The sequence below is a fragment of the Cupriavidus numazuensis genome (assembly GCF_905397435.1).
GTDB lineage: Bacteria > Pseudomonadota > Gammaproteobacteria > Burkholderiales > Burkholderiaceae > Cupriavidus > Cupriavidus numazuensis.
On the sequence record NZ_CAJPVI010000011.1, the window covers coordinates 1 to 56,955 of the forward strand.

At 65.5% G+C, this 56,955-nt stretch carries 50 protein-coding genes and 1 pseudogene; 24 read left to right on the top strand and 27 right to left on the bottom strand.

Features of this window, described 5'->3' with window-relative positions; all coding sequences use genetic code 11:
- Positions 1-517: 517 nt before the first annotated feature.
- The 4 genes from pcaD to KHO41_RS10605 are packed head-to-tail and all read right to left on the bottom strand — an operon-like array spanning position 518 to position 3,846.
- Positions 518-1,327, bottom strand: a complete 810-nt coding sequence (pcaD, locus tag KHO41_RS10590; protein WP_211953244.1) for a 3-oxoadipate enol-lactonase — start codon at positions 1,325-1,327, stop codon at positions 518-520.
- Positions 1,328-1,360: 33 nt separating this feature from the next.
- Positions 1,361-2,356, bottom strand: coding sequence for a tripartite tricarboxylate transporter substrate binding protein (locus tag KHO41_RS10595; protein WP_211953245.1), 996 nt, complete (start codon positions 2,354-2,356; stop codon positions 1,361-1,363).
- A gap of 55 nt (positions 2,357-2,411) precedes the next feature.
- Positions 2,412-2,690 (bottom strand): muconolactone Delta-isomerase, encoded by a 279-nt coding sequence (gene catC / locus KHO41_RS10600; protein WP_011297853.1) that lies wholly within the window; start codon positions 2,688-2,690, stop codon positions 2,412-2,414.
- Between the two features lie 31 nt (positions 2,691-2,721).
- The gene (locus tag KHO41_RS10605; RefSeq protein ID WP_211953246.1) at positions 2,722-3,846 is read right to left on the bottom strand and encodes a muconate/chloromuconate family cycloisomerase; all 1,125 of its coding nucleotides are present in this window, start codon (positions 3,844-3,846) and stop codon (positions 2,722-2,724) included.
- Between the two features lie 101 nt (positions 3,847-3,947).
- Between KHO41_RS10605 and KHO41_RS10610 the strand changes: the two genes are divergently transcribed.
- A complete protein-coding gene (locus tag KHO41_RS10610) occupies positions 3,948-4,829 on the top strand; it encodes a LysR family transcriptional regulator (RefSeq protein ID WP_211953247.1) in 882 nt (293 codons plus the stop codon).
- Between the two features lie 26 nt (positions 4,830-4,855).
- On the opposite strand, the gene leuA is transcribed toward KHO41_RS10610, so the two are convergent.
- From leuA to KHO41_RS10665, 11 genes are all read right to left on the bottom strand, one after another.
- The gene (gene leuA / locus KHO41_RS10615) at positions 4,856-6,523 is read right to left on the bottom strand and encodes a 2-isopropylmalate synthase (protein ID WP_211953381.1); all 1,668 of its coding nucleotides are present in this window, start codon (positions 6,521-6,523) and stop codon (positions 4,856-4,858) included.
- Between the two features lie 349 nt (positions 6,524-6,872).
- Entirely contained in the window at positions 6,873-8,447 is a 1,575-nt protein-coding gene (locus KHO41_RS10620; RefSeq protein WP_211953248.1) for a methyl-accepting chemotaxis protein, read from the bottom strand.
- 273 nt (positions 8,448-8,720) lie between these two features.
- Entirely contained in the window at positions 8,721-9,890 is a 1,170-nt protein-coding gene (locus KHO41_RS10625; protein ID WP_211953249.1) for an FAD-dependent oxidoreductase, read from the bottom strand.
- A 137-nt stretch (positions 9,891-10,027) separates the two neighbouring features.
- Positions 10,028-11,008: an AraC family transcriptional regulator gene (locus tag KHO41_RS10630; protein ID WP_211953250.1), complete on the bottom strand. Its 981-nt coding sequence runs from the start codon at positions 11,006-11,008 to the stop codon at positions 10,028-10,030.
- A 62-nt stretch (positions 11,009-11,070) separates the two neighbouring features.
- Positions 11,071-11,952: a class A beta-lactamase gene (gene bla, locus KHO41_RS10635; protein WP_211953251.1), complete on the bottom strand. Its 882-nt coding sequence runs from the start codon at positions 11,950-11,952 to the stop codon at positions 11,071-11,073.
- 31 nt (positions 11,953-11,983) lie between these two features.
- Positions 11,984-12,406 (bottom strand): Na+/H+ antiporter subunit G, encoded by a 423-nt coding sequence (locus KHO41_RS10640; RefSeq protein WP_211953252.1) that lies wholly within the window; start codon positions 12,404-12,406, stop codon positions 11,984-11,986.
- Positions 12,407-12,408: 2 nt separating this feature from the next.
- Complete coding sequence (locus KHO41_RS10645; protein ID WP_211953253.1) at positions 12,409-12,681, bottom strand: K+/H+ antiporter subunit F; 273 nt, start codon at positions 12,679-12,681, stop codon at positions 12,409-12,411.
- Positions 12,666-13,169, bottom strand: coding sequence for a Na+/H+ antiporter subunit E (locus KHO41_RS10650; RefSeq protein WP_211953254.1), 504 nt, complete (start codon positions 13,167-13,169; stop codon positions 12,666-12,668). The genes KHO41_RS10645 and KHO41_RS10650 overlap by 16 nt, the downstream gene beginning before the upstream one ends.
- A gap of 4 nt (positions 13,170-13,173) precedes the next feature.
- Positions 13,174-14,709 (bottom strand): monovalent cation/H+ antiporter subunit D, encoded by a 1,536-nt coding sequence (locus KHO41_RS10655; protein ID WP_211953255.1) that lies wholly within the window; start codon positions 14,707-14,709, stop codon positions 13,174-13,176.
- Entirely contained in the window at positions 14,706-15,059 is a 354-nt protein-coding gene (locus KHO41_RS10660) for a Na+/H+ antiporter subunit C (protein ID WP_211953382.1), read from the bottom strand. Before KHO41_RS10660 ends, KHO41_RS10655 begins: the two co-directional genes overlap by 4 nt.
- Positions 15,059-17,884, bottom strand: a complete 2,826-nt coding sequence (locus KHO41_RS10665) for a monovalent cation/H+ antiporter subunit A (RefSeq protein WP_211953256.1) — start codon at positions 17,882-17,884, stop codon at positions 15,059-15,061. The genes KHO41_RS10660 and KHO41_RS10665 overlap by 1 nt, the downstream gene beginning before the upstream one ends.
- A 254-nt stretch (positions 17,885-18,138) precedes the next feature.
- Between KHO41_RS10665 and KHO41_RS10670 the strand changes: the two genes are divergently transcribed.
- From KHO41_RS10670 to KHO41_RS10685, 4 genes are all read left to right on the top strand, one after another.
- Entirely contained in the window at positions 18,139-19,710 is a 1,572-nt protein-coding gene (locus tag KHO41_RS10670; protein ID WP_211953257.1) for an EAL domain-containing protein, read from the top strand.
- A 277-nt stretch (positions 19,711-19,987) separates the two neighbouring features.
- Positions 19,988-20,890: a SphA family protein gene (locus tag KHO41_RS10675; RefSeq protein WP_244873785.1), complete on the top strand. Its 903-nt coding sequence runs from the start codon at positions 19,988-19,990 to the stop codon at positions 20,888-20,890.
- 122 nt (positions 20,891-21,012) lie between these two features.
- Entirely contained in the window at positions 21,013-22,440 is a 1,428-nt protein-coding gene (locus KHO41_RS10680) for an amidase (RefSeq protein WP_211953259.1), read from the top strand.
- 82 nt (positions 22,441-22,522) lie between these two features.
- Complete coding sequence (locus tag KHO41_RS10685; protein ID WP_376989503.1) at positions 22,523-23,479, top strand: Bug family tripartite tricarboxylate transporter substrate binding protein; 957 nt, start codon at positions 22,523-22,525, stop codon at positions 23,477-23,479.
- Positions 23,480-23,556: 77 nt separating this feature from the next.
- On the opposite strand, the gene KHO41_RS10690 is transcribed toward KHO41_RS10685, so the two are convergent.
- On the bottom strand, positions 23,557-24,501 hold the full coding sequence (locus tag KHO41_RS10690) for a Bug family tripartite tricarboxylate transporter substrate binding protein (RefSeq protein ID WP_211953383.1): 945 nt from the start codon (positions 24,499-24,501) through the stop codon (positions 23,557-23,559).
- A gap of 336 nt (positions 24,502-24,837) precedes the next feature.
- Here KHO41_RS10690 and KHO41_RS10695 point away from each other — a divergent pair, with 336 nt between their 5' ends.
- Together KHO41_RS10695 and KHO41_RS10700 are read left to right on the top strand one after the other, a co-directional pair.
- Entirely contained in the window at positions 24,838-25,818 is a 981-nt protein-coding gene (locus tag KHO41_RS10695; protein WP_211953261.1) for a Bug family tripartite tricarboxylate transporter substrate binding protein, read from the top strand.
- Between the two features lie 35 nt (positions 25,819-25,853).
- Positions 25,854-26,651, top strand: coding sequence for a crotonase/enoyl-CoA hydratase family protein (locus KHO41_RS10700; protein WP_211953262.1), 798 nt, complete (start codon positions 25,854-25,856; stop codon positions 26,649-26,651).
- Between the two features lie 23 nt (positions 26,652-26,674).
- On the opposite strand, the gene KHO41_RS10705 is transcribed toward KHO41_RS10700, so the two are convergent.
- The 3 genes from KHO41_RS10705 to KHO41_RS10715 form a co-directional block, all read right to left on the bottom strand.
- Positions 26,675-26,839 carry a ribonuclease HepT family protein gene (locus tag KHO41_RS10705; RefSeq protein WP_211953398.1) on the bottom strand — a complete coding sequence of 55 codons (165 nt, stop codon included), beginning with the start codon at positions 26,837-26,839 and terminating at the stop codon, positions 26,675-26,677.
- 55 nt (positions 26,840-26,894) lie between these two features.
- Positions 26,895-27,185: a nucleotidyltransferase family protein gene (locus KHO41_RS10710; RefSeq protein WP_211953263.1), complete on the bottom strand. Its 291-nt coding sequence runs from the start codon at positions 27,183-27,185 to the stop codon at positions 26,895-26,897.
- A gap of 146 nt (positions 27,186-27,331) precedes the next feature.
- Positions 27,332-28,132 (bottom strand): IclR family transcriptional regulator, encoded by an 801-nt coding sequence (locus KHO41_RS10715; protein ID WP_244873786.1) that lies wholly within the window; start codon positions 28,130-28,132, stop codon positions 27,332-27,334.
- A 248-nt stretch (positions 28,133-28,380) separates the two neighbouring features.
- On the opposite strand from KHO41_RS10715, the gene KHO41_RS10720 reads away from it, so the two are divergent.
- The 3 genes from KHO41_RS10720 (at position 28,381) to KHO41_RS10730 (ending at position 31,230) form a co-directional block, all read left to right on the top strand.
- Positions 28,381-29,559 carry a thiolase family protein gene (locus KHO41_RS10720; RefSeq protein WP_211953265.1) on the top strand — a complete coding sequence of 393 codons (1,179 nt, stop codon included), beginning with the start codon at positions 28,381-28,383 and terminating at the stop codon, positions 29,557-29,559.
- Between the two features lie 90 nt (positions 29,560-29,649).
- On the top strand, positions 29,650-30,417 hold the full coding sequence (locus tag KHO41_RS10725; protein WP_211953266.1) for an SDR family NAD(P)-dependent oxidoreductase: 768 nt from the start codon (positions 29,650-29,652) through the stop codon (positions 30,415-30,417).
- A gap of 48 nt (positions 30,418-30,465) precedes the next feature.
- Positions 30,466-31,230 (top strand): crotonase/enoyl-CoA hydratase family protein, encoded by a 765-nt coding sequence (locus KHO41_RS10730; protein ID WP_211953267.1) that lies wholly within the window; start codon positions 30,466-30,468, stop codon positions 31,228-31,230.
- A gap of 85 nt (positions 31,231-31,315) precedes the next feature.
- Here the strand turns inward: KHO41_RS10730 and KHO41_RS10735 are convergent, their stop codons facing one another.
- Positions 31,316-32,329: an AraC family transcriptional regulator gene (locus KHO41_RS10735; RefSeq protein ID WP_211953268.1), complete on the bottom strand. Its 1,014-nt coding sequence runs from the start codon at positions 32,327-32,329 to the stop codon at positions 31,316-31,318.
- A 136-nt stretch (positions 32,330-32,465) separates the two neighbouring features.
- Between KHO41_RS10735 and KHO41_RS10740 the strand changes: the two genes are divergently transcribed.
- Entirely contained in the window at positions 32,466-33,377 is a 912-nt protein-coding gene (locus KHO41_RS10740) for a TauD/TfdA dioxygenase family protein (RefSeq protein ID WP_211953269.1), read from the top strand.
- A gap of 22 nt (positions 33,378-33,399) precedes the next feature.
- Positions 33,400-33,963, top strand: a complete 564-nt coding sequence (locus KHO41_RS10745) for an RBBP9/YdeN family alpha/beta hydrolase (protein ID WP_211953270.1) — start codon at positions 33,400-33,402, stop codon at positions 33,961-33,963.
- 105 nt (positions 33,964-34,068) lie between these two features.
- Here the strand turns inward: KHO41_RS10745 and KHO41_RS10750 are convergent, their stop codons facing one another.
- Both KHO41_RS10750 and KHO41_RS10755 read right to left on the bottom strand, forming a co-directional pair.
- Positions 34,069-35,064: a Bug family tripartite tricarboxylate transporter substrate binding protein gene (locus tag KHO41_RS10750; RefSeq protein ID WP_211953271.1), complete on the bottom strand. Its 996-nt coding sequence runs from the start codon at positions 35,062-35,064 to the stop codon at positions 34,069-34,071.
- Positions 35,065-35,241: 177 nt separating this feature from the next.
- Positions 35,242-36,198, bottom strand: a complete 957-nt coding sequence (locus tag KHO41_RS10755; RefSeq protein ID WP_244873787.1) for a LysR family transcriptional regulator — start codon at positions 36,196-36,198, stop codon at positions 35,242-35,244.
- A gap of 55 nt (positions 36,199-36,253) precedes the next feature.
- On the opposite strand from KHO41_RS10755, the pseudogene KHO41_RS10760 reads away from it, so the two are divergent.
- The 3 genes and pseudogenes from KHO41_RS10760 to KHO41_RS10770 form a co-directional block, all read left to right on the top strand.
- Positions 36,254-36,943, top strand: a pseudogene (locus KHO41_RS10760) (alpha-hydroxy acid oxidase); the annotation flags it as partial.
- A 63-nt stretch (positions 36,944-37,006) separates the two neighbouring features.
- Positions 37,007-38,020 (top strand): zinc-dependent alcohol dehydrogenase family protein, encoded by a 1,014-nt coding sequence (locus tag KHO41_RS10765; RefSeq protein ID WP_211953272.1) that lies wholly within the window; start codon positions 37,007-37,009, stop codon positions 38,018-38,020.
- Between the two features lie 180 nt (positions 38,021-38,200).
- Positions 38,201-39,682: an FAD-dependent oxidoreductase gene (locus KHO41_RS10770; protein WP_211953273.1), complete on the top strand. Its 1,482-nt coding sequence runs from the start codon at positions 38,201-38,203 to the stop codon at positions 39,680-39,682.
- Between the two features lie 38 nt (positions 39,683-39,720).
- Here KHO41_RS10770 and KHO41_RS10775 read toward each other — a convergent pair whose 3' ends face one another.
- Together KHO41_RS10775 and KHO41_RS10780 are read right to left on the bottom strand one after the other, a co-directional pair.
- Positions 39,721-41,244 (bottom strand): amidase, encoded by a 1,524-nt coding sequence (locus tag KHO41_RS10775; RefSeq protein WP_211953274.1) that lies wholly within the window; start codon positions 41,242-41,244, stop codon positions 39,721-39,723.
- A 74-nt stretch (positions 41,245-41,318) separates the two neighbouring features.
- The gene (locus KHO41_RS10780; RefSeq protein ID WP_211953275.1) at positions 41,319-42,314 is read right to left on the bottom strand and encodes a Bug family tripartite tricarboxylate transporter substrate binding protein; all 996 of its coding nucleotides are present in this window, start codon (positions 42,312-42,314) and stop codon (positions 41,319-41,321) included.
- Between the two features lie 178 nt (positions 42,315-42,492).
- On the opposite strand from KHO41_RS10780, the gene KHO41_RS10785 reads away from it, so the two are divergent.
- The 9 genes from KHO41_RS10785 to KHO41_RS10825 all read left to right on the top strand — a co-directional run bounded on the left by KHO41_RS10785 (position 42,493) and on the right by KHO41_RS10825 (position 54,074).
- Complete coding sequence (locus KHO41_RS10785; protein WP_211953276.1) at positions 42,493-43,416, top strand: LysR substrate-binding domain-containing protein; 924 nt, start codon at positions 42,493-42,495, stop codon at positions 43,414-43,416.
- A 146-nt stretch (positions 43,417-43,562) separates the two neighbouring features.
- A complete protein-coding gene (locus tag KHO41_RS10790; protein WP_211953277.1) occupies positions 43,563-44,807 on the top strand; it encodes an NAD(P)/FAD-dependent oxidoreductase in 1,245 nt (414 codons plus the stop codon).
- A 138-nt stretch (positions 44,808-44,945) separates the two neighbouring features.
- On the top strand, positions 44,946-46,208 hold the full coding sequence (locus tag KHO41_RS10795) for an ROK family protein (RefSeq protein WP_211953278.1): 1,263 nt from the start codon (positions 44,946-44,948) through the stop codon (positions 46,206-46,208).
- Entirely contained in the window at positions 46,195-47,754 is a 1,560-nt protein-coding gene (locus KHO41_RS10800; protein WP_211953279.1) for a sugar ABC transporter ATP-binding protein, read from the top strand. The genes KHO41_RS10795 and KHO41_RS10800 overlap by 14 nt, the downstream gene beginning before the upstream one ends.
- Before the next feature lie 75 nt (positions 47,755-47,829).
- Entirely contained in the window at positions 47,830-48,852 is a 1,023-nt protein-coding gene (locus KHO41_RS10805) for an ABC transporter permease subunit (protein ID WP_211953280.1), read from the top strand.
- Between the two features lie 64 nt (positions 48,853-48,916).
- Complete coding sequence (locus KHO41_RS10810; protein ID WP_211953385.1) at positions 48,917-49,840, top strand: ABC transporter substrate-binding protein; 924 nt, start codon at positions 48,917-48,919, stop codon at positions 49,838-49,840.
- Positions 49,841-49,890: 50 nt separating this feature from the next.
- Positions 49,891-51,372 (top strand): glucose-6-phosphate dehydrogenase, encoded by a 1,482-nt coding sequence (zwf, locus tag KHO41_RS10815; protein WP_211953386.1) that lies wholly within the window; start codon positions 49,891-49,893, stop codon positions 51,370-51,372.
- Positions 51,373-51,455: 83 nt separating this feature from the next.
- The gene (gene pgi / locus KHO41_RS10820) at positions 51,456-53,087 is read left to right on the top strand and encodes a glucose-6-phosphate isomerase (protein ID WP_211953281.1); all 1,632 of its coding nucleotides are present in this window, start codon (positions 51,456-51,458) and stop codon (positions 53,085-53,087) included.
- Between the two features lie 60 nt (positions 53,088-53,147).
- Positions 53,148-54,074: a carbohydrate kinase family protein gene (locus tag KHO41_RS10825; RefSeq protein WP_211953282.1), complete on the top strand. Its 927-nt coding sequence runs from the start codon at positions 53,148-53,150 to the stop codon at positions 54,072-54,074.
- Between the two features lie 22 nt (positions 54,075-54,096).
- Here the strand turns inward: KHO41_RS10825 and KHO41_RS10830 are convergent, their stop codons facing one another.
- The 3 genes from KHO41_RS10830 to KHO41_RS10840 all read right to left on the bottom strand — a co-directional run bounded on the left by KHO41_RS10830 (position 54,097) and on the right by KHO41_RS10840 (position 56,921).
- Positions 54,097-54,552, bottom strand: coding sequence for an antitoxin Xre/MbcA/ParS toxin-binding domain-containing protein (locus tag KHO41_RS10830; RefSeq protein ID WP_211953283.1), 456 nt, complete (start codon positions 54,550-54,552; stop codon positions 54,097-54,099).
- A gap of 66 nt (positions 54,553-54,618) precedes the next feature.
- Positions 54,619-55,794: an extracellular catalytic domain type 2 short-chain-length polyhydroxyalkanoate depolymerase gene (locus tag KHO41_RS10835; RefSeq protein ID WP_211953284.1), complete on the bottom strand. Its 1,176-nt coding sequence runs from the start codon at positions 55,792-55,794 to the stop codon at positions 54,619-54,621.
- A gap of 62 nt (positions 55,795-55,856) precedes the next feature.
- Positions 55,857-56,921 carry a VWA domain-containing protein gene (locus KHO41_RS10840; protein ID WP_211953285.1) on the bottom strand — a complete coding sequence of 355 codons (1,065 nt, stop codon included), beginning with the start codon at positions 56,919-56,921 and terminating at the stop codon, positions 55,857-55,859.
- Between the last annotated feature and the right edge of the window lie 34 nt (positions 56,922-56,955).

Genomic DNA, 56,955 nt, shown 5'->3' on the forward strand with positions numbered 1-56,955 from the left:
CCATCCACTCCTTGAACTCCGCCGGATAGCGTTTCATCTCCAAACCGCTTCCGCCCCCCATTGTCCTTCATCGAAAGGCGGCGAGGCGACAACTATCCTGACATGGAGGGCTCGGACAAAAAGTAACTCGCCGGCTACGCCGGCGAAACAGCGGCGCCCGCCAAGAACCACAACCCCACAATTCGTCGAAGAACCAAATTTAAGGCGGGCGAGGTTGGTTATCACCCTTGCCGGAGTGACATGGTGGTGACCGGGTGTTGTCCGAAATGATCTCATTCCGGACAAACTACCGAGGTAGCTTTCCCAGTACATTTTGAGCACTCGGCTTCCCTCCGGACAGCCTGAGTATTTCCCTTGCATGAGTCGGCGCCCGCTCCTCCCCAGGAGCGGGCATTTTTTTATTCTTCAGGGAACAGGTGGGATGAGGGGGCGGATAGCGCCGGGGCGTTGTGCCTGGCCTGGCGCCATTGAGTCGCCGGCTTGGCCGGCGAGCGCGGTGTGCGGGTGGCGCGCGTCTTTACGCAGCCTTGAGAAACCTCACCACTGCATCGGCGAACGCTTGCGGCAGCTCCCAGTTCGACAGGTGTGCTGCGTCGAGCGACAGGTACTCCGCACCCGGCACGGCCTGCGCGACTTCACGGCCTTGTGCGGGCGTGGTAGCGGCATCCTGCTCGCCGGCGATGACGAGCACGCTGGCGTCGATCTGCGGCAGGATGGCGCGCAGGTCGGCATCGCGCACGGCGGCGCAGTTGGCCGTATAGCCCGCGGGATCGCAGCCGAGCAGCATGTCGCGCACCGGCTCCATGGCCTGCGCGTGCGACGCGCGGTAGGACGGCGTGAACCAGCGCTCCAGCACGCCGGGAACAATGGCCGCCATGCCGTCGCGAAGCACGGTCGCGATGCGGTTGTCCCACACCGAGGCGGGGCCGATCAGCGCCGCGGTATTGGCCAGCACGAAGCGATCGAAGCGGTCGGCATGATGCCGCGCCAACCACATGCCGGTCATGCCGCCCATCGATAGCCCACAGAACTGTGCGCGTTCGACGCCGGCATCGTCCATCACCGCGATCACGTCCGAACCAAGCTCCGCCATGCCGAACGCTTGCGGCGGCACCGACGAGCGGCCATGGCCGCGCGTGTCGTAGCGCAGCACGCGGAAATGCTTGAGCAGCGCCGGCATCTGCGGGTCCCACATCTGCAGCGTGGTGCCCAGCGAGTTGGACATGACCAGCACCGGCGCGCCGACGGCGCCTTCGATCGTGTAGTGGATGGAAACGCCGGCGTTGTTGGCCGTGCCGGTGCGGACAGGATGAGCGGATTGGGTCATGTCAGGCTGCCCGCCGCAGCGGGCAAGGTTGGATCAGTCGGCGTGGATGCCGCGCTGGCGGATCAGCGCGCCCCACTTCTCGGTTTCCTTTGCCAGGTGGTCGCGCAGCACGGCCGGCGAGCTGCCGATGGGCTCGGCGCCAATCAGCGCAAGGCGCTTCTGCACGGCCGGCTTGCGCAGCGCTTCGAGCATCGCGCGGTTCAGCGTGTCGATCACGGGCTGCGGCGTCTTCGCCGGCACGAACGTCGCGAACCACGGCGACAGTTCATAGCCGGGCAGTCCGGCCTCGGCCACGGTCGGCACGTTGGGCAGTGCGCTGGAGCGCTTGGCGGTCGTCACGGCAATCGGCGTCAGCTTGCCCGAATCGATCTGCGGCTTGGCCGACGTGATGCTGTCGAACATGTAGTCGACCTGTCCGCCCAGCAGGTCGGTCATGGCCGGGCCGCTGCCCTTGTACGGGATGTGCAGCATGTCCACGCCGGCCATCGACGCGAACAGTTCCCCCGCCAGGTGGATCGACGTGCCATTGCCGGCCGACGCATAGGTGTACTTGCCCGGCGATGCTTTTGCGTGGGCGATCACGTCCTTGACGGTGGTCTCCTGACGGCGCGCCTTGTTGGCGACGAGCACGTTCGGCACGACGGCCAGCAGCGATACCGGCGCGAAATCCTTGATCGGGTCATACGACAGCTTGCCGTAAAGCGCCGGATTCACGGCCATGCCATTGGCGACGATGATCAGCGTATAGCCGTCGGCCGGCGAACGCGCCACCAGTTCGGCGCCGATGTTGCCGCCCGCGCCGGGGCGGTTCTCGACCACGATCGACTGGCCCAGCGTGCGCGACATGTCTTCGCCCAGCGTGCGCGCGATGTTGTCCATCGCGCCGCCCGACGGGAACGGCACGATCCAGCGGATCGGGTGGTCAGGATAGGCCGCGTGCGCGGCCGGTGCGGCGAAAGAAAGGCCTGCGGCCAGCGCAAGCGCGCCTGTGCGGCTGACACCTGCCAGCCGCTGGAACAACGTCTTCATAGTCTCCTCTCTGCTTTCCCGCGCGCTGCGGGCTGTTTTTGTCGCGTGCCGCGCTTCAGCGGATCGACGACGGATGCTTTGCCAGCGGGGTCACGTGGATCTTCATGTACGGGAACAACGGCAGTCCCGACAGCAGCGTGTGCAGCTCGTCGTGCGAACCCACGTCGAAGATGCTGTAGTTGGCGTACTCGCCCACCACGCGGTAAAGCTGCTGCCACTTGCCTTCGTGCTGAAGCTGCTGGGCATACGCCTTCTCGCGTGCCTTGATGTCATCGGCTTGCGCAGCGGGCATATCGTGCGGCAGGTTCACATCCATCCGGACCAGGTAAAGCATGGTGTTCCTCTTGGCTAATCAGATCAGTTCTTTAAGCGCGGTCGCGACGGTAGTGCGCGAGCTTGTCTTCGTCGAGCGCGAGGCCCAGCCCCGGGCCTTCGGGCAGGTGCAGGCTGAAATCGCGATATTCGGGCCGCTGCACGACTACATCGTCCTTGAGCAGCAGCGGACCGAACAACTCCGTGCCCCACGCAAGCTGCGGCAGTGTGCAAAAGCCGTGCGCGGCAGCGATGGTCCCTACGCTGCCTTCCAGCATCGTGCCGCCGTACAGCGCGATACCAGCAGCATCGCCAACCGCTGCCGTGCGCAGCATGCCGAAGATGCCGCCCGATTTCGCGATCTTCAGCGCGAACACATCGGCACCGCCGATGCGCGCGAGTTCCATGGCATCTTCGGGGCCGCATACCGCTTCATCCGCCATGATCGGCACGACGAAGCGCGCCGCCAGACGGGCCAGCGCCGTACGTTGCTCGCGCGGCGTGGGTTGCTCGATCAGGTCGATGCCAGCGGCTTCGAGCATGGCGATGCCACCCGCGGCATCGGCCTCGTTCCACGCCTGATTGATATCGACCGTCACGCGTGCGCGGTCACCCAGTGCGCGCTTGATCGCCGATACATGGGCCACGTCATCGCGCACACTGCGCCGGCCGATCTTGAGCTTGAATGTGTTGTGACGACGCTCCGCCAGCAGGCGCTCGGCTTCGTCAATGTCCTTCGCGGTATCGCCGCTGGCCAGCGTCCACAGTACCGGCAGCGTGTTGCGCACGGCGCCGCCGAGCAGCGTCGCGAGCGGCACGCCGAGGCGCTTGCCCTGCGCATCGAGCAGCGCGGTTTCTAGCGCCGACTTGGCGAAGCGATTGCCGCGCGCGATCTTGTTCAGTCGCGCCATGGCGGCGTGGACATTGGTAGCGTCTTCACCAGCCAGTGCAGGCGCGAGGTAGGTGTCGATCGTCAGCTTGATGCCTTCGGGGCTTTCATCGCCATATGACAGGCCGCCGATGGTGGTGGCCTCGCCAATGCCCTCGATGCCGTCGCTGCAGCGCAGCCGCACGATCACCAGCGTCTGCTGCTGCATGGTGGCCATGGCCAGTTGATGGGCCCGGATGGTGGGCAGGTCGACCAGAATGGCTTCGACTGAAGTAATCGTGGCTGTCATACCTTTGTGCTGCGGAGAAGGATTGTTGGCGAAGTATGAATCTTGACGCGAGCCGCGTCCAAGACCGATCATGTCTCAATCAATACCCTACAGGTATGCCAATGGAACTCCGACACCTGCGCTATTTCCAGGTTGTGGCCCAGGAACTCAATGTCACGCGTGCCGCCGAGCGGCTGCATATGGCGCAACCGCCGCTTTCACGCCAGATCCGGCAGTTGGAGGATGAAGTCGGCGTGGCCTTGTTCGACCGCGTGGGACGCGGGTTGCGGCTGACCGAAGCGGGCCGTTTCCTGCTGGAACAGACGACGCAGCTCACGCAGCGGCTAGAGGAAACCATCGAAAGCACGCGCCGCATCGGCCGGCAGGACAAGCGCTGGTTCGGCATCGGCTTCGTGCCGTCGGTGCTGTATGGGGTGCTGCCGGAGCTGATCCGCGAACTGCGCGGCTCGGAGCAGCAGGTAGAGGTCGGGCTGGCCGAGATGATTACTGTCGAGCAGGTCGAGGCACTGAAATCCGGTCGTATCGACCTGGGTTTTGGCCGCATTGCGATCAACGACCCCGCCATCCGCCAGGAGGTGGTGATGGCCGAACCGCTGGTGGCCGCGCTGCCGGCCAGCCAGCCGGTGCCAGCGCTTGCCGCGCTGACACCGCAGGGGCTGGCCACGCGCCCGTTCATTCTGTACCCGGCGCGTCCTCGGCCGAGCTATGCCGACCACCTGCTGTCGCTGTTCCGCGCGCAGGGTCTGCAGCTGCGTGTGGCGCAGGAAGCCAACGAACTGCAGACCGCGCTGGGGCTGGTGGCGGCTGGCGTGGGAATCACGCTGGTGCCGGCGTCGATACAACGCCTGCATCGCGATGATGTCCGCTACTGCCCGATCGATGCGCCGGGGTTCGTGTCCCCGGTCATCATGAGCTATCGGGTTGGTGACAGCTCTCAGTTCCTGGCCCAGGCGGTAGCCTGGGTCATGCGTCAAGGGCAGTAGGGATTGACTGGACCAGAATCAGGGAGTCAGGCCTGTGAGCGGCGCTGGCGCACGAGGCGGTTCGCCACGCTGATCACCGCCTGCACTGACGCTTCGACGATGTTGTGGCTCATGCCGACACCGAAGCTGGCGCCGGGCACGCCTTCCAGCGCGGCTTCGACGATGGCCATTGCCTGCGCATCGGCACCGGCGCCGGTGGCGCGCTCTTCGTAGGCGTCAATGCGCATGCGCAGGTCGAGCGCATGAACTGCGGCTGCGATGGGGCCATTGCCCTTGCCGTGCAGTGTCTTGCGCACGCCGTCGACCGTCACGTCGAGCGCAATGCCCTCCCCGCTCTCGTCGAGCTTGTAGGCGTGGTAGACGATGCCCTGGCCCGATGCATCGGCCGAGAGATACGTCTCCCCGAACAGCTTCCAGAGTTCCGGCCCGCTGATCTCGGTTTCGCTCGCGTCGGTAGCCCTTTGCACGACCGCGCTGAACTCCACCTGCATGCGGCGCGGCATCACCACGCCGTGCTCGCGTTCGAGCATGAATGCAATGCCGCCCTTGCCCGACTGGCTGTTCACGCGGATCACGCTGTCATACGTGCGGCCGAGGTCGGCCGGGTCGATGGGCAAGTAAGGCACTTCCCACACACCGTTCGGATCCTGCGCGGCGAAGCCCTTCTTGATCGCATCCTGGTGCGAGCCCGAGAACGCCGTGAAGACGAGGTCGCCCGCATACGGGTGGCGCGGATGCACGGGGATCGACGTCGCTTCTTCGGCAATCCGGGCCACGGCGTTGATGTCGGAGAAATCGAGGCCCGGATGCACGCCCTGCGTGTACATATTCATGGCGAGCGTGACGATGTCCACGTTGCCGCAGCGCTCGCCATTGCCAAACAAACAGCCTTCGACGCGGTCGGCGCCAGCCATCATGGCAAGCTCTGCGGCGGCCACGCCAGTGCCGCGGTCGTTATGCGGGTGCACGGACAGCACAATATGCTCGCGCGGCACGAGACGGCGGTGCATCCACTCGATCTGGTCGGCGAAGATGTTGGGCGTCGCGTTTTCGACGGTCGTCGGCAGGTTGATGATCACGCGGCGGTCCGCACTCGCTCCCCAGGCCTCGATGGCCGTATGGCAAGCCTCCAGCGACACCTCGAGCTCGGCCGCGCTGAACGTCTCAGGGGAATACTGCAACGTCCACTTGGTTTCAGGGTGCTGGTCGGTCAGCGTCTTCAGGTAGTCGATGTGATGGTGCACGAGCGACATCACTTCGGGCACGCTCATGTCGAACACGATGCGGCGCCAGGCCGGCGCCACCGCGTTGTAGACGTGGACGATGGCCTTGCTCGCGCCCTTCAACGCTTCAACGGTGCGGTCGATCAGTTCCTCGCGCGACTGCGTGATGACCATGATGGTCACGTCGTCGGGAATGAGGTTTTCATCGATCAGCTTGCGGATGAAGTCGAAATCGGTCTGCGACGCCGACGGGAAGCCGACTTCGATTTCCTTGAAGCCGATACGCACGAGTTCCTGGAACAGACGCATCTTGCGCTCGCCGTTCATCGGCTCGAACAACGCCTGGTTGCCGTCACGCAGGTCAGTCGAAAGCCACACGGGCGCAGTGGTAATCGCGCGGTTTGGCCAGGTGCGATCGGTGAGGCCGACGGGCGGGAACGGTTGGTACTTGGCGGAGGGCTGGGCAATCATCATGGTCCACGAATCCGGGTGCCGGACGGACCGCTCAGGGGCCGTGCCGGTAGTCAATCAGGCAAATGCAATGTGACTTCCCCTGCAGCCCCTCGCAATTGCGAAGGCTGGTTCGTGGGCCGGGATCAGGGGGAAATCAGGAGGCGCGCTGCGAATCGTTCGATTCAGGCGCCGGAGAGCTTAGGCAAGCAGATCCCGGCCGAGCACTAGGGCTAGGCGGCGCAGGGATAGGGAGGTGAGGCGCTTGCAAGACATGCGGACGATTCTAGCAGAGGCTTTGCGAAAACGTGAACGAAAATTTGCAGTGCCGCGAATCTGCCGGCACTGCGTCAACCCCCGTCAGCGCCGGTCAACGCCAGCCGATAGCCCCCGCCGTCTCGACACGGAACGTGCCCGCATCCGCGACCAGCCGCGACGCCTGTTCCTGCAGGCTCTGGGCTGCCGCGGCAGCCTGCTCGACCAAGGCCGCATTCTGCTGCGTGGCCTGGTCCATCTGCGCGACTGCCTGGTTGACCTGCTCGATGCCGGTGGACTGCTCGTCGCTGGCCTCGGCGATTTCCTCGATCAGCGTGGTCACCTGACGTACCGCCGTGACGATGCTGTCCATCGCCTCGCCAGCCTGCGCCACGCGCCCGGTACCGGCTTCCACCTGCTGCAGCGACGACGAGATCAGTTCGCGGATCTCCTTGGCCGCACCGGACGAGCGCTGCGCAAGCGTGCGCACCTCCCCCGCCACGACCGCAAATCCGCGTCCCTGTTCGCCGGCACGCGCCGCTTCCACAGCGGCGTTCAGCGCAAGGATATTGGTCTGGAACGCGATGCCTTCCACTGCGCCGATGATGTCGGCCATGCGCGTCGCCGCGGTCGAGATGCCCTGCATGACCTCCACCACGCCGCGCACCGTCGCCGCGCCGTTGTCGGCCACGCCCATCGCGTCCTGCGCCTGCTTGCGCGCGGCGCGTGCATTGCCCGCGTTCTGCGTGACGGTCGACGTCAGTTCCTCCATCGAGGCCGCGGTCTCCTGCAGCGAAGCGGCCTGCTGCTCGGTGCGCTGGGACAGGTCGGTATTGCCCTGTGCGATTTCGTGCGCGGCGCTGTCGACAGAGCCCGACGCGACCTGGATGTTCACGACCAGCGTGCGCAGTTGCGCGAACGCGCGTTCCAGCGCCTGCATCATCTCGCCGATCTCGTCGTTGCTGGTCGCCGTGACGGGATAGGACAAATCGCCCTGCGCGAGTGCCTGGGCCGCCTTCACGGCATCAGCCACCGGCCGCGTGACCGAGCGCGTGATGCGCACCGCCGACACCACGGCTGCAAGCACCGCGATCGCCAGCACGCTGAGCAGCCACACCTTCGCCGAACGGTAGGCCTCGTTCGCCTCCGCGGATTCCTTCGCGCTGACGGTCTTGCCCACTTCCATCAGTGCATCCAGCGGTGCGAAGTAGCTCGCTTGCGCGGCGGACAGTTCGCCGTTGAGTTCCGCGCGCGCCTTCTCCGCATCGCCGGCACGCACGCCGTCGATCACGATCGCCACGCGCGACCAGTAGCGCGTATCGGCCGCCGCCAGGTCCTTGTAGAGCGCCTTGCCCTTGTCGGTGTAGAAGATGTTCGCCATGCCGCGAATCTTCTCTTCGTTGACGGCTCGCAGCTCTGCGATCCTGGCCGCGCCCTTTTCCACCTTGGTCGCGTCCGGCGCCAGCGCCAGGTCGCGAAGGATGATGGCCGTATGGGCCGCGCGATCCTTCAGTCCATGGAACTCGAGAATCTTGTTGTTCAGGTCCGATACGATGAGTTGCGTATTGGCGTCCATGGTGGCCATTTTCTGCAAGGCCACCACAGCAATCACCAGCAACATGATCACACTGAGCGAAAACGCCGCCGCCAGCCGCGTGCCAATGCGCACGCGCTTGAACGAATTCAACATACTGAAAATCCCTCCACATCAACCGTATCTGCATCTGTCGCGGCGGATGCCGGAGGCATCCGCCCGCCCGTGACTTCAGACCACGGCAGCCGCATCGCACCCGGATAGGGTGCTGGCATTCAGGCGGCTCTCATTCGTGGACACCAGGGTGTTGGCCTTCGCGTTATCGTCAGGTGTCAGGCGTTCTGAAGCACGACGATGAGCGACAAGGATGAAAGTGATGTATGGGTTGCGCGAGATGGCAATCCGGCGCTTTCATTCAAGCCCGCTTCATCACGGCTGCCCTCCTCGCAGCGCATCCATCTGCTGATAGAAGGCATTCACCTGAGCCTGCGCCGATTCGCGCATCCCACGGTTGCGCGCGCTCAGCATGGCGTCGTCCTCGCTCGCACCGGCCTCGCCGACCTTGCGCGAGGCGTCTTGCACGAACTTGCACAATGGATACCGGCGCTGCCCGAAGGCTTGCAATGTGTGATCGAGCTCGCCCGGCGTCGCGAGCATGTCGGCCAGCAGCACGGCATCCTCGAGTGCCATCGCGCCGCCCTGCCCCATGAACGGCGTCGACGCGTGCGCCGCATCGCCGATGATGAGCACGCGGCCCTTGTGCCACGGCAGTGGTGCAGCGACCTCTTCCACGGCGGTGTAGAGCACTTCCGAATCATCGCCCAGCGCTTCGAGGAACTGGCGCGCGGGGCCGCCGAATTCGGCGAAGCGCTCCTGCATCATGCGCGGCCAGTTTTCGCGCGGATACCAGCTTCCCGCCGGTTCCGCGACAGTGCCGAACAGGTACAGGCTGTCATCGCTGATCGGCATGATGCCGAGGCGTTTGCCCTTGCCCATCATCATGATCTTCGCGTCGAGTTCCGCTGGTCTCGCATGCACGCTGCGCCAGACCCCAAGGCCCGTGTACCGCGGCGCAAGTGCCCCGGCCACCAGGCCGCGGAGATCGGAACGGATGCCGTCGGCTCCCACGACCAAGCCGTAGCGCGCCTGCGTCCCGTCCGACAGTGCAACCGTTACCGCTGCGGAATCGCCTTCGTCGATATGGTGCACAGTCGTGCCGAGCCGCACGTCGACATCGAGCGCTCGGATGCGTGCCGCCAGCACCTGATGCATGGCCGCGCGGCGGATACCCACGATCGGTGGAATGCACGCGTGGCGCGACGGATAGAATGTATCGACAATGCCGGCGCCAGCCTGGTCCAGATAGACGTTGCGGCCATCGGCAATGGAATACCCTGCATCGAGAATGCCGTCCAGGACGCCGAGGCGTTCCAGCGCCGCCAGGCCATTGTGGTAAATGAAGATGCCGGAACTCTGGAAACGCCAGGCCTCCTGCTTCTCGACCAGCGTGACGCCGATACCCTGTTGTGCCAGTGCAATCGCCGTTGCGCAACCGGCGATGCCGCCGCCGACGACCAGTACGCTTTCCACCTGCTTCATCGTGATGTTTCCCCTGCGCGGCGACATGCCGCGTTCATGCGCCGATTGTTGTGCGGCGCAGGGGACGCGCTCAACCTCCGAAACACCGGATTGCAGAACCGTTCGTCCGGAATTTCCGCAAGGGGATCAAATCTCGCTCAGGCCGCTGGCATAGCCCCGTCGCGGCACTGGCGCTGGTACTGGCTGGCCGACACGCCCATCCAGCGCCGGAAGCTGCGGTCGAAGGCCTTGTCGGAGCCATAACCGGTGGCGGCTGCCACATCGGCGATCCTCGCATGCGGCTGACGCAGCAGTTCTGCAGCCAGGTTCATGCGATGCGCGGCCAGGTATTGCATCGGCGCCATGCCGACCAGGTGGCGGAAGCGCTCGCAGAACACCGTACGCGACATCAGCGCCACGCTGGCGAGCGCGGCCACGGTCCAGGCCTGTTGCGGCGCCTCGTGCATGCGCGCCATTGCCCGTGCGATGCCGGGGTCGTCGAGCCCGCTGGGCCCGGGGCGTTGCGCGGGCGGCACCGTGTCGAGGTACTGGCCGAGGATATGCACGAGCAGCAGGTCCCCAAGCCGAGACGCCGACAGGCGCCAGCCAGGGCGCTGGGCGAGCGAATCGCGGACGATCGACTCCATTGCCGCCGCGAGCGACATTGCCACCGGCGACTCATCGGCACGCAGGACGATCAGCGGCGGCAGTTCGCCGGGCATTGTCGCCGCGTCTGACAGCGGCAACCACAGGTGCAGCGCGTACAGCAACGTGGCTGGCTGCGCGTCCTCCGGACCATAGGCCAGTTCGATCGGGTGGTCGCCGTGGCGGCCGACCATATGGTCCGCGACCAACTCGCCAAGCGGCCGCACCGTGACACGCGGCCACGCTTGCGCGGACAGCGTATGCGGCGTCCCGCGCGGCAGCATGGCGATGTCGTTTTCCCGGACCTCAACCGGCTCCGCGCCGTCGGTACGGATCCAGTACGGATCGCCCTTGCACAGGCGGATCAGCGCGCCTTCGGTGCCGGCCGAGCGTAGCGCCCAGTCGCCGCGCAACGTGAAGGCGGCCGTGACGGCACGGTCGGCCTTGCAGGTTGCGAGCACCTGGCTGACCACATCTTGATGTCCGGCGTTCATGGGTGGCACGGCTGCTTGCATGGGCGGCGGACGGGGGCACCAGTATTCCGCGCCATATTGCGTCAGCCCAGCGCGGACAGCGCAATACGCGCCGCGCTGGCGATGGTTTCATTGCTCCACTTCGCATCCGGCGCGGCTTGCGTGAAGTAGATGGCAACCACGACCGGCGCCCCCGCCGGTGGCCACAACACGGCGATGTCGTTGGTGGTGCCATAGTCGCCGCTGCCGGTCTTGTCGCCGATCTGCCAACCTGCGGGCATTCCTGCCTGGATGCGCGCTGCGCCGGTCGTATTGCCGCGCAGCCACGCCTGCAATTGGTTGCGCTGTACAGCGGGCAAGGCGCTGTCGAGCGCGAGCGCCTGCAGGCTGGCCGCCATGGCGGCAGGCGTCGACGTATCGCGCGGATCGCCGGGAATGGCGGTATTCAGTTCGGTTTCCCAGCGGTCGAGCCGGAAGGTCTGGTCGCCGATGGCGCGGGCGAACGCAGTCACGGCTGCGGGGCCGCCGAGACGGTGCATCAACAGGTTCGCGGCGCCGTTGTCGCTGTACTGGATTGCAGCGGCGCACAACTGGGCAACTGTCATGCCGTCCGCGACATGCTTCTCTGAAATGGGGGAATAGGCCACCAGGTCCTGTCGCGTGTAGCGGACATGCTGATCGAGCAAGCCAGGCGTGCTGCCGCTGCGCTGCAGGACAGCGCCGGCGAGTATCACCTTGAACGTGCTGCAGAACGGGAACCGTTCTTCTGCACGATGCCTCACCTGGCGGCCGTCGCCGGTGTGGCGTGCGAACACGCCAAGGCGGCCGCCGGCACTGCGCTCCAGCGCGGCCAGTCTCGCTTCGGCGTCGGGCGTGCTGGAGCGCGCAGAGCTGGCGCAAGCAGAGGCAAACGGCGCCGCGGCGGCGGCCAGGAGCAAGGTACGGCGGGTTCTTGATGGGAGCATGGGTAGCGACGGTGAATGTCAGCCGGACATTCTAACTGTCTGCCTGCTCGCCAGCTTCTACGTTCGCCGCTTGCATGTCGGCCGCCTCATCTCGCCCCACGGCGGCCCATGGGCCACCCCGTGTGCGCGGATCCACCGGCAATTGCCGCTGGATGGCTGCCTTGGCCAGCATGTGCGCGCTGATCGGTGCGGTCAGGAACAGGAAGGCCGTCACCAGCAGTTCGTGCACGCTGCCCCCCTCCCCCTGGCAACTGAAATAGACCACCGATGCCACCACCACGCCGCCCACGCCCAGCGTGGTCGATTTGGTCGGCCCGTGCAACCGCATGAAGACGTCCGGCAGCCGGAACAGGCCGATGGCACCGACCAGCGTGAACAGGCTGCCTGTCAGCAGCAGTACGCAGACGGCTAGTTCGGCGATAGCGCTCATCGGAACATCGACGCTCGCGGGCATGGCTAGTACTCGATGATGTCGCCGCGCTGCAGGTACTTGGTCAGCGCGACGGTGCCGACGAAGCCCGTCACCGCGATCAGCAGCGCCGCCTCGAAGAACATCGCCGAACGCAGGCTGATGCCGAGCACGACGATCACTGCGATGGCATTGATATTGAGCGTGTCCAGCGCGACGATGCGGTCCACGAGCGCGGGGCCGCGCACCAGGCGCACGAAAGTCAGCAGGAACGCCAGGCCCAGGATTGCCAGGCAGACCGGTATCACGATGGCAAGCACAGGAAGATCTCCTTCAATGGCACTTCATAGCGTGATTTGATGCGTTCGACCAGAGCGGCTTCATCGTCGAGGTCCAGCACGTGCACCAGCAGGCTGCGGCGATCGTCACTGAGTTCCGCGCACAGCGTGCCGGGACTCAGCGAGACGATGCTGATCAGCGCCGTGGTGGCGAGTTCATGCTCGACATCGAGCGGCACGACGATGAACGCGGGCCGCAGCCGTGCCGTGCGTCCAAGCACGAGGATCGCGACTTCCACATTGGCGACCACGATGTCGATCAGCACATGAACGGCCAACCGCAGCATCCTGTCGGGGCGCGAGAGCCGGAATGGCCCGAGCACCAGCCACAGGTCCGCGAGCCGTCCCAGCCCCCAGCCAAGGAATGCGCCGAGCAGCCAGTGTGCCGGCGCCACGCTGTTGGACAGCATCAGCCACATCAGCAACAGGATCAGGCTTAGCCATGGATGCGGAAACTGGCGCGCAAGCATTGCGTTACCTCTCCGATTCTGCCGGAACGCCTGCCGGCAGCACGGCGCGAAAGTAAGCGGCACGATCCTGGAGTTGCGTTGCCGCCTGTCCGACATAGGCGCTTACCGGCGCGGCGAATGCCGTCAGCAGGACGTTGCAGGCCAGCAGGAACGCGCTGCAGGCAAGCTTGCGGCCTTCAGGACGTGACCGGACGCGCGCTGGCACGGCCGCATCCTGCGACGGGTGGCTGCCATCGTGCGGCAGGCGCCACAGCAGCCGCGTGCCGGTGCGCGACGCTGCGACCAGCAACACCAGTCCGGATACCAGGATGGCAGGCCAGTAGACGATGACACTGTCGGTCGGTACCGCGCGCAGGATCATGACCTTGCCGAGGAAGCCCGACAGCGGCGGCAGACCCACCGCCACCACCGCGCCGGTCAGATAAAGCAGACCAGCAAGCCGCGTGCCGGCCACCATCGACGCCTGCCCGTTCGCATGCGCGGGCTCCAGCGCGTCGGCCAGCAGGAACAGCGCCGCCGTGCATAGTGTCGTGCTAAGCAGGTAGTACAGGGCAGCGGCCCAGGCAGCCGGCGTCTGCATGGCCACGGCAATGCCGAGCAGTCCAACGGAGGCGAGCACAAGGTAGCTGGTGAGCGCACGCAGGCCGGTGGCTGCCAGTGCGCCGATGGCCCCCACCGCCAGCGTCGCCAGCGCCAGCACTGGCAACCATGTCTGCATGAATGGCGCGAGTATTCCTTGCCCGGCGCCGAAGACCAGTGCGTCACAGCGCAGGATCGCGTACAGGCCGACTTTTGTCATCACCGCGAACAGCGCGGCCACCGGCCCCGCGGTCTCCGCATAAGCACGCGGCAGCCAGAAGTACAACGGAAAGAAGGCAGCCTTGAGTCCGAACACCAGCATCAGCATGACACCCGCCGTCACCGCCAGCGGCAGATCTGCGGCCGGCAGGCCCTGCAAACGCAAGCCCATATGCGCCAGGTTCAGGGTTCCGGTCAGCCCGTACAGCATGCCGATGGCGACGAGAAAGAACGACGATGCCACCAGGTTCAGCAGCACGTAGTGCAGCCCCGCACCGATCCGTTCGCGCCCTGCGCCGTGGATCAGCAGCGCATACGAGGCGATCAGCAGGATCTCGAAGAACACGAAGAGATTGAACAGGTCGCCGGCCAGGAACGCACCGTTCAGTCCCATGAGCTGGAACTGGAACAAGGCGTGGAAATGGCGGCCCGCGCGCACGAGTTCCGGACCTGCTGCCGCGAGGGCCGCCGGTGCCAGCAGCGCGGTCAGCGCCAGCATCATCGCGCCAAGACGGTCGAGCTGCACGACAATGCCGAACGGTGCCTGCCAGTTGCCGAGCGCGTAGACGGCAATGTTGCCTCCTGCGGCTTGATCCACCAGCAGCGCGGCAACCGGCACCAGCAGCAGCGTGGCCGCCATGCACACCAAGCGCTGCGCGCGCAGCCGGTGCATCGGCATGGCGGTCAGCAGCGCACCGGCGAACATTGGCACAAGGATGGGAAGCAGCAGGACGTGAGTCACGGACGATCCTCCGTCGCTTGCGCATCGCGCTCGCCTGCGGCATCGACATGGTCGCTGCCTGTCAGGCCCAGCGAGCGCAGCGACAGCACCACGGCGAATGCCGTCATGCCGAACGCGATGACGATTGCGGTCAGCACCAGTGCCTGCGGCAGCGGGTCGGCATAACTGGCGCCCGACGCGATGACCGGTGGCTTGCCAATCGAAAGCCGGCCCATGCCGAGCAGGAACAGGCTGACCGCATACGACAGCAGCGTGAGACCGAGCACGACGGTGAACGTACGCGCCCGCAGCAGCAGGTAGATGCCGCTAGCGCCGAGCACGCCGATCGCGCCGGCATAGAGCGCCGCCATCATGCGCCCCCCTTGCCCTGCCGCGGCCGCCCGAATGCCGCCGGCGTGTTGCGCACGCCCAGGTGCGAGACGATCAGCAGCGTGGTGCCCGTCACCGTGCCGTACACGCCAAGGTCGAAGATCATCGCCGTCGCGAGTTCGATTTCGCCGAGTCCGGGCACGTGGTAATGCCCGAATGCGGTGGTCAGGAACGGAAAGCCGAACGCGAGGCTGCCAAGGCCGGTGAGCCCGGCAATCAGGATGCCGATACCGGCCAACGCACGGTAGTCCGGGGCGATGCGCGCCTCGGTCCAGCGCACGCCGCTGGCCACGTACTGGAGCAGCAGCGCGACCGATGTGATCAGTGCCGCAATAAAGCCGCCGCCCGGCAGGTTGTGCCCGCGCAGCAGCAGGAACACGGACACCAGCAGCGTTAGCGGAAGCATCAACCGCGCGAGCATGGCCAGCAGCAGCGGATGCCGCTGTGCCGACCATGCCTTCCCGTCGGGACCGGCCTCCGGCATCGGCAGGCGCATGCCGCGCAATAGCGCCTGCACAGCCAGTCCGGCAATCAGCAGCACGCAGATTTCGCCCATGGTGTCGAAGCCGCGAAAATCCACGAGCAGCACGTTGACCACGTTGTGGCCGCCGCCGCCCGGCACGGCGTTTTCGACGTAGAAGCCCGATACCGGATCATAAGGCCGCGTCATCACCGCGTAGGCGCAAGCGGCGAGCATGCCGCCGCCGCCCAGTGCCAGCAAGATGTCTCGCACCTGCCGTGCCGGCGCTGCGGGCATGGTTGGCTCCGGCGGCAGGTAGAACAGCGCCAGCACCAGCAGCAGCACGGTGACCACCTCGACCGAAATCTGCGTGAGGGCCAGGTCGGGCGCGGAAAAGCGCGTGAACAGCAGCGATACCAGCAGGCCGCAGGTGCTCAGGAACACCAGCGCCGCCACACGCTGGCGCCGGGCTACGACTACCGCCACAGCGCACAACGCCAGCAAGCCGAGGTAAGCCGCGCCCATCGGGTCGATCGTTCCATCGGAGGTCGTCCCGGCAAGCGCGTCCAGATCAGCGAGGAATACCGCTGGCACGGCCAGCAGCGCGGCCAGCATCCACGCCATGTAGCGCTGGAGCGAACCGTTCTCCATGCGCTGCGTCAGCGCGCGGGCCAGCCGCTCCAGCGCGGCAATGCCCGCTTCGAACGAACGTCGCGCACTCAGCGGTTCGATTGCCTGCTGCCAGCGTCGCAAGGCATCGCGCCGCAGGAAGAACAGCGCCGCGCCGCCAGCCATTGAAACCAGGCTCATGAGCAGCGGCAGGTTGAAGCCGTGCCACAGGTGCAGGCTGTAGTCGGGCAGCGGCGCGCGCAGCGTGGCCAGCGCGGTGGTTGCAAGCAGGTCGCCGACCGTATAGCCCGGCGCCAGGCCCACCACCAGGCAGATCACCACCAGCAGTTCGACCGGCAGCTTCATGAAGCGCGGCGGTTCGTGCGGCGGATAGTTCGGTATATCGGGGCGCGCGCCGCCAAAGAACACGCCGTAGATGAAGCGCAGCGAATAGGCCATGGTCATGGCACCGGCCACCGTGGCGGCTGCCGGAATCACCCAGTTGAAATCCCCGAGCAGGCCCTGCGCCAGCGTCTCGCCAAAGAACATCTCCTTGCTCAGGAAGCCGTTGAACAGCGGCACGCCGGCCATGGACAGCGAGGCCACCACGGCCAGCAGCGCGGTATGCGGCATGTAGCGCGCCAGCCCGTGCAGGCGGTCCAGGTCGCGCGTGCCGGTTTCATGGTCGATGATGCCGGCGGCCATGAACAGCGACGCCTTGAACACGGCGTGGTTGATGATGTGGAACAGCGCGGCGACGGTACTCAGTTGCGTGTCGAGGCCGAACAGCAGCGTGATCAGGCCGAGATGGCTGATGGTCGAATACGCGAGCAGGCCCTTCAGGTCGCGTTGCAGCAGCGCCATTGCCGCGCCCATGATCAGCGTGACGAGGCCTGTCATGCTGACGAGGTAGAACCAGGCGTTGGTGCCGTCCAGCACCGGATACAGCCGCGCCAGCAGGAACACGCCTGCCTTCACCATCGTGGCCGAGTGCAGGTAGGCCGAAACTGGCGTCGGCGCCGCCATGGCGTGTGGCAGCCAGAAGCTGAACGGAAACTGGGCGGATTTGGTGAACACGGCCAGCAGCACCAGCACCAGCATCGGCAGGTACAACGGATGGCGCTGCACGCTGCCGGCCTGCGCCAGCACGTCGCTCAACTCCAGGCTGCCGCAGATGCGCCCGAGCAGCAACACCGCCACCAGCAGCGCGAGCCCGCCGCCACCCGTGACCGTGAGCGCCATGCGCGCGCCCTGTCGCGCATCCTCGCGCCAGGACCAGAAGCCGATCAGCAGGAAGGACAGAATGCTGGTCAGTTCCCACGAGATCACCAACAGCAACAGATTGTCGGCGAGCACCACGCCAAGCATGGCGGCCATGAACAGCAACAGCAGGCAAAAGAAGCGCACGGCCGACGCATTACGCGGCAGGTAGTAGCGTGCATACAGCACCACGAGCAGGCCCACGCCGATGACCAGCAGCGCGAACAGGAAAGACAGCCCGTCCAGCCGCAGGCTGAGGTTCAGGCCGATCTCGGGCAGCCAGTTGACGCGCCAGGCGAGCGCCTGGTCGGGGTGGTCGAACACCGCTTCGCGTGCACTGAACAGCAGTACAAGCGCCGCCAGCGGAAAGCCGATGATGATCGGTGCAACGAGCTGTTCGGCACGCTTGCCCGCCAGCCATGTCAGGACAGCGGCAATCAGTGGCAGCGCGATCAGCAGGACCATCACTACAGTCATAGCCTGACACCTGTTGACCCGAACGGGTCACGAATCCGGTCACGAATGGGCAGCTCCGCCACCGGTGTGTGAGCCATACTGCCCTCGCCCAGCCTGAATTGTGCCCGCGTGGGCCGGCAAACGGCCCCCATCCGCGCACGACGCGAAAAAATTCACTACCACGCAAAAGATTCTGAATACGCAATGTCTGCAACGGGGCCGAAGGTGCGTAGTAATCTTGCGTAACCATTACAAAACGGCCTTCTGGCACGCGGATGAATCGTCCCATGTTCCTGCTGATGTCGGTGGCGCTGGCAAGCGTCGCGGCGCTGGTCCCGGTTGTGGTCAGCGTTCGCGTCGCCGAGCAGGAGGCGGACCGGCGCGAACAGGAACACCTGCTGGCCTTTGCGCGGGCCGCGGTGCAGCGCATCGAGCGCGTCATGACGGACGCCATCGAGGGCATCCAGGAAATGGAAGCGCAGACCGATCCGCCGTGTTCGCCGGGAAACCTGCTCGCCCTGCGGCGCGTTGCTTTTACCCACCGCTATGTCAAGGATGCCGGCCGGCGCGTCGGCAACACGCGGCTGTGTTCGGCTTTGCTCGGCGATGCCTATGGCCGCGGACTGACGCTGCCCGAGCCGGACTGGCAGGGCCTGGACGGTCTGGAATACTGGTTCTCGGTGCGCAACCCGTTCGCGGCGCCCCGCCCCGAACTGCTGGTCGGCCGCAGCGGCCACTACGTCTCGCTGGACCCGCAGTCCATGGTGGATGTGGTCGACCTCGAGCGGCGCGACCTGGCGGCCGTGAGCCTCGGCACAGGACGTCTGGTGGCGGCCAAAGCCGGCACAGACCCGGTGGAGATGGAGCGCCAGTACGCCAATCCCTCGGCCCGGGACGGCAGCCACTACTACGCCGTGGTTCGCTCGGCGAGCATGCCGTTCGCGGTGGTCACCCGGGCACCGCGGGGCCGACTGGTTTCCAACTGGCCGCTGCTGCTGGGCCTGTGCATCTTGACGGGGCTTGCGATCGGCACCGCGGCCGGCGCGCTGACGCTGCGCCTGGTTTCACACAGGTTCTCGCTGGAATGGGCGCTGCGCAATGCAGTCAAGCGCCGCCAGATCAGCGTCCATTACCAGCCGATCATCGCGCTGGCAGACCAACGCTGCGTCGGCGCGGAGGCCTTGCTGCGCTGGCAGCATAACGGCGAGATGGTATCTCCGGAACTGCTGCTGTCGGTGGCCGGGCGTGCGGGACTGATGGCACAGATTACGGACCAGGTGCTGGACAACGTCCTGCAGGATATCGGCGACTGGCTGCGCAGCCATCCCGACTTCTATGTTTCCGTCAACGTCGACGTGCAGGACCTGAAGACGCGCCGCTTTTTCGACGTGCTGGAGGCGCGCCTTCCTGGCACGGGCATTGGCGCACGGCAGATCCGTATCGAGATCACCGAGCACGCCTTCCTCGAGGCCGAAGCCGCCCGGGGCATCATCCAGGCCTTCCGCGATGCCGGCCACCCTGTCTATATCGACGACTTCGGCACGGGGTACTCGAGCTTGTCCTACCTGCAGAACTTCAAGGTCGACGCGCTGAAGATCGACAAGTCGTTTACCGACACGATCGGGCGCGATGCGGCGTCGAGCACGGTGGCGCCGCACATCATCAACATGGCGCATGAACTCGGTTTTGAAGTCGTGGCCGAAGGCGTCGAACATGAAGCGCAGGCGCGCTACCTGAAAGAACGCGGCGCGCAGTACGCGCAGGGCTGGCTGTATTCGCGCGCCTTGCCGGCCGATGCGCTGGTGCGCTTCCTCGAAGCATGGCATCCCGTCCCGGAAGCGGCATGAACACGTGCCGGCCGTGGCATGTCCCACTGTTCCATCTTTGGGACATTCTTAACGGCGATTTGAAAACTTTAACTTCGTGGGTGGACGCGCCACGGCGACAATGCCGGGGAAACTGGAAAACTAAATTAAGTACTATCCAGAAGCCCGTATTGCCCAGCATCCGGCCCTTCGCGACCGGCAACGAGGACCGAACATGCAAAAAGCGCCAGCCCGATTGATTCGTCGCTTCCCATCGCCCCGGCCGCTCGTTGCCGGGCTGGCCGTAGCAGCCGCGTCCATGGGCACCGCCCACGCGACCGAAGGCGGCCTGGGCCGTCCGGTCACCGGCACCAGCGTGCTGCCCAATGCCGGCATCGTGGCGCCCGAGCCGATCACCGTGGTCAACGTCGGCGAGATCTACCTGAACGGATCGATCGGCGGCGGCCGGCAGGTGCCGGTTGTCGGCCAGACCTCGATTGGCATCGACGCGGAGATCGCCTTCACGCTGGCCACGATCATGAAGGTCTGGGACACGGGCCCGGGTGCCTGGAATTTCGCATCCAGCTTCACGCTGCCCTATGTGTGGACACAGGTCGGCGCCACGTTTTCAGCCGGCCGGCTGCAGGGACGTACGGAAGACCGCGCCTCGAACCTGTTCGACATCACGTTCACGCCGGTGATCGCCGGCTATCACTTTTCCCAGACGGCCCATATGGCGCTGAGCCTGAACATCTGGGCACCGACCGGGCAGTATGACAAGAACGCGCTGGCCAACCCGAGCCTGAACAACTGGACTTTCATCCCGCAGGTGGCCTTCACCAAGCTGATGCCCGAACACGGCCTCGAATTCGATGCGGTGGCCGGCATCCAGTTCTATACGCGCAACAACGCCACCGACTACCAGAACGCGCCGCTCTTCACCCTCGACGCCATGGTGCTCAAGCGCTTCGCCAATGGCTTCGGCGCCGGCATTGTCGCCGGCACCACGCAGCAGCTCGGCGACGACAGCGGTCCGACCGCCGACCGGCTCAACGGCTTCCGCGGGCACGACTGGGCCCTGGGCCCGATCGTCACCTACGACACCAAGGTGGGCGCCAAGAGCAAGCTGTCGCTGGGCCTGCGCTGGGTGCCGACCGTGGCCAGCAAGAACCGCATCGACAGCACGAAGACCTTCATGGGGACGGCAACGCTGGTCTTCTGAGATCGGGGCGAAGATCGGCCGAGCCGGCCCGAAGGCGCCCTGCTCCTGTGTATCCTTGAGGTCTGGCGGGCCGGCGTATCCGCGCCGGCCCGCCGGCCATTTGAGGATCCGAGGAGACACCGATGAGCGACGCGCTTTGCTTACTGTCCGCCGTCGAACTACAGGGCCGTATCCGGCGCAAGGAAGTATCGCCGGTGGAAGTGGTCCAGGCCGTGCTGAAACGTGCCGACCGGCTGCAGCCCGAGCTGAACTGCATGATCACCGTGTGCGCCGACGAGGCGCTGGCAGCCGCCCGTGCCGCCGAGCAGGCGGTGATGGACGGCGGACCGCTGGGTCCATTACACGGCATTCCCTTCACCGCGAAGGACATCGTCAATACCCGCGGCGTCCGCACGACGTTTGGCACCGTGCCGATGCGCGACAACGTGCCCACCGAGGACGCCGTGGCCGTCAGCCGCCTGCGTGGACAAGGCGCCATCCTCATCGGCAAGACCACCACGCCCGAATTCGGCTCCAAGTGCCTGACCGACTCGCCGCTGTTCGGGCGCACCCGCAATGCGTGGAGCGCAGAACGTACCAGTGGCGGTTCGAGCGGCGGCGCCGCGGTGGCCGTGGCTGCCGGCATCGCGCCACTGGCGGTCGCCACCGATGGCGGCGGCTCGACGCGCATCCCGGCCGCGTGCAATGGCGTGGTCGGCATCAAGCAGACGCAGGGCGTGATCCCGCACAGCCAGGCGCAGGACCTGTTCGGCAACCAGACCTATGTGACACCGACCACGCGTACCGTGGCGGACACCGGGCTGATGATGCAGGCCATGGCCGGCGAGCACCCGTGCGACCCGTGGTCGATCGGCATCGCACGTCCCGACTATGTCGAAGCCGCACTGCCGCGCGGCGACCTGCGTGGCCAGCGCATTCTCTATTGCCTGGCACCGCCGGGACGGCCGGTTGCCGCTGACGTGGCCAGTGCGTTCGAAGCGAGCCTGCAGAAGCTGGCCGGGCTTGGCGCGGAACTGGAGCCGTTTTCCGGCGAGGGCTTCGACGTGGAGCCGATCTGGCGCGCGATCAACCACACCGTCTGGCGCTCGCGCTTTGCCGACATCGTCGCCAGGCATGGCGGCGACCTCAGTCCGACCTTCGTCCGCCAGGTCGAGTCGGCCGCGCAGTTCAGCGGTGTCGAGTACCAGCAGGCCATGTTCGAGCGATCCAGACTGTTCCTGCGCGTGCAGGCGCTGCTGCAGCGCGGCCACCTGCTCGCGATGCCGACGCTGACGCGCACCGCCCTGCCGATCGGCCAGGACCTGTTCGGCACGATCGACATCGATGGTACGCCCTACGAGAACGTCCGCGCGCACTGGTTCCCGTGGACCATGCCGTTCAACATGACGGGGCATCCCGCCATCAGCCTGCCCTGCGGTTTTGGCCAGGACGGATTGCCGATCGGGTTCCAGCTCGTGGGCCAGTTCCGCGGCGATGCGGAACTGCTGCGCGTGGCGGCGCTGTTCGAAGCCGCACATGGGTTGACCGGCCAGTGGCCGGCGCTGTCCTGACCGTCCCTCCCCTACTCTTCGCAAGCAAGCCTTAGCCATGACCCAAGTCTCACGCCGCAAGTTCTCGCTGTCCCTGCTCGCGATGTCCGCCGTGACGATCGCCACGGCCGTTCCGTCAGGCCTCGCCATGGCCGCCGACACCGGGGAGCCCATGCACATCATCGTCGGCTATGCGCCGGGCGGCGCCGCCGACAGTCTCGCCCGCCTCTATGCCGAACAGTTGCGTCAGGACGGCCACGGCACCGTGATTGTCGAAAACCGCCCGGGCGCGTCGGCACGGCTCGCGCTCGACTATGTCAAGCGCGCCAAACCCGACGGCAAGACCGTATTCATTGGCCCGTCGCCGCTGTTCACGATCTTTCCGCTGACGTACAAGAAGCTCTCGTACGACGCCGACAAGGATCTCGTCCCGGCCGCCGTGCTCACCGACGTGCCGACCGTGGTCGCCGCCGGCGTGCAGCAGCCGTACAAGACCATGAAGGAATACATGGACTGGGCGCGCCGCAATCCGGACAAGGCCAGCCTTGGGCTGGCCACGATCGGCAGCGCCGGTCATCTCGGCACGGTCGCGCTGGGCAAGGCCGCGGGGGTCCCGATTACGCCGGCGGCCTATCGCGGCGCATCGCCGATGCTCGTCGATGTGATCAGCGGCAATGTGTCGATCGGCTGGGATGCCGTGGCTAGCATGATGCCGCTCTACAAGGGCGGCAAACTGCAGTTCCTGGGCGTGAGCGGCACGCGGCGCGCGAAGGCATTGCCGGAAGTGCCCACCATGAAGGAACAGGGCTTCAGCCAGTATGACTACGCCACAAGCTGGTACGGCGTGTTCCTGCCGGCGGGCACGCAGCCCGATGTACTGGCGAAGGTCGAGAAAATGTTCCTTGCCGCTTCGGCAAACCCGTCCACCGCCGCCAAGCTCGAAGCCTTGGGCCTCGAAGTGGTAGCGCGGCCCGGGCAGGAGGCGCGGCACCGCATCCAGATGGAACGCGCCGCGTGGCGGCCCATCGTGGAGGCGACCGGCTTCGTTGCCGAGGATTGAATCGAGCGGGAACGCACGCCCTGTGCGTTCCCGCCTTGTGCTCAGGGCTTGGGCCGGATGGCGCCCGCCCCTGCGGCTCAGTCCGCTTTAACCCCAAGCGTCTTCGCCAGCGGGATCCACCGCGCACGCTCGTCGCGCACGAACTGGCCGAATGCCTCCGCCGAGCCCGGCATCGGCTGCGCGCCGATGGCATGCAGCTTGTCCTGCAGGTCCGGTTGCTGCAGCGCGTCGTTGATGGCGCGGTTCAGCCCGGCAATGGCCGCGTCAGGCGTGCGCGCGGGTGCGACGACGCCGAACCACGCACTCGCTTCCAGGCCGGGATAACCGAGTTCCTGCATGGTCGGCACATCGGGCAGCAATGGAAAGCGGCTGCGGTCGAGGATGGCCAGCGCCTGCAGCTTGCCGCTCTTTGCCTGCTGCATGGACGACGGCAAGGCATCGAACATGATGTCGACGTTCTTGCCCATCAGGCTGATGATGGCCGGCGCACTACCCGCGAACGGTACGTGCGTGACCTTGAAGCCGAGCGATGACGCCGCGTACTCGCCGGCCAGGTGCGTGATATTGCCGCTACTGGCCGAACCCATGGTCAGCTTGCCGGGCGATTGCTTGCCCAGCGCCACCAGATCCTTCAACGACTTCACCTGCAGGTCCTGCCGCGTGACCAGCAGCAGCGGCGACTTGCCCATGCCGGCCACAGGCTTGAAGTCCTTGACCGGGTCATACGGCAACGTAGTGTAGAGCGCGCTGTTGATGACCAGCGGCGCGTTGGAACCCACCAGGAAGGTCTTGCCATCGGGTTCGGCCCGCGCCACGGTCTCGGCGGCGATGATGCCCCCCGCCCCGCCCTTGTTGTCCACCACGATGGGCGTACCGAGCTTGACGCTGGCCTGCTGTGCCACGAGCCGCGTGATCTGGTCCGCCGCCCCGCCTGGCGGATATGGCACGACAAAGCGGATCGGCTGCGCACGGGACTGGGCGCCTGCTGGCACGGCCATGATGCCAAGCACGGCGGCGGTCATCACGGCAGCCAGGCGCAACGGGAATCGGGTCTTCACTGCGGTCTCCTCTGGTTGGTATGTGTTCATGCAGCGATGCCGTCGATGGGGCCTGCAGCACGCCCTCCTTGCGCAAGGCGGCGATGCGCGCGGCGTCGTAGCCGAGCCTTCCCTGTACGTCGTCGAATTGAGTCCCAGCTTAGGAGTGCGTGAGTGTCAGTGTCCAATATTCATTTGTTTGACAGTGATATCTCTGGGATATCGCTTGGCAACAAATGAATATTGGACGAACGCATGCCGCTCCCCTTAGCCTTGGCGGCACAGACCCATCGAACGGGCAACCGAACACGAGGAGACAACATGCAGGCAATCACAAGGCGCGCGGCAGCCATCGCGGGCGTAACGGTCCTTGCCACGCTGGCGTTCTGGGTAGCCCCGGCGCGCGCGGAGTATCCCGACCGGCCGGTCAAGCTGGTGGTGTCGTTCCCGCCGGGCAGCGGCACCGACACCAACGCACGCTACGTCGCACGCAAGCTCGAAGAGAAGCTCGGCAAGCCGGTGGTGGTGGAGAACCGCCCTGGCGGCAACAGCTTCATTGCCGCGCAGGCGGTGGTCAGCGCCGAGCCGGATGGCTACACGCTGCTGCTGGCCAGCAACTCTCCCGTCGCCACCAATGTGGCCATGTTCCGCAAGCTGCCCTATGACCCGGTGGCCGACCTCGCCCCCATAGCGCGGCTCGGCGTTGGCGCCATGGCGCTCGTGGTGCCGGCCTCATCGTCCTACCGCGATGTGGCAAGCCTGGTCGACGCGGCGCGCCGCAATCCCGGCAAGCTCAACTATGGCGGCGGCAGCGCGTCGTACCAGATCGCCACCGAACTGTTCCTGACACGTGCGGGGGTCAAGGCCAACCATGTGCCCTACAAGGGCGCAGCGCCGGCACTGACCGACGTGGCCGCTGGCCAGATCGACTTCGCATTTGCCGACTACGGCGCCACCCTGCCGCTGCTGCAGGCCGGCAAGCTGCGCATCCTTGCCGTCACGGGCGACAAGCGCCTGGCCAGCCGCCCCGACACGCCGACGCTGCAGGAAAGCGGCTTTCCCGGCTATTTCATGGTCAACTGGACCGCCGCATTCGCGCCGGCCCGCACGCCCAAGCCGGTGCTGCATAAACTGGAGCAGGCCATCGTCGAGATCTACAGCACGCGGGAATCGGCCGAATTCCTCGCGCGCACCAACTGGGATGTCTTTGTCGCCGGCGCGGACGAACTGCGCCGCTTCCGGCTCGCGGATATCCGCCGCTGGTCCGAGGCGGCCGAGCAGGCCGGCATCCCCAAGCAATAACGAGTATTCAGATCCAGAAACGGAGAGACCACACCATGGCTGACTTCCTTCGCTACGAGCAGCAGGGCCACATCGTGACCCTGACCATGAACGAGCCCGACCGCCGCAACCCGCTGACCGGCAATACCGCCGTCGACGAGTTCCTGGCCGCCATCGACCGTATCCACGGCGACCGCAGCGTGCGCGCCGTCATCATCACCGGCGCGGGCACCGCGTTCTCGTCAGGCGGCAATATCCATGACATGGAACGCCAGGCCTCTGGCGAAGTGAGCGGCATGGAGATCCGCCAGGATTACCGCTGCGGCATCCAGCGCCTGCCGCTGGCGCTGTTCAACCTCGAAGTGCCGGTGATCGCCGCCGTCAATGGCGCGGCCATGGGTGCCGGCCTGGATCTGACCTGCATGTGCGATATCCGCATTGCGTCCGAACGCGCGCAGTTCGCGGAATCGTTCGTGCGGCTGGGCATCATCCCTGGCGATGGCGGCGCATGGCTGCTGCCGCGCGTGATCGGATTGTCGCGTGCGGCCGAGATGATCTTCACCGGCGAGGCCATCAGCGCGCAGCAGGCGCTGGAATGGAACCTGGTATCACGTGTGGTGCCGCCGGAAGAACTCCTGCCCGCCGCAAACGCCATGGCCGAGCGCATCGCCGCCAATCCGCCGCACGCCGTGCGGCTGGCCAAGCGTCTGATGCGCGAAGGCATGCACACGCGGCTGGACACGCTGCTGGAACTTTCCGCGGGCTTCCAGGCGCTGTCGCACCAGACTGCCGATCATCGTGAAGCGGTGCAGGCCTTCCTGGAAAAGCGCAAGCCGGTGTTTTCGGGCAACTGAGAACTGAGGCGCGGGTATCAGGATCAGGCGGCCGCGGAATTGCCCTTGCGTGCCGCCTCTGCAATCGCACGACTCCGCCACGGAATTTCGGTGTGCGCCTGGGCGAAGTCGAGGTAGCTGTCCATCACCTTGGTAGCGGCTTCACCGATGATGATGAGGCTCATGATCACAGCTTGCTGGGTGCGCATGCATCCGCTGCTGCCGCGCCCATGTGTTCAAGGTAATCAGATAGCCGGTTCTCCGTCATACGGGCCGTGCCTCCGCGAGTACCTTGGCCCGGAACTTCAGCGGCAGGTCATCGGGGGTCAGCAGCTCAACCCGGATGCCGAGCAACGTTTCCAGCTCGTCTTGCAGGCCACCAAGGTCAAACAGCGTTGCTCCCGGCAAGGCATCAACAAGCAGGTCGAGGTCACTGCCATCCGCGTCGGTGCCATGCAGCACGGACCCGAAGACGCGCGGGTTCGCAGCGTGGAAGCGGTTAGTCGCTTCGCGTACGGCGCTTCGCTTCAGCTCGAGTGCAACGGACGGTCGCATAGGCATCCTTCTTATCGAAACTCTCTGGGATGGTAAGAAAACAAGTATTGAAATACAAGACGGCTTGCCGGCGCGGCGAGGTGAGCGCCATGCCTGAAGAAGCGCCTGGCACGCCGCGTCAGAACCGTCCGGGTGACCGCATCGCACTACCCCGCCGCCCCCAGTGAACCCTCCACGTTGCGGACCAGGCTGACCAGCCGCGGCCCGACGTCTTCGAACAGTTGCTTGCTCTGCTGGCTGAATACAGGCACGGAGGCTGCGACCAGCCACGCTTCGCCATCGCGCCGGGCGCGCATGGGCACGGCAATCGCCTCGATTTCCCGATGCAGATCGCGGTGGCCGCGGCAGAAGCCGTGCTCGTCAAGGTCGTGCACGGCCTCTTCCAGCCGGCCCTGCAGCCAGGTCGCGCGCTGCGGATCGGTGGCGCGAAGCTGCTCCAGATAAGCGTTTCGTTCCGTCTCACCCATCATCGACAAGTAGGCGCGGCCGGACGCCGTTCGCGACATCGACACACGGGTGCCGACTTCCGGCCGGAATACGCGGCTGCGCACGCCTTGCGCGATCTCCACGTAGGTCAGCGTGTGTCCGTAGCCGACCATCAGTTCGACCTGTCCCTCGATATGGTCGGCCAGCTCTTGCATCAACGGGCGCGCGAGTTGCCGCACCGTCATGCGCGCGAGCGCGGGCGCGGCCATGTTCACCAGTCCGACGCCGGGCACGTAGCGCGACAAGCGTTCCGAATAATGCAGCAGGCCCAGCTCGCACAGGGTATCGAGCAGCCGGAACAGGGTCGGTTTGGCCAGGCCCGTCCGCTCCATGAGCTCACGGCTGCTGAGCTCCTGCACGGTAGGCGAAAAGCAGTTGAGGATCGAAATGCCACGCGCAAGCGCGCTGACAAGGCGGGCCTCGCCTTCGGCGTCAGCGCCCGCAGCGGTCGGCAAGGTCATTGTGGAATGTGTCTCATTAGGCATATAAACGGCTGAGTCTCGAGTTTTTCGATACCAGCGTCTCAAAACCTGGATGGTGCCCTTCGTTTTTCCCGAAGTCAAATCGAGCGTCTTTAGATTTACAGGAGGCTTTTCCGGCGCCAGAATGCCAATTCATCGTATCCGACGATCATTTTTTGGTACTGAGGTCTCACTATCTGCCTCTGCCTGCCAACTTCAATCTGCTGCCCTCTTTCAGGAGACCCTCCATGCAACAAGCCGTTATCGTTGACGCCATCCGCAGCCCAATGGGCCGCTCCAAGCCTGGTTCGGCCTTCACCGAACTGCATGCCACCGAACTGCTGGCCCAGGTGCTCAAGGGCCTGGTGGAGCGCAACAAGCTGGATCCCGGTCTCGTCGACGACGTCATCACCGGCTGCGTCACGCAGGCCGGCGAACAGTCCGCGGGCCCGGGCCGCGTGGCTTGGCTGGCGGCTGGCTTCCCCGATCACGTGCCCGCCACCACGATCGACCGCAAGTGCGGCTCGAGCCAGCAAGCCGTGCATTTCGCCGCGCAGGGCATCATGGCCGGCGCCTATGACATCGTCATCGCCTGCGGCATCGAATCGATGAGCCGCGTGCCGATGGGCTCGGCCCGTATCGGCCAGAACCCGTATGGTCCGTCGATGGAAGCGCGTTATGCGCCGGGTTTGGTCTCGCAGGGCGTGGCAGCGGAACTGGTCGCCGCGAAGTACGAACTGTCGCGCGAGCAGATGGACGGCTACTCGGCCCGTTCGCACGAGCTGGCTGCCGCCGCACGCGAAGCCGGTGCGTTCCGCCGCGAGATCCTGCCGATCGTGACGCCGAATGGCGTGATCGAGCACGACGAAACCATCCGCCCGGGCACTTCGGTCGAAAAGCTCGGCACGCTGCAGGCCTCGTTCCGCAATGACGAGCTGAGCGCGCGTTTCCCGCAGATCGGCTGGAACGTCACGGCCGGCAATGCTTCGCAGATCAGTGACGGCGCATCGGCCATGCTCCTGATGAGCGAATCCATGGCACAGCGCCTGGGCCTGAAGCCACGAGCGCGCTTCGTGGCCTTCGACGTGTGTGGCGACGATCCGGTGATGATGCTGACCGCACCAATCCCGGCCAGCCAGCGCGCCATCAAGAAAAGCGGTCTCAAGCTGGACCAGATCGACCACTACGAGATCAACGAAGCGTTCGCCTGCGTGCCGCTGGCCTGGCAGAAGGCGCTGGGCGCGGACGCGGCGCGCCTGAACCCGCGCGGCGGCGCGATTGCACTGGGTCACCCGCTCGGCGCGTCGGGCGTGCGCCTGATGACCACCATGCTGCACGCACTGGAGGACAGCGGCGGCCGCTACGGCCTGCAATCGATGTGCGAAGCCGGCGGCATGGCCAACGCCACGATCATCGAACGCCTGTAAGGCCTGGACGGACCGGCCTGTGAGCCGGTCCGTGCCGCATTTCCAAATATCCGTACTTCCGAATCCCCGAATCAGAACTGGAGACACAAGATGAAACTGACCGCAGATATGTCCGCAGTGGTGACCGGCGGCGCTTCCGGCCTGGGCCTGGCTACCGCACGCCGCCTGATCGAGCGTGGCGTGAGCGTGGTGATCGCCGACCTGTCCGAAGAGCGCGGCAACGCCGCCCTGGACGAACTCGGCCCCAAGGCGCGTTTCGTCAAGGCCGATGTCTGCGACACCGACCAGATGAACGCCGTCTATGACGCTGCCGAAGCACTCGCCCCGCTGCGCGCGCTGGTGCACTGCGCGGGTCTCGGCGGTCCGGTGCGCGTGGTCGAGAAGGACGGCTCGCCGGGTTCGCTGGAAAAGTACGAGTCGATCGTGCGCATCAACCTGATCGGCACGTTCAACGCGCTGCGCCTTGGCGCGGCACGCATGGCCAAGAACGAAATGATCGATGGCGAGCGCGGTGCCTGCGTGCTGACCGCTTCGGTCGCTGCCTACGAAGGCCAGATCGGCCAGATTCCGTATTCGTCGGCCAAGGCCGGCATCGTCGGCATGACGCTGGTGGCCGCGCGCGACCTGGCGCAGCGCGCGATCCGTGTCTGCACGATTGCCCCGGGCCTGTTCGACACGCCGCTGCTGGCCAAGCTGCCGGAAAACGTGCGTGCCTCGCTGGGCGCCATGGTGCCGCACCCGGCACGCCTGGGCGCGCCCGACGAGTATGCGTCGACCGCTTTGCACATCCTCGAAAACATCATGCTCAACGGTGAAACCATCCGTCTGGATGGCGCCATCCGCATGGCTCCGCGCTGAGCCTCCGGTCTCTCCTCAACACCGATTGCAAGGAACACAAGGACAAGCATGAGCGACACGCTGCAACTAGAAACGCGCGGCAACATCCTGCTGATCACGATGAACCGGCCCGAGGCGCGCAACGCCATGGACTTCGAGACCGCGACGGCACTGGCCGCCGCGCTCGACCAGCTCGAGTCGCGCGATGACCTGAGCGTGGCCATCCTGACTGGCGCGGGCGGTACCTTCTGCTCCGGCATGGACCTGAAGGGCTTCCTGGCCGGCAAGCGCCCCAGCCTGCCGGGCCGCGGTTTTGGCGGCCTGACCGAAGCGCAGCCGCGCAAGGTGCTGATTGCCGCAGTGGAAGGCTATGCCCTGGCCGGCGGGTTTGAAATGGCGCTGGCGTGCGACCTGATCGTGGCCTCGAAGGCGGCCAAGTTCGGCCTGCCCGAAGTCAAGCGCGGCCTGGTGGCTGCCGCTGGCGGCCTGATGCGCCTGCCGAGCCGGATCCCGTACCACATCGCCATGGAATACGCGCTGACCGGCAATATGCTCGGCGCCGAACAGGCGCACACGTACGGGCTGGTCAATCGCCTGACCGAGCCGGGCCAGGCACTGGAAGCCGCGTTCGCGCTGGCCGAGGAAGTCGGCGCCAATGGCCCGCTGGCCGTAGCGGTCAGCAAGCAGATCGTCAGCGAGTCCGCCGACTGGTCGGCCGCCGAGATGTTCGAACGCCAGCGTCCACTGGTCGCACCGGTGTTCTCGTCGGCCGATGCCCGCGAAGGCGCCGCCGCGTTTGCCGAGAAGCGCAAGCCCGTGTGGACCGGCAAGTAAGCCACTGAAACGGCAAGCCCTTGCCCATGCGGCCGGCCCTTGCGCCGGCCGCATTACCATCCACGGTCACCCGAAAAGAGCCCGCCTATGGGCGTACGGTGCCGCGCGCGGCGCGGCTTTCCTTGGGGCTGCAGCCAAACTGCGCGTGATACCAGCGCGAAAACCCGCTCGGCGCCGAGAACCCGAGCAAGGTGGCGACCTCGGTCAACGGACGGTCGGTCTCGATGACATGGCGCGCCGCGAGTTCCGTGCGAATGTCGTTGACGACCGCCGAAAAGGGCTGCCCCTCTTCCGCCAGCCGGCGTTGCACCGTGCGGCACCCGATACCCAGATGCTCGGAGACCTGCTCGATGCTGCAGCGGCCGCTGGGCAGCAGCAACAGCACGATGCGCCGGACGTCCTCAAGCATGGTTGCCTGCTTCGACATGGCCGTTGCGTCGATCAACTGCTGCACATAGCGCGCCATGGCCGGATCGGCATACGGGTTGCGCGCGTCGAGGTCGGCCTTCGAGCAGATGATGCAGTTGAAGTCGTAGTTGAACTCGACGTTCGGGCCAAAAAAGCGCTGGTGCACACTGAGGTCGCGCGGCGCCGGGTGCTCGAAGCATACGCGCGCCGGCTCCCAGTCGTACCGGTGGAGTTGGCGTATCAACCGCACCATCACCCCCAGCGCCAGCTCCACCCGCTGCCGCGTGGGCTCATGGGCTTGGCCGGCCATGACCACTTCCCGGATGATGACCAGATCGCCGCACTCCTCGATCGCCAGCGACAGCGAACCGTTGAGCAAGGACTGATAGCGCATCAGCATCCGCAGCGAGTCACGCAGCGTCGGCTGGTCGCGGATCAGCAGCCCTACCGGACCGAGATTCGACAACAGGCGCGACTCGGCCATGCACAGCCCGAAACTCTCATTGCCTGACTGGGTGGCGCACGCCTGAAGCAGGCGTCCAAGACGCTCCACGGGAATCATGACGTCCGGCTCGCGCAGCGCGCTCGGGCTCAGTCCCGCATCAAGCAGCATCCGCACCGGATCCAGGCCGCCGGCACGAGCGACCTCGTTGAAGTTCGTGAGGGCTGCGGCGCGGACAAGTGACGACATCGGAGGGGCGGAGTGGGACTTTGACAGCTAAGGATAAATGCCTGTCACGTAGTGTCAAGCGGGAAACCCCTGCAGCGCCCAAACTGACAGGATCCGATCGGCCTGATCGATTGAGCGATCACAGGAGACAACGTCCATGACCCAATCCCCAGACGCGGCACCCGCAGTAGTCCGCGCAACCTCCCTGAGCAGTTCGATTCGGGTCGAGCCTCTCACCTGCACGATCGGTGCGGAGCTGAGCAACGTCAATCTGGGCGCGGCTGCCGAGGATGACGAGCAGATGGCGGAGATCCGCGCATTGCTCCTCAAGCATCGCGTGCTGTTCTTCCGCGACCAGGACATCACGCGCGCGCAGCACGTGGCGTTTGCGAGCCGCTTCGGCCAGCTCGAAGACCACCCGGTGGTGGGCAGCCACCCCGATTACCCGGGACTGGTCCAGATCTACAAGACCCCGGACAGTCCGCCCGACCGCAACGAGAACTCCTGGCATACGGATGCCACCTGGCGCGAAAAGCCGCCGCTGGGCTGCGTGCTGCGCTGTATCGAATGCCCGCCTGTGGGCGGCGACACCATGTGGGTCAACATGGTCGAGGCCTATAACCAGTTGCCCGAGGAGATCAAGACGAAGATCGCCTCATTGCGCGCGCGCCACAGCATCGAGGCGAGCTTCGGTGCCGCGATGCCGATCGAAAAGCGTCTTGCGCTGAAGGCCCAGTACCCCGACGCCGAGCACCCGGTGGTTCGTATCCATCCGGAAACCGGAGAGAAGGTGCTGTTCGTCAACGGAAGCTTTACGACGCACTTCACCAACTACAACGTGCCGGCCAACGTGCGCTTCGGGCTGGACAAGTCACCAGGCGCCAGCAACCTGCTGAACTACCTGACCAGCCAGGCCATGATCCCCGAATACCAGGTGCGTTTTCGCTGGAAGAAGAACAGTGTCGCGTTCTGGGACAACCGCTCGACGCAGCATTACGCAGTGATGGACTACCCGCCGTGTCACCGGAAGATGGAGCGCACCGCCATCGTCGGTGATGCGACTTTTTGAAAATTGCCCCTGAAAGTCAGTCATGGTTTCTACGTCACCCACCATTCTCATCGTCCCCGGCCTGCGCGACCATGTGCCGGAACACTGGCAGACGCTGCTTGCGGCCAAGCTGCCTCGCGTCGTTTCCGTCGCGCCGCTTGAGCAAGACAAACTGAGCTGCGCCGCCCGCGTCGATGCGATCGATCGCGCCCTGTCCACCATCGAGGGGGATGTCATCATCGTGGCGCACAGCGCGGGCGCGATGATGATCGCCCATTGGGCGGCGGTCCGAGCCACCGCACGCAAGATCCGCGGCGCACTGCTTGCCGCGCCCGCGGATCTCGAGACGCCCATGCCGGCGGGCTACCCGACTACCGACACACTGCGCGACAACGGCTGGCTGCCGATTCCGCGCGGCAAATTGCCGTTTCCGAGCATCGTGGCGGCGAGCAGCAACGATCCCCTGACGCGTCTCGATCGCGCCCGCGAACTGGCGCAGGCGTGGGGCAGCCGCTTCGTCGAACTCGGCGAGGTCGGGCACCTGAATCCCGCTTCGGGTTATGGCGAGTGGCCGCAGGCCGAAGCATTCATTCGCGACCTCTGCTGATCGCCTCCCCTTCCCTTGCCACGATGAGCTCGCCAGGTCGGCGCTGGCTGATGGTTGCGCCATCAGCCGAAGCGCCGTCGCGAGTTCAGTCGAAAACCCTTCCAATCATTCCGGCTGGTAGTTGATGGACTTGAGCAGCGCGGCCTGTTGCTGGTAGGCCTGCTTCAGGTCCGCCATCATCTCGTCCGAGGTGACGGCATCCCCCTGCTCCATGCCCATTTCCTTGATGCGGTTCTGCACTGAGGGTTGCTTGAAGTACGCCAGCGTTGCCTCGCGGACTTTCTGCTGGACTGCCGGAGCGACACCCGGGCGCGACCACACGGCGAACCAGCCTGCTTGCGACAGCTGCGGGTAGCCGAGTTCCTTGAACGTGGGGACATCCGCCAGTCCGGAAATCGGGGTCGGATAGGCCACCGCAATCGCCTTGATCTTGCCCGCCTTGATCAGCGGCAATGAGGTCGTCACGCCATCGAACATCAGCGGCACATGGCCGCCCATGAGGTCGTTCAAGGCCGGCGGCGAGCCCTTGTAGCCCACATGCCGCATGGGTACGTGGGCGAGTTGGCCAAACAGCATGCCCGATGTGTGGCCCTTCAATCCCGGGGCGTAAGACGCGAAGACGAGCCCGTCCTTTTGCGATCTGCCGTAGTCCACCAGCTGCTTCAGGTTGGAGACCGGCACATCCTTGTTGGCCACCAGCACCAATCCCGTCCGGCTGACCTGGGCCAGCGGTTTCAGGTCGTCGAATGGCTTGTAATGGACCTTGTTGGCCAAAGGCGCCTCGCTCACGACGCCGCCCTGGATGACCAGAAGCGTATGGCCATCCTTGCCGTTGGACTGCAAGTCGGCGATTGCGAGCGCACCGGCAGCGCCAGCCTTGTTTTCCACGATCACCGGCTTGCCCCATGTCTTCTGCAGGCCTTCCGCCAGCAGTCGCGCCAGGGCGTCAGCCGTGCCGCCGGCCGGGCCGCCCACCACCAGTCGGATCGTCTTCGTGGGCCATTCGTCCTGGGCGTGAGCCGTAGGGATCCAGGCCGCGATGCCAACACCGATCGCGAGGGCGCATCCGGTCCACCAGTCGTTATTGTTGTGCTGTTTCATGTCCATACCTCGTGATTGCTACGCTTCGCGCGTCCGAAAAGCCTTGTCCATGACGGCCATTCTCGGATTGCGGGGCGTCGGCCGGCTTGGCCGAGCGCGACAAGTTTTTGCCAATTCGTGCAAGCAGAGGGTAAACCCTTGGGGTGTGGCAAGCCGGAATTGCCAGATGCGGCAGGCCTACGAAGCGCTGACCTTGAATGTCTCCGTACCGAGCTTCACGAATGCCCGTACCGCCGGCGAGACTTCCCGGCGTCGGTAAGCCAGCGCCAGGTTCACCGAGAGCCGGAAGTCGCTGATCGGCCTGTAGATGACACCCGGCTGGGAGAAGTTCTGCATCGACTCCGGCACGATGGCCATGCCGTATCCCGCCGAGGCCAGGCAAATTGCAGAGATGAAATCCTGGACGCGATATTCCAGGTGAGGCGTGAATCCTCCGGCTTTGCCCAGGGCGGATAGCGCGGACCCGAATCCTTCCTCCTCTGCAAACTGCGGGACGATGAACGATTGATCCGCCAGCGCGCGCGCGGAAACCGTCGCGCGCCTGGCAAGGGGATGGCTTTCCGCCATGGCGGCCAGGAGACGTTCCGTCTGCAAGACTTTACTGATCACGCCAGCCGGATAGAGCCGCCTCGGCCTGACGATTCCCACATCGATCTGCCCATCGCCAAGCGCTTCGAGCTGCCTTGGCGTTTCCATGGGCACGATTTCGAGCCGGACCATCTCATGGGATTTCCGGAACTCGCTCAGCAACCTGGACAGCAGGCCGCTGCTGACGCCAGACGCCACATAACCAACGCGGATCACGCCAGCCAGCCCTCTGGCCGCCAGGCGTCCGACCTGGTCGGCGCGCTCGATGTGCCGCAACGCAGCGACCGCCTCGGCCTGAAACAAACGCCCCGCATCGGTCAGTGAAACGGGCTTCCTCTTGTTCCGATTCAGGAGCGTGACGCCCAGGTCCTGTTCCAGACGCTGGATCTGGGTGCTGAGCCCTGATTGTGCGAGTCCCAGTCGATCCGCCGCCTTCGCAAAGTGAAGTTCTTCCGCCACGGCTAGGAAGCACTGCAACTGACGTACGTCGATCATCGTTTTAATCAGAAAAGCGGAACAAAGATTACAGATTTTCATCTGGATCATATCAAAGAATCCGGATGAAATAGCGCCATACCCCATCTCGGAGAATGATCGATGTACGCTGGTCCTGACGGTGGATATTCCGGTCTGGGCCAACCGGGAGAACAATGTTCGTACTGGCTTCTCGCTGCCCTTGCGGCCATCTGTACGCCTGGCATTCGACGGCGTGTCCCGGCCGCGCTGGCTGGCGGGAACGTTCGCCAGAACGCTGCTCACGACCGGGATGCCGCATTTTGAGAATTCCTTTGCCACACGCGGCGCACCGATCTTGTCGGCCTCGGCGATTCGCGACACAACGGGACGCGATCACCTGAACTGGACCGACATCGAACGCATCCGGCAAAGATGGCCCGGCAATCTGGTCATCAAGGGCATCCTGCACAAGTCCGACGCAGAACGCGCTGTCGCCCTGGGTGCCGACGGCATCATCGTCTCGAATCACGGCGGCCGCCAACTGGACGGTGCCGTGGAACCGCTTGCCGTGTTGCCGGAAATCTGTGAAAGCGTCGCGCACAAGACCACCGTCATGATGGACAGTGGTATCCGGCGCGGCGGTGATGTTCTGAAAGCACTGGCGCTGGGAGCGCGCTTTGTCTTCCTGGGCCGGCCCTTCGTCTACGCTGCGTCGGTGGGAGGCGCCGAAGGCATTCGCCACGCCATCACGCTCCTGCGCGACGAGGTCGATCGAAATATGGCTATGCTTGGGGCGAACACCGTCGCTGACGTGAACCGTTCCGTCATTGTCTAGCTCCATGCGCCATTGAAGCCGCACCGGGCGGTATCGCGCCGGTCCACAAAAAAAGGGAATGCCATGACTCAGGCAAAAGCCATTTATCTCGATCCGCCGGCAGGCTTCGAGCACATCATCGTCGGCACGGCCGCCGTTGCGCCGCCGGGGCCGGGCGAGATCACCGTCCGCATACGTGCCAGTTCGCTCAACTATCACGACTACGCCGTGGTTTCCGGCCGCAGGAGCCTGACGGAAAGGCGCATTCCGATGGCGGACGGCGCCGGAGAAGTCACAGCCGTCGGCCCGGACGTCAAGGCGTTCTCGGTCGGCGATCATGTCGTCAGTACCTTCTTCCCCACATGGCATGAAGGAGAGCCGCGACTGAGCGATTTCGCTACCGTTCCCGGGGATGGCGTCGACGGCTTTGCGCGGGAAGCCGTGACGATGCCGCAAGACTGCTTCACGCTCGCCCCGCGCGGCTACAGCCATGCCGAGGCCGCGACGCTGACCACCGCAGGTCTGACAGCCTGGCGGGCACTGTTTGTCGACGGCGCCTTGAAACCCGGTGAAACCGTGCTGGTACTCGGCAGCGGCGGCGTATCGGTATTTGCCCTGCAGTTCGCCAAAGCGGCCGGCGCGCGCGTAATCGCCACCTCATCGTCGGACGATAAGCTCGACAGGCTTCAGGCGCTTGGCGCGGATTGCCTGATCAACTATCGCAAGACGGTGCAGTGGGGTGAGGCCGTGCGCGAGATGACGGATGGCGCCGGCGCCGAACATGTGATCGAGGTTGGCGGCGCCGCGACGCTGGATCAATCGATGACGGCAGCCCGTGTCGGCGGCCATATCGCCGTGATCGGCTCGCTGGGGAACGCGACCGCGCCAATCACCGTCACGCAACTGCTGCGCAAGCATCTGCGCTTGACTGGCCTGCTCGTCGGCAGCCGCCGACACCAGCTTGACATGGTGCGCGCGCTCGATGCCACCGGCATCCGCCCGGTCATTGACCGGCACTTCCCGCTGGAAGCCATGGCTGACGCGTTTCGCTACCAGGCATCGAATCAGCACGTTGGGAAGATCGTGCTGGACATCTGAGCGGCCGCTGACTCCTGTTGCATCAGTCCAGCCTGCCCTGAACATCGCCTAGTCCGATAAGACGATGAATGGCGACCCGCGGTCAAAGTAATGTCGACGCGGGTTGCCGCAAGGCAACGTGGTGAAGCATCAACAAGCCCGGACCGACCCCTGTCTGTGCTCTTCTCACGAGGCTGATTCATGTCATTGGAGTTCTCCGTCACACGCCCCTGTCGTCTTGGGAACGTCCCGCAGTGGGACATGGAAGCCGACGTGATCGTCGTCGGCTTCGGCGCTGCGGGCGCGTGTGCCGCTATCGAAGCTGCGCAAGCTGGTGCAGCGGTCACGCTGTTCGAGGTCGCTTCCGGCAGTGGCGGCACGAGCGCCTTGTCCGGGGGTGAAATCTACCTGGGCGGCGGTGGAGGTACGCCCGCTCAACAGCAGGCAGGTTTTGTCGACGATACCGAGGACCTGTACCGCTACCTGCTCATGGCAGGCGGCCCTGATGCCGACGAGCCAAAAGTTCGCGCCTACGCCGACGGCAGCCGCGCTCACCATGACTGGCTGGTTGAACAGGGGCTGACCTACAAGAACACCTATCTGCCAGAGCGCATGCTGGAGCCGGAGACGGACGACTGCCTGATCTGGTCAGGCAGTGAGGAGGCGTGGCCGTTTTCCGCCAACGCCAAGCCTTGTCCTCGCGGACATACGCCACAGTGGGCCGGCTGGGGCGGCGGGCGCATGCTGATGGACGTGCTGGCCGCGCGCGTCGTCAAGCTGGGCGTGGATGTGCGCTATGACAGCCGGGTGCTCGCATTGATTGCCGATGAGGCGGACCACGTGCACGGCGTTGTCGTGCGCATCAACGGCCAGACGCGCTACGCGCGCGCACGAAGCGGCGTCGTGCTTTGCGCCGGCGGATTCGTGATGAATCGCGACATGGTCCGGCGGCACGCGCCCAGCCTGTTGCGCGCGAACGAGCCGATTGGCAGCCCGGGAGACGACGGTTCGGGCATTTTGATGGGGATGAGTGTGGGCGGCGCCGCGATACACATGGATCAGGGCTTCGTGAGCTTGCCTTTCTACGCGCCCGAATCGCTGATCAACGGCGTGTTCGTCAACGAACGCGGCCAGCGCTTCATCAACGAGGACTGCTATCACGGCCGAATCGGCCACCACATCATGCAGCAACTCGGCGACCGCATATATCTGCTGGTCGACAGCGCCACGTATCAGCAGCCTGCAGAATTCACGCGCATCGGCATCGCCGCCGCTGGCGACACCTGGGAGGAAGTCGAGCACGATCTGGGCATGCCGCCGGGAGCGCTGACCGCCACGGTATCGAACTACAACCGGCACGCTGCCGAAGGCGCCGATCCGCTATTCCACAAAGCGGCGAAGTGGCTGAAGCCGCTTGATGAACCGCCCTTTGTCGCACTCGATTGCCGCGTCGACTATGCGTTCTATCCGCACTTCACGCTGGGGGGATTGGACACATTGCCCACTGGCCAGGTGCTCAGCGAGAAGCGTGTACCGATCCACGGTCTCTATGCTGCCGGGCGGACGTCATGCGGGTTGCCACGCTGGGGCGGCGGGTACAGCTCCGGGATGTCGCTCGCGGACGCCACGTTCTTCGGCCGGCAGGCCGGGCGGCACGCTGCCGGCTCGGCGTGCCGCTCCTGAGATCAGATGGCAGCGGGCGGGGAATCCGGGGCGGAGGCTCAGACCGCGGATACGCCGCCTGACTGCGTTGATCCGCCAAAGGTGGGCGGCGCCGTTACGATAGAGCGAAGCGCGGGCACGGCCGGCACGATGGCATCGAGATCGGGAATGGGCCGGCACAAGGTTGGCGAGTCGGCAAAGGCCGTCTCCATCGCTTGCGCCACGCCGAGCGTCATGGCATCGCCGCGGAAGCGTCCGGTCACCTGCAGTCCGAATGGCATGCCCTGCTCATCCACGCCGCACGGCAATGAAATGGCCGGGTGCGTGGTCAGGGTGACCACATAGGTCAGTGCCAGCCAGCGGTAGTAGTTCTCCTGTTTCTCGCCATTGATAGTTTCCGCGTACAGGCGGGTCCACGGAAATGGCGAGACTGGCGTCGTTGGCGACAGGATGACGTCATAGTCGCGGAATGCCTGCTGGAAGCGTTGCAGGATTCGTGTCTGCTCGGCCTGGGCCCAGGCACTGTCGCCGAGCGACATCCTGGCGCCAAGCTCATAGTTGGCGCGCGTGTTGGGCCCGAGGCTGGCGGGATCGCGCTGGTAGGCGTCGCGCAAGCTTGCGACGAAGCTCTCTGCGCGCAACACGTCGAAGCAGCGGTGCACATCGCCCAGGTCGAACCTGACCTCATCGCAGGACTTGAAGAGGTGCCGCATCTCGGCGATCTTTGCGCGAAAGACGCGGCGGATGCCGTCGTCGACGCTGCAACTGCCGAAATCCTCAGTCCAGCCTACGCGCAGATCGGACAGATCGACGTGCTGCGGGGTGAGGAACGAGCCAGGGTCAAGTTCGTAGCTGAGCGGATCGGAGACCGATGCGCCCGCCGAAGCTGCCAGCTGCAGGCAGGTGTCCGCGACCGTGCGGCCCATCGGGCCGACCACCGATATCGGGGTCCAGCCCAGCAGCTTGCGCGAGTTCGGCACGACGCCCGGCGAAGGCCGGAAACCGACCACGCCACACTTGGCCGCAGGGATACGCAGCGATCCTCCGGTATCGGAGCCCGTGCAAACCGGCAAGAAGCCTGCGGCCAGCGCCGCGGCTGAACCGCCCGATGAGCCCCCGGCGTTCAGGTTCGGATTAAACGGGTTGCCGGTGGCGCCCCACACCGCATTGCGAGAATTCGCGCCGGCACCCATCTCCGGAATATTGGTCTTGCCAACCACGATGGCGCCAGCCGCCCGCAGGCGCGCCACCAGAACATTGTCCTGGCTGGGCACGTTGTCACGGTATAGCGGCGAGCCATAAGTGGTAAGGAGCCCGGCGGTTGCCTCCAGATCCTTGACGCCCAGGGGCAGCCCGTGCAGGAGCCCAAGCGGCTCGCCGCGCAGGACGGCCTGCTCGGCCGCCCTCGCCTCCGCGCGCGCCCGCTCGTAGCAAGTCGCCGTGATCGCGTTGATGGCCGGATTGTAGGTCTCGATGCGGGCGATGCAGGCGTCCAGCAGTTCCACAGGAGAGATTTCCCGGGTGCCGATCAGCCGGCGAAGCTCGACGGCGGATGCCGAGGTCAGTTGGTCCTGCGAGTACATGGGACGATAGGTTCCTTGAGCGGCCCCTTGCTTTCGCCAGCGGACCGGAGTGGATCGGTGGGATTCGTGCGGGCTCAGTCGAGCTTGATGTTGGAGCGCCGCGCTACCTCGCGCATTTGAGGCATCTCTTTCGCGATCAGGTCGCTGACTTGCTTGCCCGGCGCATAGTGCGGCTCGATGCCGTTATCGGTGAGCTTTTTTTGCGTATCCGGGTCGGCGAGGACGTCGGCCAGCGCTTTCTCCAGCCTGGCGTGGACCTCCGGCGGCAAACCCCGCGGGGCGACCAGCGCGATCCAGGTACTGGCGTCCAAGCCGGGATAGCCGCTCTCGGCCACTGTCGGCACATCGGGCAACAGCGCCGAGCGCTTCGCCGTGGTGACGGCGATGGCCTTGACCTTGCCGCCCTTGACCTGTGGCAGGGCCGCGGCCACGGTGTCGATGCTGAACGGGACCTGGCCGCCGATCAGGTCGGTCATGGCTGGCGAGCTGCCCTTGTAAGGCACGTGCAGCAGCTTGGTCCCGGTCAGGCTCAACAGTGCTTCGCCGGCAAAATGCGCGGTAGTTCCCGCACCGAACGAACCATAGGAATACTTGCCGGGATGCGCCTTGGCTGCGGCAACGAACTCCTTCAGGTTGTTGACCGGCACGTCGCGGTTGGCCAGCAGGATCAGGCCGGTGGATCCGATCAGCCCTATCGGCTCGAAGTTCTTTTGCGGGTCATAAGGCAAGCGCGGATAGATGGCCGGGTTGACCGTGAATGTCGTGCCGGACGTCGCCAGCAGCGTGTAGCCGTCCGCCGCGGACTTGGCGACATAGCTGGCGCCGACAATCGTGCCGGCGCCAGGGCGGTTGTCGACCACCACGGTCTGACCGAGCTTCTCGCCAAGCTTCTGGCCGATGATTCGGCCGACCACGTCGGTGGCGCCGCCCGGCGGAAACGGCAGCACCAGCTGGATCGACTTGGCGGGGTAGTTGCCTTGCGCGCCCGCCACGGCAGGCGCCAGGCCAGCGCCGGCGGCGAGTCCGCAGGCAGTCAGCACACAAAGAGCGTGGTGGAGAGGGAGGCGCATCTCGAAGCTCCGGCAGGGATTGGGATCGACGTACGGCATGTGGTGCAACGGTGCCGTGTGTCACTATCCTACGATTTCGCCAGCCTGAATTCGTGGCAATGTTTCGAACAATTGATTGCCGTTTCGGCAATTTGTAGAATTGACCGGTGTCCTAACCGCTCACTAGAGTCAGGCCTCCATGTCTTCTTATCGGATCCTTCAGGAAACCGCCGTTCGCTACTTCCTCGAAGTGGTACGTACCGGCTCGGTCAAGGACGCGGCGCTCAAGCTGAACGTGGCGCCATCCGCGGTCAGCAGGCAGATCGCCAAGATCGAGAGCGAGCTGGATACCCTGCTGTTCGACCGGCGTGCGCGGGGCCTGGTCCCCAATGCCGCGGGCGAGTTGCTGGCGGCGTTCGCCAAGCGGTCGCTGCAGGACATCGAACGGGTCACCGGCGACATTCAGGCGCTGCGCGGCCTGCGTGCGGGACGCGTGCGGCTAGCCAGCGTCGAGGGCACCGCGCACGAGTTCCTTCCGACCCTGGCTGCAAAGTTCAGGGAGCAGCACACTGGCATTCGATTCGATCTGGATGTCTGCCCGCAGGGTGATGTCGCCCGGCGAATCCGCGACGGCGAGGCCGATATCGGGATCACGCTGAGCGGGCTGCCCGAACGGGAGATCGAAGTGGAACTTCGCCACCCTGCGCCGGTACTGGCGATCATGGCACCCGATCACCCGCTGGCGGGACAACGCCAGGTTTCCCTGTCGCAAGTCATTGCCTATCCGCTCGCGCTGCCGCCGAAGGGCAGCTCGCTGCGGCAGCTGCTTGACACGAGTTGCAGCCGCCAGGACCTGCACTACCAGACGGTATTCTCGAGCAATCATCTGGACGCGCTCGTGAGCTTCGTGGTGGCCGGCGGCGGCGCCATCGCCTTCTACGGGGAGCTGTCGGTACGCGCGCGGCTGGAGGCTGGCGCTATCGCCGCCGTGCCGTTGCGCGACCGGGAAATGAACGAGCGCTACATCGAGATCCAGACCCTGGCCAAGCGCAGCCTGCCCCCGGCCGCGCGTGCGTTTGTCCAGCAGCTGGTGCAAAGCATTACGGGTGTCGGCACCGGTTGATTGCCGAAATTGCAATCCATCGTTCCGTTAAATGCTGCGCAGGCATATTTCCTTCAGATCGCGCGACATGGAGAATCTGAAGCGGATCTGATCACGCACGACCCGAAACCAGTGCAGGCAACCCTACGAGAGACAGCACGGAAGGCATGACAAAGGACATTGTGGTACTCGGCGCCGGCATGGTCGGTGTATGCACGGCGCTGGCGCTGCGCCAGCGCGGCCATTCGGTCGTGCTGGTGGATCGCCAGGCCCCCGGCAAGGAAACCTCTTATGGCAACGCCGGCATCATTCAGCGAGAGGCGGTGCAGCCTTATGCCTTTCCGCGCGAGTGGCAGGCCATCCTGCGCGTTGCCCTGCGCCAGGGTAACGATGTGCACTACCATCCGGGAGCGCTGGCTCACCTGTCTCCGACGCTGGTGCGCTACTGGCGCGAGTCGGCGCCCGGTCGCTATGCGTCCATCGTGACCGCCTACAGTGCGCTGATCCGCCACTGCCTGAGCGAGCACGAGCGGCTGATCACGCTCGCTGGCGCGCAAGACCTTGTGCGCAAATCGGGTTGGCTACAGGGTTACCGCACGGCGCAGGCCTTTGATCGGGCGGCGAGCGAAGCCACCGCAATCGCGCGCGGCCATGAACTGGATTGCCAGGTGCTCGACCAGGCTGGCGTAGCTGCCACGGAGCCTGCCATCAGCGGGAAACTCGCTGGCGCGGTCCACTGGCGCGATCCATGGACTATCGCCGACCCCGGCGAGCTGGTCACGCGCTATGCCGCGCTGTTCGAGCGCGAAGGCGGTGAGTTCCGCCGCGGTGACGCTACCACTTTGAGCCAGACCGGCGCAGGCTGGACGGTCACCACGGAAGATGGTCCGCTGAGCGCAGCCAATGTCGTGATCGCCCTCGGGCCATGGGCTTCGAATCTGATCCAGACTCTCGGCTATCGCTTCCCGCTGTTCGTCAAACGCGGCTATCACCGCCACTATGCGGCCGAGCCGATGCCCCGGCTGCCCCTGCTCGATGTCGAGCGAGGCGTCATGCTGGCGCCGATGCAGCGCGGCCTGCGCCTGACGACAGGCGCCGAATTCGCCCTGCGCGATGCACCGCCGACGCCGGTCCAGTTGGGACGGGCCGAAGGCTATGCGCGGGAACTGGTGAATCTCGGGGCACCCGTCGAAGCGCAGCCATGGCTCGGCGCGCGCCCCTGCGTGGCCGACATGAAGCCTATCGTCGGCAGAGCCCCGCGCCATCAAGGTCTCTGGTTCCACTTCGGGCACGGCCACCAGGGCTTTACGCTGGGACCGGTGACGGCTCGCCTGCTCGCTGAACTGATCAACGGGGAGCAGCCCTACGTAGATCCCCGGCCTTACGACCCGATTCGCTTCGCCGCGATGTAACGCAACCCCGTCCGCCTCCATGTGACGAATCTGCCTTGCGGGTTTTCCCGTGGTTGAGTTCTGCCCGTCCGTGCTATTTAATTCAACGTGAATTAATTAATAGCGCTCCTCTGATGGAGCCAACCGGACGGAGACAAGATGACCGCATCCAAGGCAGGCCGTGGCGTGAACTCCGCCAGCCTGCGTCTTTACAACGAACGGGCCCTGCTGCTCGCGCTGCGCCGCGCAGGCGAAGCGTCCAAGGCAGATCTGGCTCGCATGGCCCAGCTGACCAATACGGCGGTCGGCAGCATCGTGCAAACGCTGACCGACGAAGGCCTGATCCAGCTGGCCGGACGTCGCGTGGATGGCCAGCGCGGGCAGCCGGCCAGCCTGATCCGCCTTCAGCCCAAGGGTGCCTTCGGCATCGGCGTGCGGCTTGACCGGGGCAGCATCGAGTGTGTGATGGTGGACTTTGCCGGGCATATCCTGACCAGCCGGGCACACCAGCTGGTCTTGCCCCACCCCGATCAGGCGCTGGAGCTGGTGCGTCGCGACATCGATGAAATGCGTGCCCTGCTCTCCCCGGCCGAGCAGAAACGCCTGCTTGGCATCGGCGTAGCCCACCCCTACAACCTCGGCGCGTGGCTGCGGGAACTCGATCTGCAGGGCGAGGCCTTCCAGGCCACATTCCGCGCCTGGGACGAGGTGGATTTCCCCTCGATGCTGGCCGAAGCAACGAGGCTGCCGGTATTCAGCGAGAACGACGGCACGGCAGCCGCGGTCGCCGAGCTCTTCTACGGCCGGCACCACGCCCAGCATTTCCTCTATGTCTTTCTCGGTCCGGCGATCGGCGGCGGCGTGGTGCTCAACGGCGACTGCGTGCGCGGCGTCTCCGGCAATGCGGGCGATATCGCGATGATGCCGGTGCCGCCCAGCACGCTGGCTTCTGCCGCGACGGTGCCCGGCCGGCGGCGGGACATCCTGATCTCCCGCGCCTCGCTCAACGCCCTGACGCGCCATTTGCGCCATCACGGCGTGACCGTGCATGGCCATGCCGACCTGCAGCGCGAGGTGGAACTGAAGCACCCGGCCGTGGCGGAATGGGTCGATGACTGTGTCGATGCACTGGCGCCATCGCTGCAATCCGCGCTGGCTGTGCTGGACGTGCCGCTGGTGATCTTTGACGCCGATATCGATGGTGGCCTGGTAGCCACGTTGATCGAGCGCTTGCAGCAAGAGCTGGACGCCAATGCTCCCGAGGCGCGCCCGGCCGCACGCATTGTGCGCGGCTGTTTTGGCGCCAATGCCGGCGCGGTCGGCGCCGCCTCGCTGCCGATGTTCATGAACTTCTCGCCGCGCGCCGAATTGCTCAAGGGCGCGTCCGCCATCGTTCCGGAGGCCAGCCATGCCACTGTCTGAAGCCACTGCCGCCGCGGCTCCACTGCTGGAAATGCGCAACATTTCCAAGACTTTCCCGGGGGTGAAGGCACTCAGCAATGTCCAGCTCACGATCTTCCCCGGCGAAGTCCATGCCCTGATGGGCGAGAACGGCGCGGGCAAATCCACGCTGATGAAGATCCTCTCCGGCGCCTATATCGCCGACGATGGCGCCGAATGCCGCATCGCCAGCCAGCCGGTGGTCATCGACGGCCCGCTCGCCGCCCGCGCGCACGGCGTGGCGGTGATCTACCAGGAACTGAGCCTGGCGCCCAACCTGAGCGTGGCCGAGAACATCTATCTCGGGCGCCACCTGCACCGCCACGGCATGGTGGACCGTGCCGCCATGGCGCGCGCCTGCGAAGGCACGCTTGCCCGGCCCGGCGCTGATTTCACGCCGCAGACGCTGGTCGAGCGCCTGTCGATCGCCCAGCGCCAGCTCGTGGAAATCGCGCGCGCGGTGCATTTCGAAACCCGCATCCTGGTGATGGATGAACCCACCACCCCGCTGTCCACGCGCGAAACCGACCGCCTGTTCGCGCTGATCCGCCAGTTGCGGGCCGATGGCATGGCCATCATCTACATCAGCCACCGCATGGCCGAGATCGACGAACTGGCGGATCGCGTCACTGTGTTGCGCGACGGCTGCTACGTCGGCACGCTGGAGAAGGCCGAGCTGACCCAGGCGGCGCTGGTCAAGATGATGGTCGGCCGTGACCTGTCGGGCTTCTACACCAAGACGCACGGTAAGACGCAAGCTGGCGACATGGTGCTGTCGGTGCGCAATATGTCGGACGGCCGCCGCGTGCGCGATTGCAGCTTCGACCTGCATGCCGGCGAGGTCCTTGGCCTGGCTGGCCTGGTCGGCGCGGGCCGCACGGAACTGGCACGGTTGGTGTTTGGCGCGGATGCGCGCAGCAGCGGCGCGGTGTTCCTCGCCGGCTCGCCACTGACGATCAGCCAACCGCGCCAGGCCATCGATGCGGGCATTGCCTACCTGACGGAAGACCGCAAGCTGCAAGGCCTGTTCCTTGACCAGAGCGTGCACGAGAACATCAACCTGATCGTTGCCGCGCGCGATGCGCTGCGCGGCGGCCGGCTCAACCGTGCCAGCGCACGCCGGCGCACGGCCGACGCCGTCAGTTCGCTGGGCATTCGCGTGGCGCATCCGCGCGTCAATGTCGGCGCGCTGTCGGGCGGCAACCAGCAGAAGGTAATGCTGTCGCGCCTGCTGGAAACCAAGCCGCGCGTGCTGATTCTGGACGAGCCCACGCGCGGCGTGGACATCGGCGCCAAGGCAGAGATCTACCGCCTCATCGACGCCCTCGCCCGCTCCGGCGTGGCCGTCCTGCTGATCTCCAGCGAACTGCCGGAAGTGGTAGGCCTGTGCGACCGCGTGCTGGTGATGCGTGAAGGCCGACTGGTTGGCGAGGTGCAAGCCAGCCCGGATGCCGCTGCCACGCAGGAACGCATTATCGCGCTGGCTACCGGCGCAGATGGCCCCGCACAGCCCACCGTGCTGCACTGAACCGACCTTCCGACATTCCCCGAGACCGCGCAGACGGTCGACGGCAAGCGCCGTCCCACAGACTCAGGAGACACCATGCGCAATTCCATCCATCCCGCGGCGCACGCCGTTTCTTCACAAGGCGCGGCGCGTACGCTTGGCCGCCCCGCCGGCGCCACCACGCAGGAACGCCTGCGAGCCCTGGGCATGCTGCCGGTGCTGGTGCTGTTGTGCGCTGGCTTCACGGTGCTGACCGACAATTTCGCCAGCCTGCAGAACCTTTCGATCATCGCGCAGCAGGCGTCGATCAACCTGGTGCTGGCGGCAGGCATGACCTTCGTCATCCTGACGGGCGGGATCGACCTGTCGGTGGGCTCCATCCTGTCGATCTCGGCCGTCGCGGCGATGCTGACGTCGCTGACGCCAGAGCTCGGCGCGCTCAGCGTGCCTGCCGCCCTGCTTTGCGGCCTGCTGTTCGGGCTGGTGAACGGCGCGCTGATCGCCTTCATGAAGCTGCCGCCGTTCATCGTCACGCTTGGGAGCCTGACCGCGGTGCGCGGGCTGGCGCGGCTCGTCGGGCATGACAGTACGCTCTACAACCCCGACATCGGCTTTGCCTTCATCGGCAATGGCGACGTGCTGGGCGTGCCGTGGCTGGTGATCATCGCCGGTGCCGTGATCGCGGTGTCCTGGGCCGTGCTGCGCCGGACCGTGCTGGGACTGCAGATCTACGCCGTGGGCGGCAATGCCGAGGCAGCGCGGTTGTCGGGCATCAAGGTGTGGGCGGTGCTGCTGTTCGTCTATGCCGTCTCTGGGCTGCTGGCGGGGCTTGGCGGCGTGATGTCTGCCTCGCGCCTGTACGCGGCCAACGGCCTGCAGCTTGGCCAGTCTTATGAGCTCGACGCGATCGCCGCGGTGATCCTGGGTGGTACGAGCTTTGTGGGCGGCGTCGGCTCCATCGGCGGCACGCTGATCGGTGCGCTGATCATTGCCGCGCTGTCCAACGGACTGGTGCTGCTGGGCGTGTCGGACATCTGGCAGTACATCATCAAGGGGCTGGTCATCATTGGTGCGGTGGCGCTGGACCGCTATCGCCAGAAGGGCTCGGCCCGGACCTGAAACCGTACAGGAGACGGAAGTGATCAAGCAATTCCTGATGACAGTTGCGCTTGGCGCATGCTGCATGGCCGGGGCCATGGCACAGACGCCGGCCAAGGACAGCGCCACGGCCGCCGCGCCGCGCCAGCTGAAGAAGGTGGGCGTCACGCTGGGCTCCCTCGGCAACCCCTACTTCGTCGCGCTGGCCCGCGGCGCCGAAGCCGCCGCGAAGCAGGTCAATCCGCAGGCCAAGGTCACTGTGCTGTCGGCTGACTATGACCTCAACAAGCAGTTCTCGCACATCGACAGCTTCATCGTCGCCGGCGTGGACCTGATCCTGATCAACGCGGCGGACGCGCGCGCCATCGGACCGGCCGTGCGCAAGGCGAAAAAAGCCGGCATCGTCGTGGTGGCAGTAGATGTGGCCGCAGCCGGCGCCGACGCCACCGTGCAGACCGACAACGTCCAGGCCGGCGAGCTGGCCTGCGGTTTCATTGCCGAACAACTCAAGGGCCACGGCAACGTCATCATCCAGAACGGTCCGCCGGTGTCGGCAGTCCTGGATCGCGTCAAAGGCTGCAAGACGGTGCTGGCGAAGCACCAGGACCTTCATATCCTGTCGGACGACCAGGACGGCAAGGGGTCGCGCGAAGGCGGGCTCAACGTCATGCAGCTCTATCTGACTCGCTTTCCCAAGGTGGATGCGGTGTTTACCATCAACGACCCGCAGGCTCTCGGGGCCGACCTGGCCGCGCGGCAACTCAACCGCCGCGGCATCCTGATCGCATCGGTCGACGGCGCGCCCGACATCGAAGCCGCGCTGAAATCCGACACGCTGGTGCAGGCCTCCGCCAGCCAGGATCCGTGGGCCATTGCCCGCACCGCGGTGCAGCTGGGCGTCGGCATGATGAACGGCCAGCGGCCCGCCAAACCGGTGGTGCTGCTGCCCTCCACGCTGGTCACACGCGCCAATGTCAGCGACTACAAGGGCTGGTCGGCGCCGAGATAGCGCGCGCCCTGCCATACCCGAACACCCTTATGACCGTCCCAGGTGACATGATGGATAGCTCCAAGACCGGCGCGCAGGCCCCGGATTTCGATTTCGTATTGTTCGGTGCCACGGGCGACCTCGCCCGCCGCAAGCTCCTGCCCGCCTTGTTCGATGCGCATGCGGCAGGCGCGCTGCATCCGCGCGGACGGATCCTCGCGCTGGGCAGCCAGCCGCTCTCCCACGAGGCCTACCTTGCCATGCTCGACGACGAGGTACTGCCCGCGCTGGCCGGCAACGCCGTAGCCGCGTCCTGGCCGAGTTTCGTGGAACGCATCGTCTACCTGCAGGTGGACGCCAACGCCGAGCCGGGATTCGATGCTTTGGCGGAGCTCGTGAATGCCCGGGCCGCGCCGGTGGTCGTGTACTACCTGGCCACCGCCCCTCACCTCTTCGTCAGGATCTGCGAGCAGCTGTCGCGTGTCGGCCTGACCGATCAACGCAGCCGCATCGTCCTGGAAAAGCCACTGGGCCATGACCTGGAGTCGTCCGAGGAAATCAATTCGGCCGTGGCGAGATTCTTCGCCGAAGACCAGATCTATCGGATCGATCACTACCTGGGCAAGGAGTCCGTGCAGAACCTGATGGCAGTGCGTTTCGGCAACGTACTGTTCGAACCCTTGTGGCGGCGCGAGTGGGTGAAGGAGGTACAGATCACGATCGCCGAGGAACTGGGCGTGGAACGGCGCGGCAACTTCTACGACGGCATCGGCGCCCTGCGCGACATGGTGCAGAACCACTTGCTGCAGCTGCTGTGCATGGTGGCCATGGAGCCGCCCACCAGCCTGTCCGAAGACGCCATCCGCGACGAGAAGCTGAAGATCCTCAAGGCGCTCAAGCCGATCCAGCCCGAGGCCGTCGCGGAGAAAGTCGTGCGCGGCCAATACTGCCGCGGCGCAGCCGGTGGCGACCCTGTGCCGGGATACGTGAGTGAGCCAGGCATCCCGGCCGACAGCCGGACCGAGACCTTCGTCGCCATCAAGGCGGAGATCGCCAACTGGCGTTGGGCCGGCGTGCCCTTCTACCTGCGCACGGGCAAGCGCATGCAGTCGCGCGTGGCCGAGATTGTTATCCATTTCCACGATGTGCCCTGTGCGCTGTTCGAGCGCCCGCTGGGCACGCCGGCAGGGAACCGGCTGGTCATCACGCTGCAGCCGGAAGAGAGCATCCGGCTCTATTTCCTGACCAAGCAACCCGGCGACACACAGGCTCTGGTGCCGGCCTCGCTGGACCTCCAGCGCCCGGGAACAGGCACGCGCGTGCGCCGCATGGGCGCGTACGAGCGCCTGCTGCTCGATGTCATCCGCGGCAGGCTCGGCCTCTTCGTGCGGCGCGACGAGCAGGTCCAGGCCTGGCGCTGGGTCGCGCCCATTCTCAAGACGTGGCAGACCACCAACACGCCGCCCAAGCTGTACACCGCCGGCACATGGGGGCCGGCGGCCTCCAGCGCCCTGCTGTCACGCGACGGCATGGCCTGGCATGAAGAGATGTAGTCCAGTAGTCCAGTAGTCCAGTAGTCCAGTAGTCCAGTAGTCCAGTAGTCCTGTGGTCCGAATTTTCGTTGGAGCAGCCCCCGATGTCGACGTCCCTCCCCGCCTGGCAGTCCTTGCGCGAGCATGCCGCTAAGATTCGCCATACCCATATGCGTGACTGGTTCACGGGCCCGCACGGCCAGGCCCGCTCCGAGCGCCTGATGGTTGAGGCCTGCGGCCTGACCCTCGACTACGCCAAGAACCGCGTCACCGAGGACACCCTGGCGCTGCTGTTCGCGCTTGTCCGCCAGGCGCGCGTGTGCGAGCGGCGCGATGCCATGTTTGCCGGCGAACCGGTCAACACCACCGAGCGCCGCGCAGCGCTCCACATGGCGCTTCGCGCTCGCCCCGGCGATGGCTACCGCGCACTGGGCGTGCCGGTGGAGGCCGATGTATCCGCGGTGCTGGCGCAGATGGAACGGTTCGCGGATGCGGTGCGCAGCGGCGGCTGGACCGGCTTCGATGGCCGCGCCATCACGGATGTGGTCAACATCGGCATCGGCGGTTCCGACCTCGGGCCCCGCATGGTGTGCCGAGCCCTCGTGCAGGAGTCGAACCCGGGACCCCGCCTGCATTTCGTCGCCAACGTGGACGGCTACGACCTGGCCCGCACGCTGGCCCGCCTCGATGCCGCCACCACGCTGGTGATCGTCTGCTCCAAGACCTTCACCACGCTGGAAACGATGGCCAACGCCCACACCGCGCGCGACTGGTTCCTGCGCCATGGCGCCACGCAGTCAGACCTGGCCCGCCACTTTGTTGCGGTGTCGACCAACCGCGACGCCGTGGCGGCATTCGGCATCGACCCCGCCAACATGTTCCCGTTCTGGGACTGGGTGGGCGGGCGTTTCTCGCTTTGGTCGGCGGTGGGCCTGTCGATCGCAGTGGCGATCGGCTTTGACCGATTCCGACAGTTGCTGGATGGCGCTCGCGCGATGGACCGGCATTTCGCCGACGCCCAGCCCGAACAGAACCTGCCGATGATCCTGGGCCTGCTGGATGTCTGGTACCGAAGCTTCCTTGGCACGGGCAGCCGCTGCGTCGCGCCGTATTGCGAGCCGCTGGAACTGCTGCCGGCCTTCCTGCAGCAGCTCGAGATGGAGAGCAACGGGAAATCGGTGCAGCACGACGGCGCGGCGCTGGAGGCCGGCTCGGCAGCGATCGTATGGGGCACCACCGGTACCAACGGCCAGCATGCCTATTTCCAGATGGTGCACCAGGGCTCGCAACTGGTGCCCGTGGACTTCATTGCCTGCTTGCAACCGCACAGCGATCTGCCCGGCCACCATACCAAGCTGCTGGCAAATTGCTTTGCCCAGGGCGAAGCGCTGCTGCGCGGACGCACCGCCGCCGAAATACGTGCCGAGGGGCAGTCTGACGAGGCGCTGGTGCCGCATCTGGTGTTCGAAGGAAACCGGCCCAGCAACACGTTGCTGCTGCAGCGGCTGGATGCGTTCCACCTGGGGGCGTTGCTGGCGATGTCGGAACATCGCACCTTTGTGCAAGGCGCGCTTTGGAACATCAACCCCTTCGATCAATGGGGTGTGGAACTTGGCAAGATGCTGGCCCGTCCCATCGAGCGCGAACTGGAAGGAGCGCCCCCGCAGCCGCATGACGCGTCGACGGCCGCGTTGATCCGTCGCGCCTGTCATGCCAGAGCCATGGCGCCGGGCTGACTCCGTCATGCAAGGCGCCAGATAGAACTTGATCTCAACCGACCCATCCAGGAGTCATCGATGTCCAAACCCCTGCCCCGCTACGTCGTGTTCGGCGAGGCGCTCACCGACATGGTTCTCCAGGCCGACGGAAGCTGGCTCAGCCTGCCGGGCGGTTCCTGCTGGAACGTGGCCCGCGTCGGGGCGCGCCTGGGCATCGACACGGCCTTTGCCGGCGCTGTCAGCCAGGACCTGTTCGGCGATGCACTGGCCCGGGCCACCGAGGAAGCCGGGCTCGACATGCGTTTCCTGCAACGTGTCGAGCGTTCGCCGTTCCTGGCCTTTATCGCTTCACGCCATCCACCGCAGTACTTCTTCGTGGGCGACGACAGTGCCGACCTGCATTTCGAGCCGGCCCGTTTGCCGCAAGGGTGGCGCCAGGCGGCGGAAGTCATTCACTTCGGCTCCATCAGCCTGGTACGGCAGCCGCTGGCCGCGCGCCTGTGCGAGGAAGCCACGCAGGCAGCTGCGGCCGGCAAGCGCATTGCCTTCGACCCCAATTACCGCGAACTCATGAGCGCACAGGGCTATGGCGAAACGCTCGCGCACATGCTGAGGCTGGCGTCCTACGTCAAGATCTCGGATGAAGACCTGGCGGGCCTCTTTCCGGCGCTGCCACTGGACGCCGCGCTCACGCAGGTGCGGGCCATGGCGCCGAACGCCACCATCATGCTCACGCGCGGCGCCGATGGCCTGACGCTGCTCCAGTCGGACAACGTGGTGGAGCAGCCGGCGTTCCAGGTGAACGTTGCCGACACTGTAGGTTGCGGGGATGCGGCCATGGGCGGCTGGATAGCCGCGGTGCTGAGCGAGCCGCGAGCGGACCTTGCGGGCCAGGCGCAACTAGCGGCGGCGGCAGCGGCAGTCGCGGCCAGCCATGCGGGGGCCTATGCGCCGTTGCGGCGAGAGCTGGAGGGTTTGGTGGCAATGCCCCGGAGATCGGCGTGATTGCCGATGAGCCAGAGAATCGTCAGGCGAAGTACTCTTCGTCGATTTGAAGCAGTTGCTCTTCCACGAGATGAGCGCCCTGTTCGGTGCCGGCCAGTTCCAGTGGAGACCTGTCAGCCATGCGCTGCTGCTTTTTGCGCAACCAATGCAAAGCGCGTTCCGGTTGCCCGAAGATGCCGGCAGCGTGGGCAAGGATCCTGGCCAGCCGGATGGCCTTGTCGGATTCATCCACGGTCAGGGCCTCACCTTTGACTTTACGGTGGCTGAGCGTTCGACGCGGAATGATGAACGCCAGTTCGTCCCATACCAGCCCCGCGTGAAGCAGGCGGTCGAGCGTTTCGACGGGCAACCGGCGGGCAGCCAACGTGGCTAAATCGGCACCTGATTGGACGTCCGAGCCCAGGAGCTCGCTCAGTTCATGCAAGTAGCGGTCGTGTCGCGGCCATGTCCCGGACGGGACAAACTCGATCGTATGCATGTGGTCTCCGGAAACATGCCCATATCATGGCGGCATTTTGCCAAACCGGCCATTGCAAGTGTTTCGCTACCGTGTGGCTTCAACAATGATGCTTTCAATCACCCGTATCTGCGGCGCCTTTCTGGTCAGGTAACGCTTGGCCTGCGGCGTCTCATCGTCCAGATAGCCCCACCAGTCCCAGCATGCGTTGGGGTTCGGCTTCACCCAGCTGGAATCGGCAATCGGTAACGCCGCGGGCATGGCGCAAACCTCCCCATCAATGGACGTCTGATGATCGAGCGCGGGATAGATGACGATGACCTTGTAGTAATCCGCCCAGTTGTTGTAGCCCGCGGTGACGGCAAACTCTTTCGCCGTCTGCTTGCAGCCATGCAGGGCAATATGTACCCGGCAACGGCTGCCGCTACTTCGGCAGGACGGCGGCACGTAGAGATACCCGGTATCCGCCATATCGAAGTTCTTGCGCCGCGCGGTGCTGAAGGGTAGCCACCAGATGCCGTCCGCGGCGACCTTGCCGTCGCTCTTTTTTATCTTGTCGATGAGCGGCTGTTGTTTGAACGCCCAGACCTCCGTTGCCGGAATGTCCCTGACACGCCGGGTCGGATCGTAGGTCGTGGCCGGGCCATACAGGGCGTGGAAAAGCTTTCCCGCATTGTCTTCCGCGCCACAGCGGCGAACGTAGGTCTTTTCCTTGCCATCGGACTGGCACGCATCGGTCCCGTCGGGGGAGATAAAGCCGTGGCCGGCCCGGTTGCTTCCGTCTGCGGCATTCCCTCTGTCTACGACGGGCGCCTTCCCGATGAACGCAGTCAGGAAGTCAATGCTCGCCTGACCCGACTGCTTGACCACGGTATGGTCTTCCGGGCTCTGGAAGACATAGGCGCGCTGAAGTGCCACCGGCTTGCCCGCGACCAGTTGGTCGATCGACCCGCTCGCCGCTTGCGCGCGGGCGCCGGCAACCTGGGGAGCGGGAGGCTGCCGTCCACACATGCAGTCATTGATCGCCACGGATAGTCGGCCGTCTGCGCAGCCCCATCCCGGGCCGGCAATGGAGCCTACCCCGACGATGGAACTGGAATGGGCGACAGCGTACTGAATGGCCATGGCAGCGCCGGATGAAACGCCTGAAATGGAAACCTCATTGGGATTACCACCGCGAGCCAAACCTCGCCCATCGTCGGCGTGGGCCGGACTGAGCGCAGTGAGAATCACGAAAGCGAAGATTTCGAATTGACGCCGCACGTTATGTCTCTCCTCCAGGACACGCAGGCTGGCGCAAGCCAGTCGTTTGCCGAGGCTGCCGCTCACCGACGGAACCAGAGCATCGACAGCACGCACGCCGCCACGAGCAAAACAACCGAGCCTGCCGCGAACAAGGCACCGATCTCGACTTCCCTGCGCTCGAGTGCGAAGCGGCCGCTCAGTTGGCGATACACGCGCGTCAGGTCGGCGGCCGAGCCGGCCTGGAAGTATTCGCCGTCCGTGAGCGTCGCGATCTGGCGCAAGGTCGGTTCATCCACCTGCATTTCGTAAGACAGGCTCGAGCCCTCTGCACCTGCGTCCTGCACCGCACCGAAGCCCACGGTATAGACGCGAAGGCCTCGCTGGGCGGCCATGCGCGCGGCGTCCAGGGGATCCGGGCCGGTCGTGCGCCGACCATCACTGAGCAGGATCACCGCACCGTGCCGGTAAGAGCCGGGCGCCGCCCCGGGCTGTTCCAGATCGCGCTTGCGGACGGCATTTGCCGCGGCGGCCTCTGTCAGCGATCGGCCGCCAGTGCCCGGCGCAAGCGACTCGCCGCCAAAGAGGATCCCTTCCAGGTCGATGCCGTCATTGGGAAACAGCACCGCCAGCGACTGGATCAGCCCGCTGCCTGTCGCTGTGCCGTTCTGAAGCTCGAAGCGGTCGATCGCGTCGAGCATGCGAAGCCGGTTGTCGGTGGGCGGTAGCACCACGATCGCCGTGGCAGCAAAGGAAACAATGCCCAGGCGCACACCAGGCGGCAACCCGACGATCAGATCGCGCGCAGCCTGCTGGGCGGCGCTGATGCGGGTGGGCGCGACATCGCTCGCCGCCATGCTGCGCGAGACGTCCATCGCGAGCACCAGGGTGACGGTGTCAGACGGCAGCGTGAGGGTGGCGGTGGGACGTGCGCACGCCAGCAGGGCCGCGGTCAACGCAAACACGAACAGCAGCGGCGGGATGTGACGCCGCAGCCGCTGCCTGCGACCCAGCGCGGCGCGCGGCAGCGCAAGGCTGGCATACAACACGGCAGATTTCTTGCGCCGCGCAAGCAGGTACAGGTAAGTGGCCGCCAGCAGGGGAAGCGAAAGCAGCAGCCAGAGCATCTGCGGCCAGAGAAACTGCATGCCCTGCTCCTTGGCGCGTAAGTAGGACGATGGT

Excerpts from the sequence above, each read along its gene's own strand:
- KHO41_RS10825 (WP_211953282.1), top strand. The coding sequence starts at position 53,148 with ATGTCCAAACCCCTGCCCCGCTACGTCGTGTTCGGCGAGGCGCTCACC.
- KHO41_RS10725 (WP_211953266.1), top strand. The coding sequence starts at position 29,650 with ATGAAACTGACCGCAGATATGTCCGCAGTGGTGACCGGCGGCGCTTCC.
- bla (WP_211953251.1), bottom strand. The coding sequence starts at position 11,952 with ATGCTCCCATCAAGAACCCGCCGTACCTTGCTCCTGGCCGCCGCCGCG.
- KHO41_RS10675 (WP_244873785.1), top strand. The coding sequence starts at position 19,988 with ATGGGCACCGCCCACGCGACCGAAGGCGGCCTGGGCCGTCCGGTCACC.
- KHO41_RS10790 (WP_211953277.1), top strand. The coding sequence starts at position 43,563 with ATGACAAAGGACATTGTGGTACTCGGCGCCGGCATGGTCGGTGTATGC.
- KHO41_RS10640 (WP_211953252.1), bottom strand. The coding sequence starts at position 12,406 with ATGCCCGCGAGCGTCGATGTTCCGATGAGCGCTATCGCCGAACTAGCC.
- KHO41_RS10830 (WP_211953283.1), bottom strand. The coding sequence starts at position 54,552 with ATGCATACGATCGAGTTTGTCCCGTCCGGGACATGGCCGCGACACGAC.
- KHO41_RS10740 (WP_211953269.1), top strand. The coding sequence starts at position 32,466 with ATGACCCAATCCCCAGACGCGGCACCCGCAGTAGTCCGCGCAACCTCC.
- KHO41_RS10720 (WP_211953265.1), top strand. The coding sequence starts at position 28,381 with ATGCAACAAGCCGTTATCGTTGACGCCATCCGCAGCCCAATGGGCCGC.
- KHO41_RS10705 (WP_211953398.1), bottom strand. The coding sequence starts at position 26,839 with ATGCGCACCCAGCAAGCTGTGATCATGAGCCTCATCATCATCGGTGAA.
- KHO41_RS10630 (WP_211953250.1), bottom strand. The coding sequence starts at position 11,008 with ATGAACGCCGGACATCAAGATGTGGTCAGCCAGGTGCTCGCAACCTGC.
- KHO41_RS10660 (WP_211953382.1), bottom strand. The coding sequence starts at position 15,059 with ATGGCGGCGCTCTATGCCGGCGCGATCGGCGTGCTCGGCGCTAGCGGC.
- KHO41_RS10775 (WP_211953274.1), bottom strand. The coding sequence starts at position 41,244 with ATGTACTCGCAGGACCAACTGACCTCGGCATCCGCCGTCGAGCTTCGC.
- KHO41_RS10710 (WP_211953263.1), bottom strand. The coding sequence starts at position 27,185 with ATGCGACCGTCCGTTGCACTCGAGCTGAAGCGAAGCGCCGTACGCGAA.
- KHO41_RS10750 (WP_211953271.1), bottom strand. The coding sequence starts at position 35,064 with ATGAAACAGCACAACAATAACGACTGGTGGACCGGATGCGCCCTCGCG.
- KHO41_RS10690 (WP_211953383.1), bottom strand. The coding sequence starts at position 24,501 with ATGACCGCCGCCGTGCTTGGCATCATGGCCGTGCCAGCAGGCGCCCAG.
- KHO41_RS10625 (WP_211953249.1), bottom strand. The coding sequence starts at position 9,890 with ATGAAGCAGGTGGAAAGCGTACTGGTCGTCGGCGGCGGCATCGCCGGT.
- KHO41_RS10780 (WP_211953275.1), bottom strand. The coding sequence starts at position 42,314 with ATGCGCCTCCCTCTCCACCACGCTCTTTGTGTGCTGACTGCCTGCGGA.
- KHO41_RS10840 (WP_211953285.1), bottom strand. The coding sequence starts at position 56,921 with ATGCAGTTTCTCTGGCCGCAGATGCTCTGGCTGCTGCTTTCGCTTCCC.
- pcaD (WP_211953244.1), bottom strand. The coding sequence starts at position 1,327 with ATGACCCAATCCGCTCATCCTGTCCGCACCGGCACGGCCAACAACGCC.
- KHO41_RS10595 (WP_211953245.1), bottom strand. The coding sequence starts at position 2,356 with ATGAAGACGTTGTTCCAGCGGCTGGCAGGTGTCAGCCGCACAGGCGCG.
- KHO41_RS10730 (WP_211953267.1), top strand. The coding sequence starts at position 30,466 with ATGAGCGACACGCTGCAACTAGAAACGCGCGGCAACATCCTGCTGATC.
- KHO41_RS10800 (WP_211953279.1), top strand. The coding sequence starts at position 46,195 with ATGCCACTGTCTGAAGCCACTGCCGCCGCGGCTCCACTGCTGGAAATG.
- KHO41_RS10665 (WP_211953256.1), bottom strand. The coding sequence starts at position 17,884 with ATGACTGTAGTGATGGTCCTGCTGATCGCGCTGCCACTGATTGCCGCT.
- pgi (WP_211953281.1), top strand. The coding sequence starts at position 51,456 with ATGTCGACGTCCCTCCCCGCCTGGCAGTCCTTGCGCGAGCATGCCGCT.
- KHO41_RS10785 (WP_211953276.1), top strand. The coding sequence starts at position 42,493 with ATGTCTTCTTATCGGATCCTTCAGGAAACCGCCGTTCGCTACTTCCTC.
- KHO41_RS10755 (WP_244873787.1), bottom strand. The coding sequence starts at position 36,198 with ATGATCCAGATGAAAATCTGTAATCTTTGTTCCGCTTTTCTGATTAAA.
- KHO41_RS10605 (WP_211953246.1), bottom strand. The coding sequence starts at position 3,846 with ATGACAGCCACGATTACTTCAGTCGAAGCCATTCTGGTCGACCTGCCC.
- KHO41_RS10765 (WP_211953272.1), top strand. The coding sequence starts at position 37,007 with ATGACTCAGGCAAAAGCCATTTATCTCGATCCGCCGGCAGGCTTCGAG.
- KHO41_RS10715 (WP_244873786.1), bottom strand. The coding sequence starts at position 28,132 with ATGACCTTGCCGACCGCTGCGGGCGCTGACGCCGAAGGCGAGGCCCGC.
- KHO41_RS10810 (WP_211953385.1), top strand. The coding sequence starts at position 48,917 with ATGGCCGGGGCCATGGCACAGACGCCGGCCAAGGACAGCGCCACGGCC.
- KHO41_RS10695 (WP_211953261.1), top strand. The coding sequence starts at position 24,838 with ATGCAGGCAATCACAAGGCGCGCGGCAGCCATCGCGGGCGTAACGGTC.
- KHO41_RS10680 (WP_211953259.1), top strand. The coding sequence starts at position 21,013 with ATGAGCGACGCGCTTTGCTTACTGTCCGCCGTCGAACTACAGGGCCGT.
- zwf (WP_211953386.1), top strand. The coding sequence starts at position 49,891 with ATGGATAGCTCCAAGACCGGCGCGCAGGCCCCGGATTTCGATTTCGTA.
- catC (WP_011297853.1), bottom strand. The coding sequence starts at position 2,690 with ATGCTTTACCTGGTCCGGATGGATGTGAACCTGCCGCACGATATGCCC.
- KHO41_RS10620 (WP_211953248.1), bottom strand. The coding sequence starts at position 8,447 with ATGTTGAATTCGTTCAAGCGCGTGCGCATTGGCACGCGGCTGGCGGCG.
- KHO41_RS10650 (WP_211953254.1), bottom strand. The coding sequence starts at position 13,169 with ATGCTTGCGCGCCAGTTTCCGCATCCATGGCTAAGCCTGATCCTGTTG.
- KHO41_RS10685 (WP_376989503.1), top strand. The coding sequence starts at position 22,523 with ATGTCCGCCGTGACGATCGCCACGGCCGTTCCGTCAGGCCTCGCCATG.
- KHO41_RS10735 (WP_211953268.1), bottom strand. The coding sequence starts at position 32,329 with ATGTCGTCACTTGTCCGCGCCGCAGCCCTCACGAACTTCAACGAGGTC.
- KHO41_RS10805 (WP_211953280.1), top strand. The coding sequence starts at position 47,830 with ATGCGCAATTCCATCCATCCCGCGGCGCACGCCGTTTCTTCACAAGGC.
- KHO41_RS10770 (WP_211953273.1), top strand. The coding sequence starts at position 38,201 with ATGTCATTGGAGTTCTCCGTCACACGCCCCTGTCGTCTTGGGAACGTC.
- KHO41_RS10610 (WP_211953247.1), top strand. The coding sequence starts at position 3,948 with ATGGAACTCCGACACCTGCGCTATTTCCAGGTTGTGGCCCAGGAACTC.
- KHO41_RS10745 (WP_211953270.1), top strand. The coding sequence starts at position 33,400 with ATGGTTTCTACGTCACCCACCATTCTCATCGTCCCCGGCCTGCGCGAC.
- KHO41_RS10795 (WP_211953278.1), top strand. The coding sequence starts at position 44,946 with ATGACCGCATCCAAGGCAGGCCGTGGCGTGAACTCCGCCAGCCTGCGT.
- KHO41_RS10670 (WP_211953257.1), top strand. The coding sequence starts at position 18,139 with ATGAATCGTCCCATGTTCCTGCTGATGTCGGTGGCGCTGGCAAGCGTC.
- leuA (WP_211953381.1), bottom strand. The coding sequence starts at position 6,523 with ATGATTGCCCAGCCCTCCGCCAAGTACCAACCGTTCCCGCCCGTCGGC.
- KHO41_RS10700 (WP_211953262.1), top strand. The coding sequence starts at position 25,854 with ATGGCTGACTTCCTTCGCTACGAGCAGCAGGGCCACATCGTGACCCTG.